The sequence below is a fragment of the Actinopolymorpha sp. B11F2 genome (assembly GCF_040195635.1).
Classification (GTDB): Bacteria; Actinomycetota; Actinomycetes; order Propionibacteriales; family Actinopolymorphaceae; genus Thermasporomyces.
This window is the reverse complement of the sequence record NZ_JBEFTX010000004.1, coordinates 1-56,952: the sequence shown is the minus strand read 5'-3', so window position 1 is coordinate 56,952 and position 56,952 is coordinate 1. Positions and strand designations below refer to the sequence as shown.

The 56,952-nt window shown below is 69.0% G+C and carries 56 protein-coding genes and 1 pseudogene (1 of these 57 only partly in view); 36 read left to right on the top strand and 21 right to left on the bottom strand.

What is annotated here, in order from left to right:
- Positions 1-547 carry the 3' end of a hydantoinase B/oxoprolinase family protein gene (locus ABN034_RS09125; protein WP_349690561.1) on the top strand. 3,092 nt of this gene lie to the left of the window's left edge, so 547 of the gene's 3,639 nt are visible here — the last part of the coding sequence; the start codon falls outside the window, past its left edge; the stop codon is at positions 545-547.
- 77 nt (positions 548-624) lie between these two features.
- Positions 625-1,575 carry a DUF389 domain-containing protein gene (locus tag ABN034_RS09120; protein WP_349690560.1) on the top strand — a complete coding sequence of 317 codons (951 nt, stop codon included), beginning with the start codon at positions 625-627 and terminating at the stop codon, positions 1,573-1,575.
- 6 nt (positions 1,576-1,581) lie between these two features.
- Here the strand turns inward: ABN034_RS09120 and ABN034_RS09115 are convergent, their stop codons facing one another.
- The 3 genes from ABN034_RS09115 to ABN034_RS09105 are packed head-to-tail and all read right to left on the bottom strand — an operon-like array spanning position 1,582 to position 2,922.
- The gene (locus tag ABN034_RS09115; protein ID WP_349690559.1) at positions 1,582-2,070 is read right to left on the bottom strand and encodes a WXG100-like domain-containing protein; all 489 of its coding nucleotides are present in this window, start codon (positions 2,068-2,070) and stop codon (positions 1,582-1,584) included.
- Between the two features lie 37 nt (positions 2,071-2,107).
- A complete protein-coding gene (locus tag ABN034_RS09110; protein ID WP_349326338.1) occupies positions 2,108-2,443 on the bottom strand; it encodes a WXG100 family type VII secretion target in 336 nt (111 codons plus the stop codon).
- Positions 2,444-2,445: 2 nt separating this feature from the next.
- Entirely contained in the window at positions 2,446-2,922 is a 477-nt protein-coding gene (locus ABN034_RS09105; RefSeq protein ID WP_349690558.1) for a YbaB/EbfC family nucleoid-associated protein, read from the bottom strand.
- A gap of 173 nt (positions 2,923-3,095) precedes the next feature.
- Between ABN034_RS09105 and ABN034_RS09100 the strand changes: the two genes are divergently transcribed.
- The 7 genes from ABN034_RS09100 to ABN034_RS09070 all read left to right on the top strand — a co-directional run bounded on the left by ABN034_RS09100 (position 3,096) and on the right by ABN034_RS09070 (position 8,975).
- Entirely contained in the window at positions 3,096-3,668 is a 573-nt protein-coding gene (locus tag ABN034_RS09100) for a DNA/RNA non-specific endonuclease (RefSeq protein ID WP_349326340.1), read from the top strand.
- Positions 3,669-3,681: 13 nt separating this feature from the next.
- A complete protein-coding gene (locus ABN034_RS09095) occupies positions 3,682-4,101 on the top strand; it encodes an immunity protein YezG family protein (protein WP_349690557.1) in 420 nt (139 codons plus the stop codon).
- 154 nt (positions 4,102-4,255) lie between these two features.
- Entirely contained in the window at positions 4,256-6,016 is a 1,761-nt protein-coding gene (locus ABN034_RS09090; RefSeq protein ID WP_349690556.1) for a proline--tRNA ligase, read from the top strand.
- 62 nt (positions 6,017-6,078) lie between these two features.
- Positions 6,079-6,702 carry a class I SAM-dependent methyltransferase gene (locus tag ABN034_RS09085; protein WP_349690555.1) on the top strand — a complete coding sequence of 208 codons (624 nt, stop codon included), beginning with the start codon at positions 6,079-6,081 and terminating at the stop codon, positions 6,700-6,702.
- Between the two features lie 21 nt (positions 6,703-6,723).
- Positions 6,724-7,227, top strand: a complete 504-nt coding sequence (locus ABN034_RS09080; protein WP_349690554.1) for a DinB family protein — start codon at positions 6,724-6,726, stop codon at positions 7,225-7,227.
- A 126-nt stretch (positions 7,228-7,353) separates the two neighbouring features.
- Complete coding sequence (locus tag ABN034_RS09075) at positions 7,354-7,710, top strand: YciI family protein (RefSeq protein WP_349690553.1); 357 nt, start codon at positions 7,354-7,356, stop codon at positions 7,708-7,710.
- Positions 7,707-8,975 (top strand): RNA polymerase sigma factor, encoded by a 1,269-nt coding sequence (locus ABN034_RS09070; RefSeq protein ID WP_349690552.1) that lies wholly within the window; start codon positions 7,707-7,709, stop codon positions 8,973-8,975. Before ABN034_RS09075 ends, ABN034_RS09070 begins: the two co-directional genes overlap by 4 nt.
- Before the next feature lie 49 nt (positions 8,976-9,024).
- Here the strand turns inward: ABN034_RS09070 and ABN034_RS09065 are convergent, their stop codons facing one another.
- A complete protein-coding gene (locus ABN034_RS09065; RefSeq protein WP_349690551.1) occupies positions 9,025-10,119 on the bottom strand; it encodes a DUF1835 domain-containing protein in 1,095 nt (364 codons plus the stop codon).
- Positions 10,120-10,500: 381 nt separating this feature from the next.
- Between ABN034_RS09065 and ABN034_RS09060 the strand changes: the two genes are divergently transcribed.
- On the top strand, positions 10,501-11,118 hold the full coding sequence (locus ABN034_RS09060; protein ID WP_349690550.1) for a dihydrofolate reductase family protein: 618 nt from the start codon (positions 10,501-10,503) through the stop codon (positions 11,116-11,118).
- Between the two features lie 57 nt (positions 11,119-11,175).
- Here the strand turns inward: ABN034_RS09060 and ABN034_RS09055 are convergent, their stop codons facing one another.
- From ABN034_RS09055 to ABN034_RS09030, 6 genes are all read right to left on the bottom strand, one after another.
- On the bottom strand, positions 11,176-12,963 hold the full coding sequence (locus ABN034_RS09055; protein WP_349690549.1) for a gamma-glutamyltransferase family protein: 1,788 nt from the start codon (positions 12,961-12,963) through the stop codon (positions 11,176-11,178).
- A gap of 23 nt (positions 12,964-12,986) precedes the next feature.
- A complete protein-coding gene (locus tag ABN034_RS09050; RefSeq protein ID WP_349690548.1) occupies positions 12,987-14,072 on the bottom strand; it encodes an ABC transporter ATP-binding protein in 1,086 nt (361 codons plus the stop codon).
- Positions 14,069-15,136 carry an ABC transporter ATP-binding protein gene (locus ABN034_RS09045; protein ID WP_349690547.1) on the bottom strand — a complete coding sequence of 356 codons (1,068 nt, stop codon included), beginning with the start codon at positions 15,134-15,136 and terminating at the stop codon, positions 14,069-14,071. The genes ABN034_RS09050 and ABN034_RS09045 overlap by 4 nt, the downstream gene beginning before the upstream one ends.
- The gene (locus ABN034_RS09040) at positions 15,133-16,044 is read right to left on the bottom strand and encodes an ABC transporter permease (protein WP_349690546.1); all 912 of its coding nucleotides are present in this window, start codon (positions 16,042-16,044) and stop codon (positions 15,133-15,135) included. Before ABN034_RS09040 ends, ABN034_RS09045 begins: the two co-directional genes overlap by 4 nt.
- A complete protein-coding gene (locus ABN034_RS09035; protein WP_349690545.1) occupies positions 16,041-16,997 on the bottom strand; it encodes an ABC transporter permease in 957 nt (318 codons plus the stop codon). Before ABN034_RS09035 ends, ABN034_RS09040 begins: the two co-directional genes overlap by 4 nt.
- Positions 16,998-17,070: 73 nt before the next feature.
- Positions 17,071-18,765: an ABC transporter substrate-binding protein gene (locus ABN034_RS09030; RefSeq protein WP_349690544.1), complete on the bottom strand. Its 1,695-nt coding sequence runs from the start codon at positions 18,763-18,765 to the stop codon at positions 17,071-17,073.
- A 296-nt stretch (positions 18,766-19,061) separates the two neighbouring features.
- Here ABN034_RS09030 and ABN034_RS09025 point away from each other — a divergent pair, with 296 nt between their 5' ends.
- The gene (locus tag ABN034_RS09025) at positions 19,062-19,772 is read left to right on the top strand and encodes an HAD family hydrolase (RefSeq protein ID WP_349690543.1); all 711 of its coding nucleotides are present in this window, start codon (positions 19,062-19,064) and stop codon (positions 19,770-19,772) included.
- 46 nt (positions 19,773-19,818) lie between these two features.
- Here the strand turns inward: ABN034_RS09025 and ABN034_RS09020 are convergent, their stop codons facing one another.
- The gene (locus ABN034_RS09020; protein WP_349690542.1) at positions 19,819-20,247 is read right to left on the bottom strand and encodes a ferritin-like domain-containing protein; all 429 of its coding nucleotides are present in this window, start codon (positions 20,245-20,247) and stop codon (positions 19,819-19,821) included.
- Complete coding sequence (locus tag ABN034_RS09015; protein ID WP_349690541.1) at positions 20,244-20,903, bottom strand: hypothetical protein; 660 nt, start codon at positions 20,901-20,903, stop codon at positions 20,244-20,246. Before ABN034_RS09015 ends, ABN034_RS09020 begins: the two co-directional genes overlap by 4 nt.
- Positions 20,904-21,119: 216 nt before the next feature.
- Between ABN034_RS09015 and rimP the strand changes: the two genes are divergently transcribed.
- The 7 genes from rimP to truB all read left to right on the top strand — a co-directional run bounded on the left by rimP (position 21,120) and on the right by truB (position 28,355).
- On the top strand, positions 21,120-21,626 hold the full coding sequence (gene rimP, locus ABN034_RS09010; protein ID WP_349690540.1) for a ribosome maturation factor RimP: 507 nt from the start codon (positions 21,120-21,122) through the stop codon (positions 21,624-21,626).
- Positions 21,627-21,629: 3 nt separating this feature from the next.
- On the top strand, positions 21,630-22,685 hold the full coding sequence (nusA, locus tag ABN034_RS09005) for a transcription termination factor NusA (RefSeq protein WP_349690539.1): 1,056 nt from the start codon (positions 21,630-21,632) through the stop codon (positions 22,683-22,685).
- Between the two features lie 69 nt (positions 22,686-22,754).
- A complete protein-coding gene (locus ABN034_RS09000) occupies positions 22,755-23,147 on the top strand; it encodes a YlxR family protein (RefSeq protein WP_349690538.1) in 393 nt (130 codons plus the stop codon).
- Positions 23,148-23,232: 85 nt separating this feature from the next.
- Positions 23,233-26,328, top strand: a complete 3,096-nt coding sequence (gene infB / locus ABN034_RS08995; protein WP_349690537.1) for a translation initiation factor IF-2 — start codon at positions 23,233-23,235, stop codon at positions 26,326-26,328.
- 355 nt (positions 26,329-26,683) lie between these two features.
- A complete protein-coding gene (locus tag ABN034_RS08990; protein WP_349690536.1) occupies positions 26,684-26,992 on the top strand; it encodes a DUF503 domain-containing protein in 309 nt (102 codons plus the stop codon).
- Positions 26,993-27,020: 28 nt separating this feature from the next.
- Entirely contained in the window at positions 27,021-27,458 is a 438-nt protein-coding gene (rbfA, locus tag ABN034_RS08985) for a 30S ribosome-binding factor RbfA (RefSeq protein WP_349326362.1), read from the top strand.
- Between the two features lie 18 nt (positions 27,459-27,476).
- Positions 27,477-28,355 (top strand): tRNA pseudouridine(55) synthase TruB, encoded by an 879-nt coding sequence (gene truB / locus ABN034_RS08980; RefSeq protein WP_349690535.1) that lies wholly within the window; start codon positions 27,477-27,479, stop codon positions 28,353-28,355.
- A 94-nt stretch (positions 28,356-28,449) separates the two neighbouring features.
- On the opposite strand, the pseudogene ABN034_RS08975 reads toward truB, so the two are convergent.
- Positions 28,450-28,692 (bottom strand): annotated as a pseudogene (locus ABN034_RS08975) (transposase); the annotation flags it as partial.
- A gap of 37 nt (positions 28,693-28,729) precedes the next feature.
- On the opposite strand from ABN034_RS08975, the gene ABN034_RS08970 reads away from it, so the two are divergent.
- The 6 genes from ABN034_RS08970 to dapB all read left to right on the top strand — a co-directional run bounded on the left by ABN034_RS08970 (position 28,730) and on the right by dapB (position 36,950).
- Positions 28,730-30,628, top strand: a complete 1,899-nt coding sequence (locus ABN034_RS08970; RefSeq protein WP_349690534.1) for a glycoside hydrolase family 76 protein — start codon at positions 28,730-28,732, stop codon at positions 30,626-30,628.
- Positions 30,629-30,819: 191 nt separating this feature from the next.
- The gene (locus ABN034_RS08965; protein WP_349690533.1) at positions 30,820-31,815 is read left to right on the top strand and encodes a bifunctional riboflavin kinase/FAD synthetase; all 996 of its coding nucleotides are present in this window, start codon (positions 30,820-30,822) and stop codon (positions 31,813-31,815) included.
- 226 nt (positions 31,816-32,041) lie between these two features.
- A complete protein-coding gene (gene rpsO / locus ABN034_RS08960; protein WP_349326366.1) occupies positions 32,042-32,311 on the top strand; it encodes a 30S ribosomal protein S15 in 270 nt (89 codons plus the stop codon).
- A gap of 229 nt (positions 32,312-32,540) precedes the next feature.
- Entirely contained in the window at positions 32,541-34,751 is a 2,211-nt protein-coding gene (locus ABN034_RS08955) for a polyribonucleotide nucleotidyltransferase (RefSeq protein ID WP_349690532.1), read from the top strand.
- A 139-nt stretch (positions 34,752-34,890) separates the two neighbouring features.
- Positions 34,891-36,114 carry a M16 family metallopeptidase gene (locus tag ABN034_RS08950; RefSeq protein ID WP_349690531.1) on the top strand — a complete coding sequence of 408 codons (1,224 nt, stop codon included), beginning with the start codon at positions 34,891-34,893 and terminating at the stop codon, positions 36,112-36,114.
- 83 nt (positions 36,115-36,197) lie between these two features.
- A complete protein-coding gene (gene dapB / locus ABN034_RS08945; protein ID WP_349690530.1) occupies positions 36,198-36,950 on the top strand; it encodes a 4-hydroxy-tetrahydrodipicolinate reductase in 753 nt (250 codons plus the stop codon).
- Positions 36,951-36,971: 21 nt separating this feature from the next.
- On the opposite strand, the gene ABN034_RS08940 is transcribed toward dapB, so the two are convergent.
- A complete protein-coding gene (locus ABN034_RS08940) occupies positions 36,972-38,492 on the bottom strand; it encodes a hypothetical protein (protein ID WP_349690529.1) in 1,521 nt (506 codons plus the stop codon).
- 132 nt (positions 38,493-38,624) lie between these two features.
- Between ABN034_RS08940 and ABN034_RS08935 the strand changes: the two genes are divergently transcribed.
- On the top strand, positions 38,625-39,476 hold the full coding sequence (locus ABN034_RS08935; RefSeq protein WP_349690528.1) for an SDR family oxidoreductase: 852 nt from the start codon (positions 38,625-38,627) through the stop codon (positions 39,474-39,476).
- 7 nt (positions 39,477-39,483) lie between these two features.
- On the opposite strand, the gene ABN034_RS08930 is transcribed toward ABN034_RS08935, so the two are convergent.
- Positions 39,484-40,377 (bottom strand): phytanoyl-CoA dioxygenase family protein, encoded by an 894-nt coding sequence (locus tag ABN034_RS08930; protein WP_349690527.1) that lies wholly within the window; start codon positions 40,375-40,377, stop codon positions 39,484-39,486.
- A 264-nt stretch (positions 40,378-40,641) separates the two neighbouring features.
- On the opposite strand from ABN034_RS08930, the gene ABN034_RS08925 reads away from it, so the two are divergent.
- On the top strand, positions 40,642-41,895 hold the full coding sequence (locus tag ABN034_RS08925) for a hypothetical protein (RefSeq protein WP_349690526.1): 1,254 nt from the start codon (positions 40,642-40,644) through the stop codon (positions 41,893-41,895).
- Positions 41,896-41,933: 38 nt separating this feature from the next.
- Here ABN034_RS08925 and ABN034_RS08920 read toward each other — a convergent pair whose 3' ends face one another.
- From ABN034_RS08920 to ABN034_RS08905, 4 genes are read right to left on the bottom strand one after another with little or no spacing between them, the layout of a single operon-like run.
- A complete protein-coding gene (locus ABN034_RS08920) occupies positions 41,934-42,236 on the bottom strand; it encodes an AzlD domain-containing protein (protein WP_349326374.1) in 303 nt (100 codons plus the stop codon).
- Positions 42,233-43,030: an AzlC family ABC transporter permease gene (locus ABN034_RS08915; RefSeq protein ID WP_349690525.1), complete on the bottom strand. Its 798-nt coding sequence runs from the start codon at positions 43,028-43,030 to the stop codon at positions 42,233-42,235. Before ABN034_RS08915 ends, ABN034_RS08920 begins: the two co-directional genes overlap by 4 nt.
- Positions 43,031-43,084: 54 nt before the next feature.
- Positions 43,085-43,633, bottom strand: coding sequence for a GNAT family N-acetyltransferase (locus ABN034_RS08910; protein WP_349690524.1), 549 nt, complete (start codon positions 43,631-43,633; stop codon positions 43,085-43,087).
- A 20-nt stretch (positions 43,634-43,653) separates the two neighbouring features.
- On the bottom strand, positions 43,654-44,226 hold the full coding sequence (locus ABN034_RS08905) for a CGNR zinc finger domain-containing protein (protein WP_349690523.1): 573 nt from the start codon (positions 44,224-44,226) through the stop codon (positions 43,654-43,656).
- A gap of 95 nt (positions 44,227-44,321) precedes the next feature.
- On the opposite strand from ABN034_RS08905, the gene ABN034_RS08900 reads away from it, so the two are divergent.
- The 7 genes from ABN034_RS08900 to ABN034_RS08870 all read left to right on the top strand — a co-directional run bounded on the left by ABN034_RS08900 (position 44,322) and on the right by ABN034_RS08870 (position 49,967).
- On the top strand, positions 44,322-44,630 hold the full coding sequence (locus ABN034_RS08900) for a hypothetical protein (protein ID WP_349690522.1): 309 nt from the start codon (positions 44,322-44,324) through the stop codon (positions 44,628-44,630).
- A 54-nt stretch (positions 44,631-44,684) separates the two neighbouring features.
- On the top strand, positions 44,685-45,716 hold the full coding sequence (gene paaA / locus ABN034_RS08895; protein WP_349690521.1) for a 1,2-phenylacetyl-CoA epoxidase subunit PaaA: 1,032 nt from the start codon (positions 44,685-44,687) through the stop codon (positions 45,714-45,716).
- Positions 45,713-46,006, top strand: a complete 294-nt coding sequence (paaB, locus tag ABN034_RS08890) for a 1,2-phenylacetyl-CoA epoxidase subunit PaaB (RefSeq protein ID WP_349326380.1) — start codon at positions 45,713-45,715, stop codon at positions 46,004-46,006. Before paaA ends, paaB begins: the two co-directional genes overlap by 4 nt.
- Entirely contained in the window at positions 46,003-46,815 is an 813-nt protein-coding gene (paaC, locus tag ABN034_RS08885) for a 1,2-phenylacetyl-CoA epoxidase subunit PaaC (protein WP_349690520.1), read from the top strand. Before paaB ends, paaC begins: the two co-directional genes overlap by 4 nt.
- A 5-nt stretch (positions 46,816-46,820) precedes the next feature.
- Positions 46,821-47,318: a 1,2-phenylacetyl-CoA epoxidase subunit PaaD gene (gene paaD / locus ABN034_RS08880; protein ID WP_349690877.1), complete on the top strand. Its 498-nt coding sequence runs from the start codon at positions 46,821-46,823 to the stop codon at positions 47,316-47,318.
- 64 nt (positions 47,319-47,382) lie between these two features.
- Positions 47,383-48,558, top strand: a complete 1,176-nt coding sequence (gene paaE, locus ABN034_RS08875; RefSeq protein ID WP_349690519.1) for a 1,2-phenylacetyl-CoA epoxidase subunit PaaE — start codon at positions 47,383-47,385, stop codon at positions 48,556-48,558.
- A 200-nt stretch (positions 48,559-48,758) separates the two neighbouring features.
- Positions 48,759-49,967, top strand: coding sequence for a cysteine desulfurase-like protein (locus tag ABN034_RS08870; protein WP_349690518.1), 1,209 nt, complete (start codon positions 48,759-48,761; stop codon positions 49,965-49,967).
- A gap of 35 nt (positions 49,968-50,002) precedes the next feature.
- Here the strand turns inward: ABN034_RS08870 and ABN034_RS08865 are convergent, their stop codons facing one another.
- Entirely contained in the window at positions 50,003-51,001 is a 999-nt protein-coding gene (locus ABN034_RS08865; RefSeq protein WP_349690517.1) for a DUF4432 family protein, read from the bottom strand.
- A 243-nt stretch (positions 51,002-51,244) separates the two neighbouring features.
- Between ABN034_RS08865 and thyX the strand changes: the two genes are divergently transcribed.
- On the top strand, positions 51,245-52,021 hold the full coding sequence (gene thyX / locus ABN034_RS08860) for an FAD-dependent thymidylate synthase (RefSeq protein WP_349326386.1): 777 nt from the start codon (positions 51,245-51,247) through the stop codon (positions 52,019-52,021).
- Positions 52,022-52,043: 22 nt separating this feature from the next.
- Here thyX and thrS read toward each other — a convergent pair whose 3' ends face one another.
- Entirely contained in the window at positions 52,044-53,483 is a 1,440-nt protein-coding gene (gene thrS / locus ABN034_RS08855; RefSeq protein WP_349690516.1) for a threonine--tRNA ligase, read from the bottom strand.
- Between the two features lie 326 nt (positions 53,484-53,809).
- Between thrS and dapA the strand changes: the two genes are divergently transcribed.
- Together dapA and ABN034_RS08845 are read left to right on the top strand one after the other, a co-directional pair.
- Positions 53,810-54,727 carry a 4-hydroxy-tetrahydrodipicolinate synthase gene (dapA, locus tag ABN034_RS08850; RefSeq protein ID WP_349690515.1) on the top strand — a complete coding sequence of 306 codons (918 nt, stop codon included), beginning with the start codon at positions 53,810-53,812 and terminating at the stop codon, positions 54,725-54,727.
- Between the two features lie 178 nt (positions 54,728-54,905).
- Positions 54,906-56,597 carry a ribonuclease J gene (locus ABN034_RS08845; RefSeq protein ID WP_349326389.1) on the top strand — a complete coding sequence of 564 codons (1,692 nt, stop codon included), beginning with the start codon at positions 54,906-54,908 and terminating at the stop codon, positions 56,595-56,597.
- The last annotated feature ends 355 nt before the right edge of the window (positions 56,598-56,952 follow it).

Below are 56,952 nucleotides of genomic sequence, written 5' to 3'. Positions count from 1 at the left end.
CAATGTCGAGACGTCCCAGGCGGTCACCGGCGCGCTCTACGCAGCGCTCGGCATCCAGGCGGAGGGCTCGGGAACGATGAACAACGTGACCTTCGGCAACGAGCGGCACCAGTACTACGAGACGGTCGCGTCCGGGTCGGGCGCGGGCGACGGCTTCGACGGGGCGCCGGTCGTGCAGACGCACATGACCAACTCGCGCCTTACCGATCCCGAGGTGCTCGAGTGGCGGTTCCCCGTGCTGGTGGAGAGCTTCGCGATCCGCCGGGGAAGCGGCGGTGACGGTCGCTGGCGCGGCGGCGACGGGGCGGTCAGGCGACTGCGGTTCACCGAGGCGGTCACGGTGAGCACCTTGTCGAGCCACCGTCGGGTTGCTCCGTACGGTCTGAAGGGCGGAGAGCCAGGCGCCCTCGGACGCAACCGGCTCGAGCGGGCGGACGGGACCGTGGTGGAGATGGCCGGAGCGGACTCCGTCGACGCGGGCCCTGGCGACGTTCTCGTCGTCGAGACCCCCGCCGGCGGGGGCTACGGGCCGCCGATCGGCAATTAGCTTGCTGGCATCTCTCGGCACCGGACGGCGGCAAGGCGGCCCGCTGAGGCTGGGATCGTCGCCCTACGATGGCCCGCGTGCTACATCTGCGGGTGACGTCGCCGCCGGCGCTCACCACTGAGGTCGTGAGGTTGCTGGACAGCTGCGCCGGTGTCGCGAGCCTGTCCGTGGTTCCGGCGGCCTCGCTGCGGCCGGAGGGCGATCTGATCGCCGCCGACCTGGCGCGCGAGTCGGTCGAGGAGGTCCTCCAGGCGCTTCGGGGCATCGGCATCGACGTCTCCGGCGCGATCGCCCTCGAACCCATCGACACCATCGTGTCCGTTGCCGCCGACCGTGCCGAACGGGCCGCACCCGGCGAAGGCGCCGACGCGGTGATCTGGGACGAGGTGGTCGAACGCACCGAGTCCGATGCCGCTCTGTCGAAGACCTTCGTGTGGTTCCTCTCCATCGCGGCGACCCTCGCGGCGATCGCGGTCATCCTCGACTCGGCCATCCTCGTCGTGGGCGCGATGGTCGTCGGGCCGGAGTTCGGGCCGCTCGCCGGTATCGCCGTGGGCATCGTCCATCGGCGGTTCGCGCTGATCCGTACGTCCCTGGTCACGCTCGTCGTTGGCCTCGTCACGGCCGTCCTCGTCACGGCTTTTGCCTGTCTGCTCGCGGCGTGGTTCGGGTGGATCGACAGCTCGGTCCTCGCCCAGCCACGCCCGTTCACCGGGTTCATCTGGACGCCTGACCGGTGGTCGTTCGTCGTGGCGTTCATCGCCGGCACCGCGGGCATCCTGTCGCTCACGTCGGCGAAGTCCGGTGCGCTGGTCGGCGTTTTCATCTCGGTCACGACGGTGCCCGCGGTCGGCAACTTCGCGCTGGCGCTGGCGTTCGCCGACGGCGCGGAGATGGCCGGCTCGGCGACCCAGCTGGCGATCAACATGAGCGCCATCGTGCTGGCCGGTGTTCTCACCCTGCTTGTGCAGAAGCACGGAGGGCGGAGGGTGCGCCGGCTGGTCGCTGCTCGCCGCCCGACCAGCTGACCGGACTCAGCCGATGACCTGCCAGATCGCCGACTCGAGCAGGGTCTCGATGATCGTCTTGGTGATCTGGCGGAAGATCGGGATCTGCACAAGCGAGGCGCCGAATGTCGCCACGGCGGTGGCGATCGCCTGGGCGATCGCGATGGCGAGGATCACCAGCTGGATCATGGCGTTGATCTTCAGCAGCAGCACGATCGCCGCGTAGAGGAAGAGCCCGAGACCGAACCCCATGCCGGCGTTCGACGCGATGTCGAGATTCCTGGTGCCACCGTGCTCGTCCCACATCTGCTTGAACGCCTCGACGGCCGGACCCTCGTGGCCAGTCCACACCTGGAGGGCGGCCTTCTCGGCGTCGGTGGAGATGCCGCCGAGGTTGCCTGAGAACTCGAGCCAGGTCTGGCCCATCTTGAACAGCTTCTCCTCATCGGCCTCGGGCCAGTTGATGCCGATCACGCCCAGCACGCCGACCAGCTCACCCGGAAGCTGGAGTCCCACTTGTGCCTACCCCCTTGTCAAATCGCCGGGCGCCCGATCAGACGGCGTCCAGGCCGTTGCCCACCTGGTTGAACATTTCCTGCCCGGCCGTCTCGTTGTCGCGGTAGGTCGCCGCCACACCGTCGAGCGCCTCGGCGTGCGAAACGAGGTCCTCCTGGAGCTCGCCGAGCTTCTCGAACGCGAGCTCCGACACCGCGTCGTGCGTCGCACCTATCAGCATGCCGAGCTCGTCGCCGCCCCAGGGTTGGCCGTAGCCGGCGATCTCATCCTGGGTGGCCCGTAGTTCGCGGCCGAGTCGCTGTGCCACCTCGTCGACGTCGCCAGCCGCGCGGTTGAGTTGCGTCCAGCCGACGTCGACCTTTTCTCCTGCCATGGCTAGCCCCTGTCATCCCGGTCGAGCCGGTCCTGCACGTCGGCGATGGCGGTCAGGTAACGCTGCATCTGGGCCACTGACTGGTTCTGGAACTCCTGCAGACGTTCCATCAGCTGTTGCTGGTCGGGTACGTCAGGCAGTGCGGCGGAAAGGCGCTGTTGGAGATCTTCCAGCGCGGCGTTTGCGGCGGTCAGGAAGGCCTCGGCAAGCGACTCGGAGTCCGAGCGCAGCACCCGCGGGTTCAACTCGACCGACTCGAGCTGTCCACCTGGCTTCGCTGTGACCCGGACGTGGCCGTCGAGCGCTTCACCGACTCCGCGGACCTGTTCTGTTCGTTCGTCACTCTCGTCGTCCTGCTCGACAATCGGTCGCAGGGCGGCGAGTGACTCGCTGAAGAGCCGGTCGAAATCGCTTGCGCTGACGTCCGCCATCGCAGTACCCCCGATCGTGTGCGACACCAGCCATGTCGGCCTCGTCATGGCTTCTACGAGGGTAACCAAGGCGTGATCGTTTCGGTACCGCAACCCTGTGAACAAGTTTCACGTGATCGTCTCCTTAGCATAAATTGTCCGCAGACCCGATGACGGGAGGGCCTGTTGTGGCACGGGTGCGAGGCGGGGCGCGCGGATCTACCAAGATCGCACGCGCGATCGTGCGGAAGCTGGAGAAGATGTCTGGGCATCGGCCCAGAGTGCATGTGGAGGGCGCGGGGCGCTCCCGCAACTGGAATCCGAACATCATGCGCTACCGGCAGCACAGGAGAATCCACAACCGGTGGAAGCCCAACGAGATCCATCACGTCTACAACCCGCGTGCGGGCAGCAACTACGTCTACATGACCGACGGGCGCGGGCGAGTCAGCCGTGCCGAAGGGCGGTTGGTCTTGAACAAGGGCTCGCGGCACCGGCGCCAGCAGCAGATGGCGGGAACCGGCGTGGGGCGCCCTGGTGACCACGGTGGTCACCTGTTCGGAACCCGGTTCGGTGGCGCCGGTGAAGGCATCAACATGGTCCCGATGACCGGACGACTCAACAGTGGCGGTCGCTGGCAGGCTATGGAGGACCAATGGGAACGCGAGCTGCTCGCCGGCAACCAGGTGGACGTTAAGATCGTCCCGAAGTACCAGGGCGACGGGGAACGGCCTGATTGGTTCAAAGTGACCCATACCGTCACCGAGCCAAACGGAGGTTCGCGTACGGTGACGCAAGTGTTCGCGAACCGCTGAGAGGATGAGCCTGGTGGCGGACCACAACGATCACGGCGAGCTCTTTCAGGCAATCGGCCAGGCGCTCGTCGATGAACTCCCGGACGAGTGGGAGTCTGTGGACGTCGAGTGCGAGATGATCGACTTCTCGTCCCGCTTCGCCTGCGCCTACACGGCAGCGGGTGGGGACTTGGTTGCCTTCGAGGTGCCCGACGAGCTCTATCCCCTCTTCACGGAGCTTCGCGGCGAGATGTACGAACCCGGCAAGGGAGCTTGGTACAAGGCCCGGTTCCAGATGGACAGCAGCGGGAAGTTCGGCGTCGACTTCGACTACGACTCCAAGCCCAACCTCACCGGTGTCCTCGATGAGGACTATCTGGAGGATCTCGAGAAGTTCCCCCGTGATCGGGAGCTCATCCCAGCCTGGATGCCGAGACCCGCCGACACGCCCTAGCCCGGTGTCAACGAGCTGCCAGCGCAGTCCTCTGGGTGCGGCGCGAGGGAAACCCGTGGCGTGCTGCCGCCATGGTGTCGGTATCCTCGGCAGGATCTGTCACATGGCGATGACGCCATGAGCCCACTGAGGGGAAAATGCCGTGATCCTGCGGATGTCGACGCTGTTCCTTCGCACGCTACGCGAGGATCCGGCGGACGCCGAGGTACCGAGCCACCGACTGCTGGTGCGCGCAGGCTACATCCGCCGGACCGCGCCGGGCATCTACTCCTGGCTGCCGCTCGGCTGGCGTACCTACCTCAACGTCGAGCGGATCGTGCGGGAGGAGATGGACGCCGCTGGCTTTCAGGAGATCCACCTGCCGGCGCTGCTGCCACGTGAGCCGTACGAACGGACCGGCCGCTGGACCGAGTACGGCGACCTCCTCTTTCGGCTGCGTGACCGCAAGGGCAACGACATGCTGCTCGGCCCGACCCATGAAGAGATCTTCACCCTGCTGGTGAAGGACCTTTACTCGTCCTACAAAGACCTTCCGCTGTCGATCTACCAGGTCCAGTGGAAGTTCCGCGACGAGGCGCGGCCCCGGGCCGGGATCCTGCGCGGGCGGGAGTTCTCGATGAAGGACTCCTATTCGTTCGACATCGACGACGCCGGGCTGCAGAGGTCCTACGACAAGCATCGTGTGGCCTACCAGCAGACCTTCGACCGGCTCGGCCTCGACTACGTCATCGTCTCGGCTATGTCGGGGGCGATGGGTGGCTCGCTCAGCGAGGAGTTCCTGTCGCCGTGCGAGGTGGGCGAGGACACCTACGTCCGGTGCACCTCGTGCGACTACGCGAGCAACACCGAGGCCGTCGACGTCCCGGTGCCTGAGGCCCTCGCCTACGCCGACGCGCCCGCCGCCCACGTCGAGGACACTCCCGACACGCCGACGATCGACTCGCTCGTCGACTACCTCAACTCCCAGCCGCACCTGAGGCGGGAGGACCGGCCGTGGCAGGCTTCTGACACGTTGAAGAACGTCATCGTCAAGGTCGTCCACCCCGGCGGTGACTCCGAGCTGCTCGCGGTCGGCGTCCCGGGCGACCGAGACGTCGACGAGAAGCGGCTCGGCGCCCAGGTCTATCCCTCCGCCCTCGCCGCGGCGACGGACGAGGACTTCGCCGCCTACCCTGGGCTGGTCCGGGGCTACATCGGACCGGAGGCGCTGGGCGAGACCAAGACCGCCAAGGTGCGCTACCTGCTCGACCCACGCGTGGTCCCGGGCACCCGCTGGGTCACCGGCGCCAACGAACCCGACAAGCACGTGGTCGATCTCGTTGCCGGTCGCGACTTCGACGGCGACGGCACCGTCCTCGCCGCCGAGGTCCGCGCGGGCGATCCGTGTCCACGGTGCGGCAGGCCGCTGGCGATGGCCCGCGGGATCGAGATCGGGCACATCTTCGCGCTCGGGACCAAGTACGCCGAGGCGCTCGACCTCAAAGTCCTCGACGAGCACGGCAAGCAGGTCGTCGTCACGATGGGGTGCTACGGCCTCGGCGTCAGCCGGGCGCTCGCGGCGATCGCGGAGAACAACCACGATGCCAAGGGGCTCATCTGGCCGCGCGAGATCAGCCCGGCCGACGTGCACATCGTGGCGACCGGCAAGACCGACGCACCGTTCGAGGTGGCCGAACGACTTGCCGCCGACCTGGATGCGAAGGGCATCCGGGTGCTGCTCGACGACCGGCGCGCGGCCAGCCCGGGAGAGAAGTTCAACGACGCCGACCTGATCGGCATACCCACGATCGTGACCTGCGGTCGCAGGATCGTCGACGGCAAGGTCGAGATCAAGGACCGGCGAACCAGCGAGCGGATCGACCTGCCGATCGACGATGTGGTCGACCACCTGGTCGAGGTCTGTGCAGAGTCCTGATCCTCTGCAACCGGACGGAAAATCGATCGGCGATCGGTGCGATCCCGGTTAGCGTCGGGCCGATGGGACCCAACTCCGAGGAAGTCGTCGAAGCCGGCTATGACGAGATCGCTGCACGGTATCTGGACTGGATCAACCAGGTCGAGGACGACCCGCGCCTGCGCTACCTCAACGAGGTCCTGACGCTCTTTCCCACTCGGCCTGCCGCTCTCGATCTCGGTTGCGGAGCCGGCGTGCCCTGCACGGCCCTGCTCGCCGAACGCGGTGAAGCAGTAGGAGTCGACATCTCCGCCGCCCAGCTCGACCTGGCCCGCCGCAAGGTTCCCAAGGCCCGGTTCATCAAGGCCAGCATGTCCACGGTCACATTCGCGCCCGCCAGCTTCGACCTGGTGACCGCCTTCTACTCGATTCCCCACGTCCCGCGCACCCAGCACGCAGACCTGCTCCAGCGCATCGCGGAGTGGCTGCGACCCGGCGGCCACCTCCTTGCCAGCCTCGGCCACCGAGACCATGACGTCATCCATGACATGCTTGGCGCACCGATGGTCAGCAGCAGCTACGGGGCAGCAACCAACCGTCGCATGCTCCTCGACACCGGACTCACCCTCCTGACCGACGAGATCGTCACCTGGCATGGCGGCCATGTGACCTACCAGTGGGTGATCGCCAGCAAACCCCACCGCTGAACCCCACACGGAGCCCTGCTTATGTACCCAGAGCTCGACGCCGATGAGCGCACGACGCTCGGCCAGTTCCTCGATCAGTATCGTCGCCGGGCACTCTCGCGACTCGAACGGCTCTCGGACGCGCAGGCGCGAACGAAGAGTTTGCCGGCTACAGACCTGACGCCCGGTGGGGTCGTGAAGCATCTCGCGCACATGGAGGATCACTGGTTCATTGCGCGGATCGGAGGAGGCGAACTTCCTGAGCCGTGGGCGTCTGCGCCGATTGACACCCAGCCGCGGTGGGCCTTCGAGTCGGCGGACAGCGACACAGTCGAGGAGCTTTCCGCGCTGTACCGGGCGGCCTGCGCCCGTAGTCGTCAGGTCGCCAGCCGACTTCCCACACTCGACACCACCGCGCCCCGCCCCTCGTTCGGTAAGGGCCCCGTGACACTTCGCTGGGTCATGGTGCACATGCTCGAGGAGACGGCGTGCCACACGGGCCATCTCGACCTGCTCACCGATGCCATCCCCGCGCAGGCTCCGTGAACACTCGCGATCCGTTGGCTACGCAACGTGACTTTCGACGTATTCTCCTACAGTCTGTCGAATCCACGTCAGTCGTCCGACGTAGAGGCGTACGGACCAAGCGCACCTGCCGGAAGGAGAGCCGCCATGGCTCAGTACGCGGTTCTGATCTACGCGAATGACTCCGCCCACGCTCCGGAGGCCACGCCTGCTGACACCGAGTCCTGTGACCAGCACGCACAGGAGTTGGTGGCTGCGAACTCGATGCTGGTGGCCTACGCCTTGACCCCTCGGGACATGGCGACCTCGATTCGTGCCGACTCGATCACCGATGGCCCGTTCATCGATTCCAAGGAAATCGTTGCCGGCTTCTACATCATCGAGGCGCCGGATCTGGACGCGGCCCTGGCAATCGCCGGCACCAACCCAGCGATTCGCGAGGGTGGCGGGGTGGAGGTACGGCCCGTTCACAGCGGTGGCGTCGTGGAGCGTACGACCGAATGACGGACCGTGCAGCGGTCGAATCGGCGATCGTCGACGCGCACCGTCGTGAGTGGGCCCTTGTGGTCGCCGCGACGGTGCGCGTTGCACGAGATCTGGACCTCGCCGAGGAGTGCGTGCAGGAGGCGTACGCGGCCGCGTTGGAGAGCTGGACTCGCGAGGGCATTCCGAACAACCCGGCGGCCTGGCTCACGACTGCGGCGAAACGGCGTGCGATGGACGCCGTCCGGCGGGACCGGACGTTCCGCTCGAAGTTGCCGTTGCTGGTCGAACCCGACGTCTCGGTCGAGGACACTGCCATGGACGAGCTGCAAAGGGAAAGCGAAGATCCAGAAGACGTCGTAGCGGATGAACGGCTGCGTCTGATCTTCACGTGTTGCCATCCGGCACTTGCGCAGGAGGCACAGGTTGCCCTCACCCTGCGATTGGTGTGCGGGATGACGACGCCGGAAATCGCGCGCGCATTTCTCGTTTCCGAGCCGACTATGGCCGCTCGAATCACCCGAGCCAAGAAGAAGATCAGTGGAGCCCGAATCCCTTATCGCGTGCCGCGGTCAGCCGAGCTGCCTGACAGATTGGGGGCGGTGCTCGGCGTGATCCATCTGCTGTTCACGACCGGACACACCGCGCCGTCCGGAGCGGCGTTGGTGAAGGCCGATCTGGTTGACCTCGCGCTGCACCTGACGCGGATGCTGCGCGAGCTGATGCCCGACGAGCCGGAGGTGCGAGGACTGCTCGCGCTGTTGTTGGTCATCGATGCGCGACGCTTCACCCGGGTTTCCGGGAACGGACGGCTGTTGCGGTTGGAGGAGCAGGACCGATCGCGGTGGGATCGAGCGGCTATCGCCGAAGCCCACGATCTGATCGTCGGTGCACTACGCAGCGGCCAGCCGGGGCGCTATGTCCTGCAGGCCGCGATTGCCTCCCTCTACGCCGAGGCGCCGTCGTACGACGAAACCGACTGGTCGCAGATCGTTGCCCTCTATGACAAGCTGCTCGACGTGTGGCCCTCACCCGTTGTCGGGTTGAATCGGGCCGTCCCCCTGTCCAAGGTCTCCGGTCCGGAGGCTGCGCTGGCAGAGGTCGAAGCGTTGGAGAGCGCCGGGCAACTCGCCGGATACCAGTACCTACCAGCTGTCAAGGCAGACCTGCTCGTACGACTCGGTCGTCAGCCACAGGCCGCTGAGGCATACCAACGTGCGCTGGAACTGACCGAGAACAACGCCGAGCGCGAGTTTTTGTCGGAGCGACTGAGGTCTGTCCAGTGACGTGATCGACCCGCTTCGAGTGGCCGATGGAGCAAGCGCCATCCTCGAGTCAAAGCTGGGACAGGAGAATCTCCCGGCGTTCGTCGTAGCGCCAGGCGGTCTCGGCGTCGGTCAGGTGGACGCCACCGATCCAACGGTCGATGCCGTTGTACGCAAGCTGGTCGGCACGCCCGGCGAGGACCTCGTTCCCGGCGTCGGTCAGCTCGACCGTACGCCTGGCAAAGTCCGCACCCTCACCAAGCGCAAGGAGAGGTTGACGCCCCGATGCGAGGCCGCGCATGATCGCGAAACAGGGCCAGTCGCCGAGGAACGGTCGGCGTTCCCGGCGCCCCACCTCGGCGAATGCGGCGCCGGCGTTCTCGGCGCCGTCCTCGACGGCGAGCAGGATCCGCCGCTGCGTAAGGGAAAGCCCATCCGAAAGAGCCGGGTACTCCTGCATGAGTCGGCCGAACGCCTCGCCCAGGTAGCGCAGGACCGGCGACTCGATGCGCGCGACGCGCTGGAGCCCTGACGGATTCGGCGAGGTGAACGCATCCCACGCCGCGGCGGCGATGTCCAGCGCCTCCTGCGTGACGGTGATCTCGTCCTCGCGGAGCCGAAGAAGATCGGCGGCCTGAAGCTGCCCGAGACCGCCGAAATGCGCGATCCCGGGAAACTCGCCCGCTGAGACGAGTGAGATCCGCTCAGGTGCGACGCCGAGCCGGCGCAGCCGGGCGAGGACCTCGATGAGCTGCAGCTGGTCGTACAGATCGGCCTCGAACCACAACACCAGCTGATCGTTTGCATGGTCGGCGAGCTGCTGGTCGCGGTCCTCGAAGCCACGGAGGATGTCCGGGAGGTTGCCCCAGTCCTCGCCGGCGATGAACTCCGCCCGTACCCTGCGCAGCTCGGCGTCGGCGAGCCCGCTCGGCACCGGGCCTTCGTGGAGGACGTCGCGCCACGGCAGGATCGGTTCCACGATCCCGGCAGCGCGCAGGGGCGCCACCGTCGCGTCGCCATTGGTGACGTGCAGGACGCCCGAGCGGTTGTCAACCTGGGCTTGCGCCTGGTGAGTGTGGAGGTGGGCCCGGGCGGTGGCATAACTCTCGCCGGTCTTCGCCATCCGGGCGCGAACACGTTGTTTGAAGGCAGATTCTCTGGTCATGTCGCCTGTCTCCTCCGATGACCCTGCACCGAGCTTCCCCCAGCGAAGTCGGGCACGGTCGCGGTGACAGGTGACCATGATCCACACCGAGGTCGGTTCCCCTTTGCCCCCTGAGGCGATCCCGCTGGGGAGGATCTGAGGAGGTTCGGCGTGGGTGGCTCGCCAGAGGTCAGCATAGACGAAGTCGCGCGAGGGGATCCTCGGGCGTACGACCTCATTCGTCCGTCACTCGTCCGTCGGTCGATGTCGAGGGTCGGGCCGCGGAACCGACCTCCTGGTGAAGGACCACCTGGTCCCCACCGAGCGAGCCTGGGTTCACCGCACCGGGTTTGCCGCTCGTTGATTCACCGCACACTGGTGCACTGCACAGAGGAGGAGACGATGACCACAGTCACCGCGGACCTGGCGATGTCGCTGGACGGGTTCATCGCCGGACCGAACGCCGGGGTGGGCAACCCGGCGGGCGACAGCGGCGAATGGCTGCACGCGTGGTTCGCCGGACTGGCGAGCTGGCAGGAGCGGCAGGGTCTCACCGGCGGGGCCCACAATCGAGACTCGGAGATCATCGGCGAGTGGTTCGACGCGACGGGCGCGGTGGTCATGGGCCGGACGATGTTCGACACGGGTGAGGTGCCGTGGGGTGAGGACCCGCCGTTCAAGGCACCGGTGTTCGTCCTCACGCACCGGCCGCGCCCCGTCCTCGTCAGACAAGGCGGTACGACCTTCACCTTCGTCACCGACGGCATCGAGTGTGCCCTCGATCAGGCCCGTGCCGCTGCCGGTAACCGGAACGTCGACATCGCCGGTGGCGCCGCCACCGTGCAGCAGTTCCTCGAGGCCGGTCTGCTCGACGAGCTGCAGGTGCACGTGGTGCCGGTGCTGTTCGGCCAGGGTGTCCGACTGTTCGACCGACTGCAACCCAGCCTGGTGGAGCTCGAGAAGGTACGGGTCGTCGACACCGCCGACGTCACCCACCTGAAGTACCGCCTCCGCAGGTGAGCCGACAACCGGTGCCGGCAACTGCCGGCAACTGGCGCCGGCGGTGCGGGCGGGGCGTCAGCGGCCGACGGCGTAGTTCTGCATCGACCGCGGGTTGGCGCCTGCCGCCACCACACCTGTGTCCGGGTCGCGCGTCACCGCGCACAGCCTGCCGAGACTCCACGGGCCGGAGCGGGTGACGACGTGGCCGCGGCGTTCGAGTCCGGCGATCACGGAGTCGCCGAGCCTGTCTTCGACGACGAGGCTCCGCGGTTCCATCGTGCGCGGGTAGAACGAACCGAGGAAGCTCGCCGTGTGCCACGCCGGCGCGTCGATCGCCTCCTGCAACGACATCCCGCCCGCGAGGTGGCGCAGCAGGAACAACAGTTGCCACTGGTCCTGCTGGTCACCGCCGGGAGAGCCGCAGGCGAGGACCGGACGGCCTTCCCGCATGACCAGCGTGGGGGAGAGCGTGGTCCGCGGGCGCTTGCCGGGCGCGAGCGACGACGGCAGCCCCTCTTCCAGCCAGAACATCTGCGCGCGCGTACCAAGACAGAAGCCGAGTTCGGGAATCGTCGGCGAGCTCTGCAGCCAGCCACCGCTCGGCGTCGCCGAGATCATGTTGCCCCACCGGTCGACGACATCGACGTGGCAGGTGTCACCGCGGGTACGTCCGGTCGCACCGACGGTCGGTTCGCCAATGGTGCCGCTGAGGTCCTGGCCAGAACCACGTCGTCCCGCGTACGCCTGCGGCAGGCGAGGCGTGCGGCCCTGCGGCGTGCCGGGGCGGAGCTCGTCGGAGGCGAGGGCCCCGACCAGGCTCGCCCGCCGCCGGGCGTACGGCTTCGTCAGCAGGGCAGGGAGCGCGGAGTCGAGCACGTCGCCGTACCACGCCTCCCGGTCGGCCATCGCGAGCTTCATCACCTCGGTGACGAAGTGGACGCCGCGTTCGGTACCGAGGTCGAGCTCGCCGGGTTCACCCAGCGCATCGAGAATCGCCAACGCCTGAAGGAGAACCGGCCCCTGGCCCCAGGCCGGCGTCTTCGCGACGGTCAGGTCGTTCCACTCCATGGTGGTGGCGAGCTCCCAGTTGGCCGACCAGGTGGCGAGGTCGTGGCCGGTCACGAGGCCGCTGTGGTCACGTCCGCTGGAGTCCCGGAACGGCCGCTGTGAGAACGCGTCGATCGCCTCCGCCACGAAGCCCTGCCGCCACGCGTCGCGGGCGCCCTCGATCTGCGCCTCCCGGCTCGTACCCGCCGCCTCCGCTTCGCCGACCAGGCGTTCGAGAGTGGAGGCGTACGCCGGATTGGCGAACAGCGCGTGCGCCTGCGGCAGCTCGCCGCCCTGGAGCCACAGCTCCGCCGACGTCTGCCAGTGGTCGCGGAACAGTTCCTCGACGGACCCGACCGTCGCGGCGGCCCCGGCGGCGAGCGGATGTCCGGCCTTCGCATAGCCGATCGCCGGCTCCAGGACGTCGCGCAGCTGCCAGGTGCCGTGGTCGCGCAGGAGTAGCAGCCACGCGTCGACAGCGCCCGGGATCGTCGCCGCAAGCGGCCCGGAACCCGGCACGAGGTCGAGCCCGAGGTCGTGGAAGTGCGCGATCGTTGCGCCGGCCGGAGCGACACCCTGCCCGCACAACACCTTCGGAATGTGGTCGTCCGCGGTCGCGACGATGGCCGGCACCTCGCCGCCGGGGCCGTTGAGGTGCGGCTCGACGACATGCAGGACGAAACCGGCACAGGTCGCCGCGTCGAAGGCGTTGCCGCCACGTTCGAGTACGCCCATCGCCGACTGGGAGGCGAGCCAGTGCGTCGCGGCCACCATGCCGAACGTGCCGCGCAGCGTCGGTCGGGTCGTGAACGTCATGGGGACTCCTCCTGGCGTAGGGATTAGGCGTTCTCGGATCCGGCGCTGGAGCCGGTGTTGGTGCCTACGGCGTCGCGGATGTCCGGGCCGCTCCCGTCGTCGCCGACAAGATGGCAGGCGACCTGGCGGCCCGTGACCTCGCGGAGTGGCGGCACGTCCACCGAGCACCGCGCGACGGCGACCGGGCACCGCGTATGGAACCTGCACCCCGGCGGCGGATCCACCGCGGACGGGATGTCACCGGACAGGACGACGCGGGTACGGCTGCGTTGGCGCCCCGGGTCTGGCACGGGCGCCGCCGAGAGCAACGCCTGGGTGTACGGATGTCTGGGCGTGGCGAAGATCGCCGCACTCGGACCGTGTTCGACGAGCTTGCCGAGGTACATCACGGCCACGTCGTCAGCGAGGTACTCAACGGCTGCGAGGTTGTGGGTGATGAACAGGCACGCGAACCCGAGGTCGCGTTGCAGGTCCGTGAGCAGGTTGAGCACGGACGCCTGGACCGACACGTCGAGTGCACTCGTGGGTTCGTCGGCGACGAGCAGCGACGGTGAGGACGCCAGAGCCCTGGCGATGCTCACGCGTTGCCGCTGGCCGCCGGACAATTCGTGTGGATAACGGTGTGCCAGCTCCGGCCGCAGCCCGACCCGGCGGAGCGCCTCGGCGGTGATCTCCTCACGCTCGGCTTTCGACCGCGCGAGCCGCAGGAGACGCAACGGTTCACCCACGATGGCGCCCACCGGCAGCCGTGGGTCCAGGGAGCTGGCGGGATCCTGGAAGACGATCGCGACGTCGCGCCGGTGGGGGCGCAGACCACGCCGGCTGAGGCCGGTGATGTCGGTCCCGTGCAGCCGGACCGTGCCGGAGGTGGGTTCGAGCAGGCGTACGACGCACCGCCCGACGGTGGACTTGCCCGACCCGGACTCACCGACGAGCGCGACGACCGAGCCGCGGCGGATGGTGAGGGACACGCCGTCGACGGCACGGACCGGGCCGAAGTGCATGACCAGGTCCTCGAGTTCGAGGACGAACTCGCCGTCGGCCGAACCGGCACTGCCGGCTGGAATCGCGTTGCCCACTTGGCCCTTCTCGCTCGTGGCCCGGTTCATGTCGTCGCCTCCGCCTGGTCGTGGCCGGGGACCGTCACAGGAACGGGATGCCAGCAGGCGACCTGGTGATCGCGCCGGGCGCCGGGTGACTCCGCGAGCGTGGGCTGGCTGGACAGGCAGAGGGAGTCGGCACCTGGGCACCGGTCGGCGAACGTGCACCGGTCGGGCGGCGCCTCCAGGACCGGGACGAGCCCGGGGATCTCCTGGAGCCGATGGTCTCCGTCGCCCCGGCGGGCGGTCGGGATCGCACCGAGCAGCGCCGTCGTGTAGTGGTGTCGTGGCCGGGCGAAGAGTTCCTCGACCCGCGCCTGTTCGACGACTCGTCCGGCGTACATCACGACCACGCGGTCAGCGATGTCGGCCACCACCCCGAGGTCGTGGGTGATGAGCAGGACGGAGGTGCCGAGCCGGTCGCGCAGGTCGCGGATCACGTCGAGGATCCCGGCCTGGACGGTGACGTCCAGCGCGGTCGTCGGTTCGTCGGCGACCAGCAGGGTCGGGTCGCAGGCCACCGCCATCGCGATCACCACCCGCTGCCGCATGCCGCCGGAGAGCTGGTGTGGATACTCGTCGACCCGGCGTTCGGGGGAAGGAATCCCCACCAGGGCGAGGAGTTCGACCGCCCGCGCCCGCGCCGCGGCGCGGCTGAGCTTCTGGTGTACGTGCAGGACTTCGGTGATCTGTCGGCCGACGGTGAGCACCGGGTTGAGCGAGGTCATCGGCTCCTGGAAGACGTAGGTGATGTCGCGCCCCCGCAGCGGGCGTAGCAACCGCTCGGGCGCGCCCACCAGCTCCTGGTCGCGGAGCCGGACCGACCCCTCGATCTCGGCGGTGCCGGGCAGCAGGCCTGCGAGGCCGAGCGCGGTGACGCTCTTGCCACAGCCCGACTCACCCACCACGGCGACGATCTCGCCCGCGCCGACGTCGAGGTCCACCCGGTCGACGGCCGACACCACACTGTCTTCGGTGCTGAAGCGTACGGAGAAATCGCGGACGGCCAGCACCTTGCTCGCCTCCGCCGGCGAGGCGGGCGGCGACGGGGGAACGGATGGCAACGCGTTCACCGGCGGTTAGCCCTCCTGGCAGACGTCTGCGGGTCGAGGGCGTCGCGAAGACCGTCTCCGAAGAGATTGAACGCCAGCGCCACGACCATGATCGCCACCCCGGGGATGATGGCCGTCCACGGTGCCCGCGCGGCGTACTGCTGGGCGTCGGCCAGCATCGTCCCCAGGCTCGGCTGCGGCGGCCGGATGCCCAGGCCGAGGAAGGACAGCACCGCCTCGCCGAGGATCGCGACCGGGATCGCGACGGTCGCCTGCACGATGATCGCCGAGGTCGCGTTGGGCAGGATGTGCCGGACCAGCACCCACGCGTCGCTCGCGGACGACACCACCGCCGCCGCCACGAAGTCGAGCGACTTGAGCCGGAGCGTCTCGCTGCGCACGACTCTCACCATGCCAGGAATCTGCGCGATCCCGATGGACACGGCGGCGTTCGTGAGACTCGGCCCGCGAATGGCCGCCAGGCCGACCGCGAGGATGAGGAACGGGAACGCCAGCACGAGGTCGGTGAACCGCGAGATGACCGCGTCGAGGGTGGGGGAGTACCCGGCGGCCAGGCCGAACGGCACCCCGGCCGCGAGCGCGACGGCGACGGCGAGCACGCTCGCCTGCAGCGAGGACTGAAGGCCGAAGAGGATGCGGGAGAAGATGTCCCGGCCGAGGTCGTCGGTCCCGAGCAGGTAGCCGGCCGAGCCAGGTGGGGTGAACGCCGCGTCGAAATGCGTCTCGTCGGGGGCATAGGGCGCGAGCAGTCCGGCGAGCAACGCACCCAGCAGAGCCACCGTGAGCACGGCGAACCCGGTGAGCGCCAGTGGGTTGCGCACCAGCCGCCGCACCAGGCGCCGCCCCCGCGGCGGCCGGGGTCCCGCCTGCTGGACGTCCGGGGTGAGCGCCACGTCGCCGCCGCTCATCCTTCCCGCCCCCGGACCCGGATCCGCGGGTCGATCACCGAGTAGAGCAGGTCGACCAGGAGGTTGATCACGATGTACGCCGTCGCGGTGACGAGCACGACCGCCTGGATGACGGGATAGTCGCGCTGGAACACGGCATCGATGGTGAGCTTGCCGAAACCCGGCAGTCCGAAGATCCGTTCGGTGACGACGGCGCCGGAGATGAGGGCGCCCAACTGGAGCCCGACGATCGTGACGACCACGATCAGGCTGTTCCGCAACGCGTGCCGGATGATGACCGTGTGCGTGGGCAACCCCTTCGCCCGTGCGGTGCGTACGTAGTCCGTCGACAGCGCCTCCAGCATCGAGGACCTCGTCTGACGCATGATGACCGCCGCCAGACCGGTGCCGATGACGAACGCCGGCAGGACGAGATGGTGGAGGTTCGCCACCGGATCCTCGGTGAAGGGAACGAATCCCGAGGCGGGGAACAGCCGGACGGCCACCGCGAGATACAGGATCGCGATCAGCCCGAGCCAGAAGTTCGGGATCGACAGGCCGGCAAGGGCCGCGCCGTTCGCGACCCATTCGGTGAACCTTCCCCGGCGGACCGCGGCCGCGACCCCGGCGGCGATGCCCACCAGTGCCGCGATCGCGAGAGCGAACATCGACAGCTCCAGCGTGACCGGCAACGCCGTGGCGAGCATGTCGGTGACCGGAGTGTCGGTACGAATGGACGTACCGAGATCACCCCGGACACTGTTGGCGACGAATCGCCAGTACTGCACGGGAAGCGCGTCGTCGAGGCCGTACTTCGCCCGGATCGCCGCCAGGGAAGCGGGATCGCGTTCCTCGCCGGCGAGGGCGAGGGCCGGATCACCAGGCAGGGCGCGCATCCCGACGAACACGACGACTGTGGCGAGAACCAGCGTCACCGCCGACTGCCACAACCGGTGCAGGAGATAGGCGCCCATCGGTTCCTGACGTCGCTCCCTTCTCGGCTGCCGGTGCGGATCGGTCCGCTCGTCTTCCTCGCCTCGTTCGCTCCTACTTCGTGAGTCCCGCCCTGGCGACCCGGATCACGCCGTCAGGAAACACCTGGACCCCCTTCACGTCGTCGGAGACGCCGGTCAGGTTGCGCGCGCGGTAGAGGTAGATGAGCGGTTCCTGCTCCCGCAGTTTGGTCGCCACCTGGCCGTAGAGCTCCGCACGCTCGGCGGTGTCCTGGGACTGCCGCGCCTGCGTCAGCAGGTCGTCCAGCTCGGGGTCGGAGAAGCCCGAGACGTTCTGGCTGGCCTGCGTACCCACGAAGTTCGTGATGTTGGCGTCCGGGTCCACCCGGCCGGACCATCCGAGCTGCAGCAGTTCGAAGTCGCCGCGGTCCTGCTGGTCGAGCAGAGTGGAGAACTCCGTCGGCGTGATGACGATCTCGAAGCCGCTCGACTTCACCATCGCCTGTAGTGCTTGAGCGATCCGCAACGCATCCGGTGTGTTGGTGGCCAGCATCTCGATCTTGTACGGCGTCTGCACACCCGCCTGCTCCAGGAGTTCCTTGGCCTTGGCGGGGTCGTGGGCGCGACATTCCTGGGCGGCGTCGCTGGTGAACTCGGTCGCCGGGGAGATCGGTGAGCAGGCCACCGAGTAGAGGTCGGCGAAGACCGTCTTCACCAGCGCCTCGCGGTCGATCGCGTGGTCGAACGCCTGGCGCACCTTCGCGTCCTTCGCGTGCGGTTTGTCGATCGGCTTCGCCGGCTCGGTGACTCCGTCGGCGTTGCCGACGTTGAACGTCACGCCCTGGTATCCGAGGCTCTCGGACTCCAGCAGCGTGATTGCCTGCTCCTTCTCGAGCGCGGCGACGTCCTGCGTCGAGACGCTGTCGGCGACCTGCGCGTCACCGGAACGCAGGTTGGCCGCGCGGATGCTCGCGTCGGTGATGACGCGGTAGACGATCCGGTCGAGGTGGACCTCCTCGGCGTCGTAGTAGTTCGGGTCCTTCTCCAACTCGATGGAGTTCTGCGGCACCCGCTTCACGACCTTGAACGCGCCGACACAGATCGGTGCGGTGGCGAACTTGTCGCCCAGCTTGTCCAGCTGCGCCGGGCTCATCACCATGCCCGCGCGGTCGGCGAGCGCCGCGGTGAGGGGCGCGAAGGGGGCCGACAGGTGGATGACGACAGTCTCGTCGTCAGGCGCCTCGACCTTCGTGATCGGGCCAAGCTCGCTCACCCGGGCCGATTCGGGCAGGGTGAGGTTGCGGTCGAGGGACGTCTTCACCGCAGCGGCGTTGAACGGCGTGCCGTCGCCGAACTTGATGCCCGTACGCACCTTGATGGTCACGGTCTTGCCGTCGGCACTGACCTCCGGAAGGTCCGTGGCGAGTTGCGGGACGACCTTGGCCTCCGCATCGGTGTCATAGAGCTTTTCGCACGTGGCGTTGAAGATGTACCGGCTGTAGAGCGAGCGCGCGAGGCTCGGGTCCAGCAGGTCGGGGTCGGCCGAGAGGGCGAGGGTGAGTTCGCCGCCTTCCTTGACCGCGGCCGGGTCTGCCGGCTCACCGACGTTCGTGGTCCGGGCCGCGCCGGTCTCGTCGGGCTTGGCGGAGTTGTCGCCAGCGCCCGAGTCGGTCTCCTGCCCGACCGGCGAGCAGGCCGCGGCGGCGAGCACCCCGACAGCGACCACTCCGAGGACGCGGGTCAGCAACCGTTCCCGCGACTTGGGACGCCTGCCTGAGAAATGCTTCACCGATGACATTCCGGCCACCCCGATCCCCTTCGTTGGTGATGCGCTGGTGATGCGTTGGTGATGCTGCGCGGAGAAACCACCCCAAGGTCGGCAGACACCGCGCCATTGGACAGTTCGGTGCAACTGTCTGACAAGTGGTGGAACGGTAGTTCTTACCAACCGGTTCGAAACTTCACCGGACTGATACATCCAGCCGGGCGTGAAGGGCGAGCGGGCCGTCGGGAGACCCGCTCCGACCTTCCGGATGTGGCCACGCGGGCGAGCGGGTGTCGGAGGCCGTTGGCAAGATGGTCGATATGACGGTGGATGCGGTGATCTTCGACTGGGGCGGCACCCTGACCCCATGGCACCCGATCGAGTGGGGCGACCAGTGGCGGGCGTACGCCCATGCCTATGACCCGCACCACGACGAGGCCATCGTCGCCGCGCTCACCGACGCGGAGGCGGAGGCCTGGCGGCTTGCCCGTGAGGAGCACAAGGCGACCAGCTTCGACGCCATCGTCGGCGCGGCGGGGCTGGTGCCGTCCGGACCGGCGCACGAGCGAGGGGTCGCGGCCTACCAGGCGTACTGGGATCCCCACACCTACACCGATCCCGACGTCGTGCCCCTGTTCACCGCGCTCCGCGAGCGTGGCGTGGCGGTCGGCGTGCTCTCCAACACCGTGTGGCCACGGGACTATCACGAGCTGGTGTTCCGCCGCGACGCCGTGCTGGACCTGATCGACGGGGCGGTCTACACCAGTGAGATCGCCTGGACCAAGCCGCACCGGGAGGCATTCCTCGCGGCGATGCGGGCCGTGGGGGTCAGCTCACCTGAGAGGTGCGTGTTCGTGGGCGACCGGCTCTTCGACGACATCCACGGCGCCCGCGAGGTGGGGATGCGTGCCGTCCACGTGCCGCACAGCGTCATCCCGGACGTCCAGCGTGGCCATGTCGACGGCGAGCCGCACGCGGTCGTGCAGCGGTTGTCCGACCTGCTGCCGCTCGTCGACCGCTGGCGGGGATGACGGTCCGGGCGGGACAGGTTCGTCATGAAGGTCTGGCTCAGCCGTCCTACCGCTTCTCCGGAAGGCCGGGGAACGCCACCGGCGTGCCTCCCCAGGCCAGCCGGCGTTCGGCGCACTCGTGCAGGATGCGCGCGGCGAACGCCTTGACTGCCGGGAGGTCGGCGTCGGCCACGAGGTCGGCGAACACCGCGGCGCACCCTTCCTCCAGATGCACGGCGAGCCGTTTCGCCGTCGTCACCCCGGAGACCTCGAACGGCAGCGCGTACGCCGCCTGCGCCGCCACCGGAACCGAGGACCGGTCCCGGATGAGGGCGGCCACCTGATCACGCAGGGCCCGGTACTCGGCGTAGGCAGCGCGACCCCGCGCGTCCTCGGCGCCGAGCCGTGGACCGAGGACGCCGTAGCCCCACACGGCGGCGTGGACTCCGGCCAGCGCCTGCTGAAGAGCCGCGATCTCCTGTTCGTCCGGCTTCATGCGTCCGCTCCGGCGAGTTGACCGGCGTGGGTGGCCTCGCAGGCGGCGATCGACGCCAGGAGCCGGGCGTGCTCCCCACCCCGGGAGGCCCGGAGGTCGGTGTTTCGGTCAGCTGCGGCGCCCTGCTCGGCGTCGATCAGCGCGGCAAGTGCGGCGCCCGGCGTGGCCGGTGCGGCCTTGCCGGCGTCGCCACCTGGGCGGGTGGACCCGGCGGGCGCCGCGGGTGCGGCGGTGGGACTGGCCGCGGTCCGCAGGGCGGCCAGATGCTGCTCATGCCGCCGGACGAAGGGCGCGAGCCGTTCCGCCAGGCCGTCGTGGCGCGCGACGACGGCGGCGTACGTCTCGAGAAGGCGTTCCTCGGCGTCCACCGCCGCCCGCAGGATCGGGAGGTCGGGATCGCGGGTCGGGCTCGGCCGCGGCGTCCGTGTGCCGGCGAGCGGCCCGCCGGCGCGTGGGCCTTCTTCGGTACAACCGGCCAGCAGTCCTGTTGCGAGACTGACGGGTACTCCCACGACACCAGTCGTCACCGCCATCCGGAGGACCCGCCGGCGGGTCGTGTCGCCCCCGGCGGGGACGGGCGTGTGGGAACGGACCTGGGGACGGTCGACGTACCCCTCGACACCCCCGCCAGAGGGCCCCTCGATGTGCGCTGTCACCCGCGTGACGTTACCGGAGGCCACTGGCCCCTACCCCGGTTTGTCCCCGTCGACAGGGCCTTGTCACGTGGCCGCTCGGCTCCTGTCAACCCGAGCTGGACGTGGTTTGATCGGCATTTCGACCGACGGGTACGCTGACTTCGCCGGAGTTGGCCGTCATGGTCCCACGGCACAGCGCAATGGGGGCTGATAACTGGAGAGGGGAGGCGACCGTCGGTGCACGGCTCTGCAGCTCGCGACCGGGTGGCCAACCTCCTCACGCCTGTCCTCGCTGACGCCGCCGTCGACCTCGAGGCTGTCGAGTTGATCCCGGCCGGGCGCCGCACTGTCGTACGGCTCGTGGTCGACGCCGATGGAGGGGTCGGGCTCGACCAGCTGGCCGACCTGTCCAGAACGGTGGGAAAGGTCCTCGACGCACACGACGTCATGGGCGAGCGTTCCTACACCCTCGAGGTGACCTCGCGGGGTGTCGACCGCCCGCTGACGGCGCCGCGACACTGGCGGCGCAACACCGGGCGGCTGGTCAAGGTCGTCCACTTCGACGGAAGCCAGCTCACCGGCCGGGTCGAGGCCGCCGACGACACCGGAGCACACCTCGCCACCGACGGCCGGACGCACCGCGTCGAATACGCCGACGTCGCCAAGGCGCGGGTAGAGGTCGAGTTCTCCCGTTCCACCGCCGGTGGCAGCGACGACGGGACCGATGCGGACGGGGAGGGGTGAGCGATGGACATCGACATGGCGGTCCTACGCGCCCTTGAACGTGAGAAGGACATTCCGCTCGATGCGGTGGTCGAAGCGATCGAGCAGGCGTTGCTCATCGCCTATCACCGCACCGAAGGCGCTCAGCCGCACGCCCGGGTCGAACTCGACCGGCGTACCGGTCATGTCACGGTCTGGGCGAAAGAGGCCAGCCCTGACGCGGACAGCGAGGGGGACGCCGGCGAGTCCCCGCGCGAATGGGATGACACGCCCACCGGCTTCGGACGGATCGCCGCCACCACGGCCAAGCAGGTCATCCTCCAGCGTCTTCGCGATGCTGAGGAAGACCACATGTTCGGCGAGTTCGCCGGTCGCGAGGGCGACATCGTCTCCGGGGTGATCCAGCAGGGCAAGGACGCCCGCCTGGTGCACGTCAGCCTTGGCAAGGTCGAAGGTGTCCTGCCACCACAGGAGCAGGTCCCCGGCGAGCGCTACGACCACGGCCAGCGGCTCCGGTGCTACGTCGTCGCCGTCCGCAAGGGGTTCCGTGGCCCGCAGATCACGCTCTCGCGTACCCACCCCAACCTGGTCAAGAAGCTTTTCGCCCTCGAAGTACCCGAAATCGCCGACGGGACCGTGGAGATCGCCGGGATCGCGCGCGAGGCCGGGCATAGAACCAAGGTGGCCGTGCGTTCTCACAACCCGTCGGTCAACGCGAAGGGCGCCTGCATCGGCCCGGTCGGTGCGCGGGTCCGCAACGTGATGAACGAACTGCACGGCGAGAAGATCGACATCGTCGACTGGTCCGAGGACCCCGCCGACTACGTCAAGCAGGCGTTGTCTCCGGCCCGGGTCACCGAGGTGAAGGTCGTCGACGCGGCAGCGAAGGCGGCGCGGGTGATCGTGCCCGACTACCAGCTGTCGCTGGCGATCGGCCGCGAGGGCCAGAACGCCCGCCTGGCAGCCAGGCTGACCGGCTGGCGGATCGACATCCGGCCCGACACCGAGGTGGCGGCGCCCGATGCCGGACAAGCGGTCACCAATCCTGGCGGATCCGGCGCCCCGGACACCGGGGAGTAGGAGCTAAGCGGCGGTCGAGCGCGGTGGTCGGGACTGTCCGCGCGGAGCGTCTGGGTACACTCTCCCAAGGTGGGTCGTACGGGTCGGGAACCGAAAACGCGTCCGCACGTGGTGCGAACGTGTGTCGGGTGTCGGCTTCGTACGGCGAAGTCCGAACTCCTCCGAGTCGTTCTCGAGCGTGACACCGAAACGGCCTGGCTCGTTCCAGACGTTTCCGGGCACGCACCGGGTCGTGGAGCACATGTACATCCCACACCGGAGTGCGTCGGGCTGGCTGCGCGGAGACATGCGTTTCCGCGTGCACTGCGCATCCAGGGGCCGATCGACATCGAGAAGCTCCGCCGTCACGTCGAGGGTGCGGAGGACGGCAACACCGCCGAGAACAGCAACACACGCGAACAGAGGCAGGGTCTCAACCGGGGCCCCGCCCGAAGAAAAGAAAGTGGGTCGAGCGGCTCATGAGCACTCGATGAGAACCGAGCGATGAGCACGCGCAGGAACTAGCGCCTGGACCCGAGAAGAGGGCCCGGGCCGGCAAAGGAGAGCAGTGGCAAAGGTCCGGGTCTACGAACTCGCCAAGGAGTTCGGAATCGAAAGCAAGGCCGTCATGGCTAAGCTCCAGGAGCTCGGTGAATTCGTCCGATCGGCATCGTCGACGGTCGAGGCGCCGGTCGTACGCAGACTCAAGGAGTCGTTCGCGACCGAGGGCGCCGGTGGAGCGAGGGCCGACGGCAAGGCGTCAGCGAAGAAATCCACGAAGAAGTCAACGACGGCGAAGCCCGCCGCCCAGTCCCCGGCGGCTGAGTCCCCGGCTGCCGAGTCCCCGGCGGCTGAGGTCGCCGCTCGCCAGGAGTCCCCGGTCTCGGGTGCGAAGCCGGCACCGCCGCGGCCGGCACCGCCCTCCAGGCCGGCTGTCGCCCCGCCTGTTGAGCCGGTGACGCCGGAGGTACCGCAGACACCGGCGCCACGTCCTGCGGTGCCGCAACCCGCGGCGGAGCAGCCGAGCGAGACCAGGCCAGCGCCCCCGCGGCCGGCCGAACCCGGCTTCCGTGAACCAGGACGCCCGGCCCCCCGACCCGCCCCGACACCCCGTCCAGGCCCGGCTCCCTCCCGCCCACCGCGCCCCGGTCAGGGCGGCGGACCGGCCGGCGGCCGTACCCGTGGGCCGGGCCAGGGCAGCGACCAGGCACGGCCCAGGCCGTCCGGACCACGCCACGGCACGGGTCCGCGTCCAGGCAACAACCCCTTCACCTCGACGACCGGTATGCGCGGTCCTGGCGCGGAGCGCCCGGGTCCGGGTGGTCCGCGCCGCGAGGACGGTGGCGCCGGCACAGGCGCGGGATCCAGTCCCGCGGCGACGCCGGAGCGTCCCGAGCGTGGCGCTGACCGGCCAGGCGGTCCTCGCCCCAACCCGGGCATGATGCCGTCCCGGCCGGCTCCGGCGGGTCGCTCCGGCGGCCGCGGTGGCCCGGGCGGTGGTCCCGGAGGACCTGGCGGTCGTGGTGGCCCGGGTGCGCGGACCGGTGGTCCGGGTGGCCGGACCGGCGCGCCAGGCGGCGGTCGTGGCGGCCCTGGTGGTGGCCCCGGCGGCGGTCGTGGTGGCCCCGGCGGCGGTCGTGGTGGCCCCGGCGGCGGTGGCGGTCGGCCAGGAGCGCCGGCGGGCGCACCACCCCGCGGTGGTTTCGGCGGTGGCCGTCCGGGTGCCCGTGGACGTGGCGGCACGGCGGGAGCCTTCGGGCGTCCCGGAGGTCCGGTCCGCAGGGGCCGCAAGTCCAAGCGCCAGAAGCGCCAGGAATTCGACAACATGCAGGCCCCGGCGATCGGTGGTGTGCGGGTTCCACGCGGCGACGGGCAGGCCGTCCGGCTGCCCCGAGGTGCGAGTCTCACCGACTTCGCCGAGAAGATCGGTGCGGACGCCGCGTCGCTCGTCCAGGTGATGTTCCATCTCGGCGAGATGGTCACCGCCACGCAGTCGGTGAGCGACGAGACCCTGCAGCTGCTGGGCGCTGAGCTCCAGTACGACGTGCAGGTCGTCTCGCCTGAGGACGAGGACCGCGAGCTGCTCGAGTCGTTCTCCATCGAGTTCGGTGAGGACGAGGGCGAAGACGTCGACATGCAGGCGCGACCGCCGGTGGTCTCGGTGATGGGTCACGTCGACCACGGAAAGACCAAGCTGCTCGACGCGATCCGCAACGAGGACGTCGTGGCAGGCGAGGCGGGCGGCATCACCCAGCACATCGGCGCCTACCAGGTCTCGACCGAGGTCGACGACATCGAACGCAAGATCACCTTTATCGACACGCCTGGTCACGAGGCGTTCACGGCGATGCGTGCCCGTGGCGCCCAGTCGACCGACATCGCCGTTCTGGTGGTAGCGGCCGACGACGGAGTGATGCCACAGACCATCGAGGCGTTGAACCACGCCAAGGCGGCCGGAGTCCCGGTCGTCGTGGCGGTCAACAAGATCGACGTACCGGACGCCGACCCGGCGAAGGTACGTGGCCAGCTCACCGAATACGGCCTGGTGCCAGAGGAGTACGGCGGCGACACGATGTTCGTCGACATCTCCGCGCGGGCCCGGACCAACATCGACGGGCTGCTCGAGGCGATCGTCCTCACCGCCGACGCGGCGCTCGACCTGCGCGCCAACCCCGTGCAGGACGCGCAGGGCATCGCGATCGAGGCGCACCTCGACAAGGGCCGCGGTCCGGTCGTCACCGTCCTGGTCCAGCGGGGCACGCTCTCGGTCGGCGACTCGATCGTGTGCGGCCCGGCGTACGGCCGGGTGCGGGCGATGCTCGACGAGCACGGCGAGTCGGTCGACAAGGCCAGGCCGTCGCGACCGGTGATGGTGCTCGGTCTGTCCGCTGTTCCGCGCGCCGGCGACAACTTCCTGGTCGTCTCCGACGACCGGGTAGCTCGCCAGATCGCGGAGAAGCGGGAGGCGGCCGTGCGCAACGCGTCGTTCGCCCAGCGCACCAAGCGGGTCAGCCTCGATGACATCGGCAAGCTGCTCGAGGAGCGTCAGGCACTCAACCTCATCATCAAGGGCGACGTGTCCGGTTCGGTCGAGGCGTTGGAGGATGCCCTCGCCAAGATCGACGTGGGCGAAGAGATCGACCTTCGGATCCTGCACCGCGGCGTTGGTGCGGTGACGGAGAACGACATCAACCTGGCGACGATCGACAACGCGATCATCATCGGGTTCAACGTCCGGGCGCAGGGTCGGTCGGTCGAGCGCCTCGCCGAACGCGAAGGCGTGGAGATCAGGTTCTACTCCGTGATCTACCAGGCCATCGACGAGGTGGAGGCGGCCCTCAAGGGCATGCTCAAGCCGATCTACGAAGAGGTCAAGCTCGGCACGGCCGAGGTGCGCGAGGTCTTCCGGTCGAGCAAGTTCGGCACGATCGCCGGCTGTCTCGTCCAGGAGGGAACGATCCGGCGCAACTCCAAGGCCCGGCTGGTCCGCGACGGGACGGTCGTCCTCGAGAGCACCGACATCGCGTCGCTGCGCAGGTTCAAAGACGACGCCACCGAGGTCCGTGAGGGCTTCGAGTGCGGTCTCACCCTGCACAACTTCAACGACGTGAAGGTCGGCGATGTGGTGGAGACGTTCGAGATGCGGGAGAAGCCTCGAGGGTGAGGTGAGACCTCGCAACTGACGGCTGGTGGTGGGCCGGGCCCGGAAGCGTCCGGCCGCCTGGCTCGGGGTCGGCACTCCGATGGTTCGTCCGTGACGGACTGACACGGACGGTTGCCGGGTTCGTACGGAACGGGGAGCTCGCAAGCTCGCGGATTTTCGTCCCGTACGAACGCATGAGCACCGTCCGCGCTTGACGTCTCGACACGGACGCACCACTGGAACACCTTCCGGCTGGCCGGACCCTGCCGTGCTCGGCTGCCGGCAGGTGGCGGGCCCTGAGGGGCTATGGGCGCGGGGTTCGTCGTAAGGCGGGGCTCTGCGGTGGTGGGGGTTCTTCGGATGGGTGAGGTCTGAGGTGTTCACTGGGACTCTGCGGGTGGATCTGCGGCTGGGGGACGTGCGGTCGCTGAAGCAGAAGCGGTCGGTCGTACGGCCGATCATCGCCGAGGTCCAGCGACGGTTTCAGGTCTCGGTCGCCGAGACCGCACATCACGACCTCTATCGTCGGGCGGAGATAGGCGTCGCCGTGGTGAGCGGCGACGGCAGCCGGTGTCGGGACGTCCTGGACTCGATCGAGCGTGCGTTGGCCGCACGTCCAGAGGTTGAGCTGCTGGTGGCCCACCGGCAGCTGTTCGCCGCTGACGACGATCAGGAAGTTTCGTGACATCCACTGACAGACCGCCGAGGAGAGGATGGTCATGAACCAGACGCGGGTGAACCAGCTCGCCGACAGGATCCATGTCATTGTCGCGGCGATGCTCGAGCGCCGGGTCAAGGATCCGCGGCTCGGCTTCGTGACGGTGACCGAAGCCCGTCTCACCGGCGACCTTCGCGACGCGACCGTGTTCTACACGGTGTTCGGCGGCGACCAGGACCGGGCCGGGACGGCTGCGGCCCTCGCCAGCGCGACGGGGCTGATCCGCTCGGAGGTGGGACGCCAGCTCGGGCTCCGGCACACGCCGAGCCTGACATTCGTTCCTGATGCAGTGCCGGAGACGGCCTCGCACATCGAGGACCTGCTCCAACAGGCCAGGGAGTCCGACGCCGAGGTGGCGCGCCGGGCGGCCGGGGCGATGTACGCCGGGGATGCCGACCCGTACCGCTCACCGCCCGAGGAGGACGAGGAGTGACAGGGGAGTGACAGAGCAGTGACAGCGGCGGTCGATGGGATCGTCGTGGTGGACAAGCCAGCAGGCTGGACCTCCCACGACGTGGTGGGGAAGCTTCGCCGGCTTGCCCACACCCGACGGGTGGGCCACGCGGGCACGCTCGACCCGATGGCGACCGGTGTGCTGGTCCTCGGTATCGAGCGCGCCACCCGCCTGCTTGGCCACCTCGCGCTCACGGAGAAGACGTACGACGCGACCATGCGGCTGGGCCAGACGACCCACACCGACGACGCCGAGGGGACGGTCGTGGGCGGCGCGCCGGCCGGGGACCTCACCCGAGAACGGATCGAGCAGGCGATCGCCGACCTGACCGGCGAGATCCTCCAGGTGCCATCGTCGGTGTCAGCGGTGAAGGTCGCGGGGGAGCGGGCGTACCGAAAGGTACAGATGGGCGAATCGGTCGATCTCCCCGCGCGCAGCGTCGTCGTCCGACGCTTCGACGTCCACGACGTACGCCACGTCGGCGACGTGGTCGATCTCGACGTGACGGTGGAGTGCTCCAGCGGCACCTACATCCGGGCGCTGGCCCGTGACCTCGGGGCTGCACTGGGTGTGGGAGGGCATCTGACCGCCCTCAGGCGTACCCGCGTCGGTGTGTACGGCCTGGACATGGCTCGGACTCTCGACGAGTTGGAACGCGCCTTCGCGATCGTCCCGATCGGCGAGGTGGCGGCCCAGACATTTCCCCGCTTCGACGTCGACGACGCCACCGCCCGGCTGGTGACATTCGGGCAGAAGCTGCCGGGTGTCGAGGTCGGTGGCGGGCCGGTGGCGATCTTCGCGGCGGACGGTACCTTCCTCGCGTTGTACGAAGACACCGACGAAGGCGCCAAGCCGGTCGCCGTGTTCGCTGGTTGAGCACGCCGCCGCATCCGTTCATCACCCTCGATCGCCTTGACCTCGGCAGTGGTCAGCGACGTGAGTGCGGGTCGCGCTTCTGCATCATGCTCCCCTCGAGCTCACGGTTGCGCCTCTTCAGCTCACGGATCTCTGACGCAGCTTCGGTGCTGATCCCGTCATGCTGCCCCTCATCGACCTGCTGACGGATCCAGTTCCGCGGCGTCTCGGCGTTCATCCCCGACCGCCCCAAGACCGCTTCCTCCCGTCCGCGCCGGCTCAGCTGTCCCGTTCTGGCCTGCTTCTGTCCGACTCCTGCATGTGTGTTACAGGCGTCGCCCTGTCCCGTACGTTTCACCGTGATCACTGCGTACCTCGAGAAGGCAGGTCGAGTCGTGCCCACAGTGCCACCATGTCGCCGGGTCCGAACCGTCCTCATCGGACTCATCGCCCTGCTCATCGGCCTGGCGCCCGCCGCTGCCGCCGACACCAGGCCGGCCGACGCGACAGTTGCCGACGGGTCGACCGCGGTGGCGCGAGCACGCGTCGCGGCCGACGTCCTGATGTCGTCGTACGACCCGGTGAAGGCGTGGTTTCCCTCCAGCTGGTGGAACTCCGCCGTTTCCCTCCAGACCATCGGCGACTACATGCAGCGCACCGGTGACCGGCGCTACCTGCCGCAGCTGGACAGGACGTTCGAGCAGAACAAGGGCACGTTCCCGGCCGGCGAGTTGTCCAGCGACGAGCTGTGGGGCAACTTCACCAGTCGCGCCATCGACGACGGCGAATGGTGGGCTCTGAACTGGATCCAGGCCTATGACCTCACCGGTGACCGCAAGTACCTTCGGATGGCGGTCACGATCGCCGAGTTCACCTACGAGTACTGGGATTCGACCTGTGGCGGCGGTGTCTGGTGGGACGGGGAGAGGACGTACAAGAACGCCGTGACCAACGGCCAGTTCATCCGCCTGACCGCCGAACTGCACAACCGCATCCCCGGGGACAAGCTCTGGCTGGCCCGGTCTCAGTCCGCGTGGGACTGGTTCGTCGGTAGCGGCATGATCAACTCCTCGAACCTCGTCAACGACGGCTTGAACAACGACTGCCAGAACAACGGGCAGAACGTCTACACGTACAACCAAGGGTTGGCGATCGGTGCCGCGCTCGAGCTGTGGCGGGCGACCGGTGACCCGGAGCTGCTGAGCACGGCGCGCCGGCTCGCCGACGCCGCGATCGATGGCGGGCTGACCGTCGACGGCGTACTGACCGAGGTCTGTGACGCGCCCGATCGGAGCTGCAGCGACAACTCCAAGCAGTTCAAGGGAATCTTCCTGCGCTACCTGATGGATCTCGCCGACACCACAGGTGAGGCACGTTACCGAGCGTTCGTGGCCACGCAGGCGGAGACCATCTGGGAGCGCGACCGCGACGCCGCCGACCGACTCGGGGCGCGCTGGGCGGGTGGTACGAGCGTCGAGCACCCCAACGCGTTCGACTGGCGCACCCAGGCCAGCGCACTGAGCGCCTTGATCGCCGACATTCCGGTGCCGGCACCGAAGCACTCCCTGGCCGCGACCACGTCGCCCGCGCAGCCGGTCGTGATGCCCGCCAGCACGGGCACCACCAAGGTCCAGGCCACCATCGGGGTGTCGGTCACCGGACCGGCGTCGGAACCGGTGACCGCCCGGGTGACGGTCGAGGCGCCGGACGGCTGGACCGTCTCGCCCAGTAGGGGGGAAATCACCCTGAACCCGCGGGGCAGCGCGCACCCGGTGAGCGGCACGTTCCCGGTGGAGGTGACGGTCCCGGCGACCGCCGAGGGCGGTCACCACGACGTGTCGGCGACGGTCACCGCCGCGCCCGGGCTGTCCTTCAGCACTCGGTCGGACGTGCTGGTCGCGCACCAAGTCGACTTCGACACCGGCACGGTCGACGAACGGCCGTGGCTGTGGGATGCCGACGGCTCCCAGAGCAACGGCGTCCAGAACCGCTTCGCCGACGGCAACCGCTACTTTGTCTACAAGTTCCCCTTCCCGAACGACACCACCACGGCTCGGGCCGTTGTCACCATCGACAACGAGTACGTCGTCGACGTCAGCCCGGACGGCGAGCATTGGACCACCGTGCTGAGGGAGGAACGGCGTATCACCGACGGCAGCAACAAGGCCGACCAGGTGATCGACCTGACGCCGTACCTCGGTCCAGACAAGGCGACCTACCTGCGGGTGTCGGACTCGTATCCCGATGACGGCTGGGGCGGCCGCGTCTACCACGTCACCGCCACCGCCGACTAAGTACCTCCGCGACCTCGGACAAGGCTGCCCGGAGGTATCCAGGCAGGGCGTGACCTCGCGACAGCCTGTGGGCAGTGGTCCGGTTCGCCCGAGTGGTCGCACATGCCATCTGGCACCCTTGACCCCGGGGGGCAGACGCTCCTGGTGTCCGGCACCCGACGATGATCCGGGCGACAACGATGGAGACGTGCATGCAGCGCTGGCGAGACCTCACCGACGTGCCGCAGGACACCGGACCGACGGTGGTCACCATCGGTGTCTTCGACGGCGTACACCGGGGTCACCAGCGCGTGATCGGGCGCACCGTCGAGCGGGCCCGGGATCTGGGTGCGCTGGCCGTCGTGGTGACCTTCGACCCGCACCCGATGGCGGTGGTCCGTCCCGATGCCGTACCCCCGTTGCTGGCGACGATCGAACGCCGGATCGAACTGTTCGAGGAGTACTCCGCCGACGCCGTGCTCGTCGTCCCGTTCGACCAGCAGCGGTCCCACCAGCCCGCCGAGGAGTTCGTCCGCGAGATCGTCGGCGCGCTGCGCCCGGTGGCGATCGTCGTCGGCGACGACTTCCGGTTCGGGTTCAAGGCCGCCGGAGATGTCGCGCTCCTGCGCCGGCTCGGCGCAGAGTTGGGCTTCGAGGTCGAAGGCCTCATCCGGCAGGATCCCGGCGCTTCCGAGGAAGGCGACGGTGGCCCGCCGATCGACACCAGGGCGGTCTCGTCCACCAGCGTTCGACGCTGCCTCGAGCGCGGCGACGTCGCCCAGGCGCTGGCCCTGCTCGGCCATGCGTTCCGGGTCGACGGCACGGTCGTCGAGGGCGCCCACCGGGGGCGTGAGCTCGGCTTCCCGACGGCGAACGTCCCGGCCGCCGCGGGGATGGCACTGCCGTCCGACGGGGTCTACGCCGGCTGGCTGCGGGTACGGACCGATGACGACGCGGGATGGCACGAGCCTCTGCCGGCCGCGATCTCGGTGGGCACGAATCCGCAGTTCGGCGAGGAGCCGCGCCGGGTTGAGTCCTACGTACTGGATCGTGACGATCTGGAGCTCTACGGCCGCACGGTCGCGGTGTCCTTCGTCGACCGCGTACGAGGTCAGGCCCGCTTCGGCTCCGTCGACGCCCTGGTGGAGCAGATGACCCGCGACGTCGAAATGGTGCGCGAGATCCTCGCCGCCGAGCCCCCGGAATGATCACGCATGCGTGGCAAATACCAACGATGCACGGCCAATTTCCGCGCATCGCACAAGAATGATCACGCCGGCGTGATCATTCCTCGGAACGCGTGGAGCCGCACCGATTCCAGTCGGTCAGGTTACGGCTGGTAACCTGACCGGTGCCGTAGACCGGCCGCGGATCAAGAGTGCCCAGGTGAACCCGCCCTGGCGCGCCGCGCAACGGAATCCCGGAAGGAGCATCGTGTCGCTCGACGCTGCGACGAAGAAGCAGATCATCACCGAGTACGCAACCAAAGAGGGCGACACCGGCTCGCCCGAGGTCCAGGTCGCGATTCTCACTCATCGGATCAACCACCTGACCGAGCACTTCAAGACCCACAAGCACGACCACCACAGCCGGCGGGGCCTGTTGCTCCTCGTGGGGCAGCGGCGCCGGTTGCTCAACTACGTCATGAAGGAAGACATCTCGCGTTACCGCTCCCTGATCGAGCGGCTCGGCCTGCGACGGTAACGTGACAGGCGGGAGCGGCCCGGCCAGGCCCGGCCGCTCCCTACGCACAACACAGCAATCGGAGCGGTCCACGAGATCCGGCGGCAAAGGTCGCCGGTCCTCGGTAGTGGCCCCCGGGCACTCCCACACCAGGGATGGATGACCCGGGAGCCTCGATCGAAGACCGGCACTCCGCGCCCGCGACCTCGTTCCGAGCACCGCTCCCTGGCCTCACAAGGAGGGAGCCCCAGTGGAGGGTCCCGGTATTCACACCGCCGAAGCAGTTCTCGACAACGGCAGCTTCGGAACCCGCAAGATCCGGTTCGAGACCGGACGTCTCGCCCGCCAGGCCGCCGGTTCGGTGGCCGCCTATCTCGATGACGACACGATGGTCCTGTCGGCGACATCGGCGAGCAAACAGCCCAGGGAACAGTTCGACTTCTTCCCGTTGACCGTCGACGTCGAGGAGCGTGCGTACGCCGCGGGGAAGATCCCCGGCTCGGTGTTCCGCCGCGAGGGCCGGCCGAGCGAGGACGCAATCCTCACCTGCCGGCTGATCGACCGTCCGCTGCGGCCGACGTTCGTCAAGGGCCTCCGCAACGAGGTCCAGGTCGTCATCACCGTGCTCGCACTCGATCCCGACACGATCTACGACGTGCTCGCGATCAACGCCGCGTCCGCGTCCACCCAGATCGCCGGCCTGCCCTTCTCCGGCCCGATCGGCGGCGTACGGGTCGCGTTGATCAACGGCCAGTGGGTGGCGTTCCCACGCGTGAGCGAACTCGAGAACGCCGTCTTCGACATGGTGGTCGCCGGACGGGTCCTCGAGGACGGGGACGTCGCGATCATGATGGTCGAGGCGGAGTCGACCGATCAGACCTGGGGTCTGGTCCAGGACGGCACCCCGGCACCGACCGAGGATGTCGTCGCGGAGGGTCTCGAAGCCGCGAAGGGTTTCATCAAGACCCTGTGCACCGCCCAGTCCAGGCTGGCCGACGTGGCCGCCAAGCCGACCGGTCAGTTCCCGGTCTTCCGCGACTACGAGGACGACGTGCTCGAGGCGCTCTCCGGAGCCGTCCGCACCGAGCTCGCCGAAGCCCTCACGATCGCCCACAAGTCCGACCGCGAGGCGCGCCTCGAAGAGATCAAGGCACTCGCCGTCGAGCGGATCGGGGCCGACTTCGAGGGCCGCGAGAAGGAGATCAGCGCCGCCTTCCGTTCGCTCACCAAGACGCTGGTCCGTGAGCGCGTGATCGCCGACAAGGTACGCATCGACGGGCGTGGGCTCACCGACATCCGACCGCTGACGGCCGAGATCGGTGTCGTACCCCGCGTGCACGGTTCGGCGATCTTCGAGCGTGGCGAGACGCAGATCCTTGGTGTCACCACGCTCAACATGTTGGCGCTGGAGCGGCGGATCGGCCTCACCCTCGCCGAGGACACGACGAAGCGCTACATGCACAACTACAACTTCCCGCCGTACTCCACCGGTGAGACCGGTCGGGTCGGTTCGCCGAAGCGGCGCGAGATCGGGCACGGTGCGCTCGCCGAGAGGGCCGTCGCGCCGGTGCTGCCGAGCCGCGAGGAGTTCCCCTACGCCATCCGTCAGGTATCGGAGGCGATCAGCTCCAACGGTTCGACGTCGATGGGTTCGGTGTGTGCGTCGACGCTGGCGTTGCTCAGCGCGGGCGTCCCCCTGCGCGCCCCGGTCGCGGGCATCGCGATGGGCCTGATCAGCGAGGAGAAGGACGGCAAGACCGAGTACGTCACGCTCACCGACATCCTGGGCGCGGAGGACGCGTTCGGCGACATGGACTTCAAGGTCGCCGGCACCCGGGAGTTCGTGACCGCGCTGCAGCTCGACACCAAGCTCGACGGCATTCCCGCGTCGGTGCTCGGTTCCGCACTCCAACAGGCGAGGGAGGCCCGGCTCACCATCCTCTCCGTCATGGAGAAGGCCATCTCCACGCCGGCGGACATGTCGCCCTACGCACCGCGGATCATCACGATGAAGATCCCGGTCGACAAGATCGGCGAGGTGATCGGGCCCAAGGGCAAGGTCATCAACCAGATCCAGGACGACACCGGTGCCGACATCAACATCGAGGACGACGGCACGATCTTCATCGGAGCGGTCGACGGTCCGTCCGCGGAGGCGGCGCGCAGCGTGATCGCGAGCATCGCGACACCGACCATGCCCGAGGTGGGCGAGCGCTACCTCGGCACGGTGGTCAAGACCACCAACTTCGGTGCGTTCGTGTCGCTGGTGCCCGGCCGCGACGGCCTGCTGCACATCTCGAAGCTGCGGGCGCTGGCCGGCGGCAAGCGGGTCGAGAACGTCGAGGACGTCGTCAAGGTCGGCGACAAGGTGCAGGTGGAGATCGGTGAGATCGACGACCGCGGCAAGCTCTCGCTCGTGCCGGTCATCGAGGAAGCCGAGAAGTCAGCCGCCCAGAAGTGAACGGGCGCGCGATGCGGTCCGCGACCCTGACGCAGCCGTCCGGATCCACCCGGACTCTGCTGAAGGAAGGCGACGGCGGAGTTGTCCGGCGTACAACTCCGCCGTCGCCCCTGGCGGCCTGCGGATCGTCACCGAGGCGATGCCGCAGGTCCGTTCGGTGACGTTCGGCGTGTGGGTCGGTGTCGGGTCGAGGGACGAAACGCCATCCCTCGCCGGCGCCAGCCACTACCTCGAACACCTGCTGTTCAAGGGAACGAAGCGTAGGGGAGCGTTGGAGATCTCCTCCGCGCTCGACGCGGTGGGCGGCGAGATGAACGCCTTCACCACCAAGGAGTACACCTGCTACTACGCGCGTGTCCTCGACATCGACCTGCCGCTGGCCGTCGACGTGGTGTGCGACATGGTGTCGTCCTCGCTGATCACGGCTGCCGACGTGGACAGTGAGCGCGGCGTCATCTGCGAAGAGATCGCCATGCACGACGACGATCCGACCGACTCCGTCCACGACGTGTTCGCCCAACAGATGTGGGGTGACTCGCCGCTCGGTCGGCCCGTCCTCGGCACTCTCGAGTCGATCCAGGCCCTGACCCGGCGTCAGGTCGCCGGCTACTACCGGCGCCGCTATCGCCCGAACTCCATGGTGGTCGCGGTCGCTGGCAACGTGGAGCACCGCACGGTCGTACGCCTGGTGACGAAGGCATTCCGGCAGGCGGGGTTTCTCGACGCAGAGGCGCCCCCGACGCCGCCGCGGATCGGCGGGGAGGGCCCGGAGCCGGCCAAGGGCGCTGTCCGGGTCGTCGAACGCACGACCGAGCAGGCCAACCTCGTGCTGGGCGTTCCCGGGCTGACGCGGACCGACGACCGGCGGTTCGTGCTCGGCGTGCTCAACGCCGCCCTGGGCGGTGGCATGTCGAGCCGGCTGTTCCAGGAGGTCCGGGAGAAGCGGGGGCTGGCGTACTCCGTCTATTCGTTCGCGTCCAACTACGCCGACGCCGGCATGGTCGGCGTCTACGCGGGGTGCCTGCCGGAAAAGATCGACGACGTGCTCGACATCTGTCGGGGCGAGCTGGCCAAGGTCGCCACCTACGGCATCACCGACGAGGAACTCCAGCGTGGCAAGGGCCAGTTGCGCGGCTCGCTGGTGCTCGGCCTCGAGGACACCGGTTCGCGGATGGGCCGGCTGGCCAAGGCGGAGCTCGTCTACGGTGAGCTGTTGAGCATGGACGAGATCCTCCGCCGGATCGACGCGGTGACCCTCGACGAGATCCGCGCGGTTGCGGGGGAGCTGCTGGAGGCGGCCCCGACGCTCGCGGTCGTCGGCCCGTTCGACGACCCTGACCGGTTCGCGCCAGTCGTCCGGTAGCCGACGACGGGCCAGCGCTTGGGGTAGGGACGCTGTCGGAAGGGGCGGACCACCCGACTCGGGCAGGAAGTGAGGGATGACCGGTGACGATCAGGGTCGGTGTACTGGGAGCCAGGGGGCGGATGGGCGCCGAGGTGTGTCGGGCGGTCGCCGCGGCCGACGACCTCGAACTTGTCGCCGAGGTCGACCTCGGCGACTCTCTCGATCTCCTGGTGGACAAGGGCGCGGAGGTGGTCGTCGACTTCACCCATCCGGACGCGGTGATGGACAACCTCCGTTTCTGTGTCAGTCAGGGCATCCACTCCGTCGTGGGGACGACCGGCTTCACCGGCGAACGGCTGGAGTCGCTGCGCGGGTGGATCGCCGACGCGCCTCCCGGCGTGGGCGTTCTGGTCGCGCCGAACTTCTCGATCGGCGCCGTCCTCATGATGCGGTTCGCCCAGGAGGCGGCGGCTCATTTCGACTCGGTGGAGATCATCGACCTGCACCATCCCGGCAAGGCCGACGCGCCGTCAGGCACTGCCGGGCGGACCGCCGAGCTCGTCAGCGCCGCCCGAGCGGCGGCCGGGCTGGGCGAGGTCCCCGACGCGACATCGCAGGAGGTCGACGGTGCGCGCGGTGCCCGGGTGGGAGGCGTCCGGGTGCACAGCGTCCGGCTTGCCGGCCTGGTCGCGCACCAGGAGGTCCTCTTCGGCGGCCATGACGAGACGCTCACCATCCGGCACGACTCCATGGCGCGGACGTCGTTCATGCCAGGCGTCCTTCTGGGGGTGCGCGAGGTGGTCGTCAACCCTGGCCTGACAGTCGGCCTCGAGCACTTCCTGCGTACGACCTGACCGGCCCGCCGGGGAACGTGATCATTCTCCGGGCGACCGGTGGCGGAGGGCAGCCTGGACGTCGGCCATCCGGACGAGGACGTAGCGCCCTTCGCGGGCCACCGGCTGGTCGGCGACGGACGCGGGAAGCCACTCGGGGATCCGGTCGAGATGCATGAGTGCGAGGTCGTCGGAGCGGGCCATGGACGCGTTCTCCGGCAGCACCTTGGCCGGGGCGAGGTCCCAGTAGTAGGCGAGCCATCGGACGGCACCGAACGAGATGTGCCAGGCGCGTACCTGCCCCGGCGCCGGACCGTGGTCGGCGACGAGAGTGCCCCCGCCGAGGGGCCGAACGATGTAGTCACGTGCCATCGGTCCCCGCACCATCGCGGCGAACGCCACCACCAGACCGAGCGCGACGAGCCCGGCGATGCAGCCGCGCAGGGTGCCGAGCCTCGCCGGAACCCGCGCCCACACCGCATCGAGAAGCGCCGCCATCCCCACGACGCCAGGGATGAGCACGATGTAGGGCCAGTAGTCGTGGATGAACGAACCGTTCGGCAACAGCACCACCCAACCGACGGCGAGTGCCGTCGCGAGCGCGGTGAAGGCGCGGGTCCTCCGGCGCAGCAGGCCGACGACGACACCAACGGGGAGCAGCGCGAGGTACCACGACGGCAGGAGCTGGCGGAACCACAGCCACTGCTGGACGACGAACTCGCGGACCGTGAAGTCGCCCCCTTCGGTACGGAACCGGGTCTGCGCGGACAGGTTGCTCACCCCCGCGACCCCCAGCATGAACGCCAGGCTGCCGAGGAGGCCCGCCACCATGCTCACCGCGACCGCCACGGTCACCCGGTCGACCCGCCGGCGCCCGGACAGGAGCCAGAGTCCGAGCAGCGCCGCGAGCGCGATGCCCGGCCACGAGCCGAGGGTGGCGAGGAAGCTCGTCACGCAGGCGACCACCAGCAGCCGGCGCGAGGGCTGGGCCTGCCGGCGGACGTGGGCGATCGCCGCCGCCATCGCCATCAGCAGTCCGAGGTCGAAGACGATCCGGGCGTACACCCAGAAGAAGCCGGTCACGACCATCATGCCGAGCGCCACCAGCACCGGTGGCCACCGCAGACCGAACGCACGTAGCAGGGCTGCCGCTGCCGGGATGGCCAGCAGACCGAGCAGGTAGGGCGCCAGCCGCATCTGGTACTCACCCTCGCCCGGCAATGCTGAGAAGAGCGCGTCGAGGATCGTGGCCAGCGGCGGGTGGTGGGCGTACGACCGGCCGTAGGGCGCCATGTCCGTGGCGAACTGCGAGCCGACCAGACCGTGTTCGGCGAGGTTGCGCACCTGGAGGGCGAAGCGGGAGAAGACCCTGCCCTCATGGTTGTCGCCGTAGGCGGCCGCGAGGGTCGTCGCCCACGTCGCCGCGACGACCGCGGTGATCCCGGCGACACCGATCCAACCCAGGACATTCGCCCGGTTTGTCGGGACCCGGTTTGTCAGGGACCACCGCGACGGCTGGGTCTGGGGACGCTCGATGGTTGCACTCGGCGATTCGACAGACACAGCCGGAAACGCTAACAAGTCAGCCGCCGGAGCGCCGCCGACACCGCCGAACCGCCGGTGAACTCCGAGCGAACGCACTGTTCCGTGCACGGTGTCGTGGTCGGACAGCTCCGGTCGGTACGGTGATCTTCCATGACCTGGACTGTGCGGGACAAGACGGTGCTGGTGACCGGGGCGACGAGTGGCATCGGTCTGGAGACGAGCGTCGAGCTGGCGCGCCATGGCGCGCGGGTGGTGCTCGTCGGCCGCGACCCGGAGCGTACGCAGGCAGCCGTGGAGACCGTCCGCGCCCGGTCGGGGGTCGAGCCGGTGCACCTGCTGTGTGACTTCTCCCGGCAGGCGTCGATCCGGGCGCTGGCCAAGGCGTACGCCGATCGCTTCGACCGGCTCGACGTCCTGGTCAACAACGCCGGCGCCGTGAACCTGCGGCGGCGGCTGACCGAGGACGGGATCGAGACGACGTTCGCGGTGAACCACCTCGGCTATTTCCTGCTCACCAACCTGCTGCTCGACCTCATCGTGGCCAGTACACCGGCGCGGGTGGTCGTGGTCGCCTCCATCAGCCACCGCTCGGGAACGCTCGACTTCGACGACCTGGGTTTCGCGCGGGGCTACAGCGCGATGAAGGCGTACGGCCGGTCGAAGCTCGCCAATGTGCTCTTCGCGACCGAGCTGGCGCGCCGCCTCGCCGGGACGGGCGTCACCGTCAACAGCGTCCATCCGGGCGCCGTCGACACCAACATCTGGTCGGCGGCGCCGGCGTTGCTGCGACCGGTGATCCGGCTCTTCATGCGACGCGAGTTCATCAGCATCGAGGAAGGTGCCGGTACGGTCGTCCAGCTCGCCGAGAGCCCTGACCTCGAGGGCGTGACCGGCTGCTACTTCGAGAAGCGCACGGCTGTGCCACCCGCACCGCTCGCCCAGGATCCCGTCGTCGCGGCCCGTCTCTGGGACGTGAGCGCCGAGCTCGTCGGCCTGGGCTGAGTGCCGGTCAGGAACGCGCGGCCAGCCGGCGCGCCTCGTCGGCCTTCATGCGTTCCTGCCGGCGGACGCGTTCCGGAACGACCTTCTCCCGTGGTGCGGTCGGTGTGAACTCGTAGCGCTCCACGCCGAGCCCTCGCAGGATCGCCTTCTCCACCAGGGAATGGTCGTCGTACCGTTCCCGGTCGAAGCGCATCGGCTCGGCCAGATGCACCGGAGGGTTGGTGATCAGTCGTGGTACGCGAAGGATGTTCTGCGCCTTCGCGTGCAGGATGAACGGATGGAGCAGGTAGACGTCACCGACCGAGCCCGTCGCCTCCACGAACTCCGAGCACTGCCCGATCAGATGCGCGATGTCGAAGTCCAGCGGGAGCACTCCAGCCGGCCGCTCGGCGAGGTAACGCGCGACCGGCCCCACCGAGTCCGCTGCCGCGAACGTCGCTCCGCCCTGATGGCGTACGTCCGACCAGAGCACCAGGGTCAGGAGGCCCTGTTCGGGTGAGTCGAGGAAGTGCCGGAAGAAGTCACCGTCCTTGTGCCATCCCGGCGAGGTGGGAGACGCCGGCTCCCACGGTCGGTCCGCGCCCTGCCAGAGGTTCACGATGAACCCGTCACCCCAGGCGAACGGCGGCCTGATCCGTTCCTCCCCGCCGAGCAGGTCGCACGCGGCGAGCCACGCCTTGGGTGCGAACTCCTTCACGTCCAGGTGGCGATGGGTGGGCATGTGCACCGACGGCTCCGCCCAGGACTTCGCGTCGTCGTGGTCGTAGCCCAGCCTCGTCCAGACCGTGTCGGTCAGCTCCGCGGCGGCCTCGACCGAGAAGCACTCGGGGATGACGACGAACCCCTTGGCCAGGAAGTGTTCGGCCTGTTCCTCGGTGAGGACCTGGTATCCGGAAGCCACGTGGCCCACCTCTCTCCGCCAGCGCCGACGGCTCACGGGATCGTGTTTCGACGCTATGCGCACGACTGGCCGGCTGGCGGTCTTTCCACCAACAAGGTCTCAGTCTCCGAGACGCGTGTCCGCCGCTGGTCAAACGGATCACGCAGCGCATCGGGGCGCCACCCGCATCCTGGGAGCGGCCGGTATCGGCCACCGGATGCCCGCCAACGAGCGGTTCAAGCCATATTGACTCGTTGTCCATCTTCGAGGCCGGGAGGGCAAACGGTGAGTGACCTGCTGCTTGCGGAACGGACTGTTCTGCTGCACATCGGTCCGTACAAGACAGGAACCACAGCCCTGCAGGGAGCGTTGAAGCAGGCGCGGGCGGCCATGGCAGAGCATGGAGTGGTCTATGCCGGGCGGGAGCGTCAGCACATGGGGGCGGCGCTATCCGTGAGGGGATCGAAAGGACTGCCCGGCGATCCGCCGCCGCCGATTTCGTACTGGAACCGTCTCGTCAGGCACGTGAAGGCCGCCAGCGACAAGCGGGTCATCGTCAGCAGCGAGTTCTTCTGTGAGTCCAGTCCAGAGCTCGCCAGGAAGGTCGTCGATGCCCTGGGTGGTGAGCGGGTACACATCCTGGTGACGTTGCGTCCGCTCACGAAGCTCCTGCCGTCGTCATGGCAGCAGTACGTACGCAACGGCCAGCGGGCGTCGTACGACGAGTGGCTGGACGGCATGCTCAACAAGCCGCCGTATAAGCGGCCGACTCCATCGTTCTGGAAACGTCACCACCACGAGGTTCTCGTCGAGCGCTGGGCCTCGATCGTCGGTCCGGACAACGTCACCGTCGTCATCGTGGACGATGCGGACCGGCTCGGGCTGATGCGTCGGGTCGAGGAACTGGTCGGGCTTCCGACCGGCCTGCTGGAGCCGGAGGAAGGGTGGACGAACCGGTCGCTCACGTGGGGCGAGGCGGAGCTGATCCGCCATCTGAACATCGAGTTCAAACGTCGAGGCTGGCCGGACACGCTCTACAAGAACGTCGTTCGCACCGGTGTCATCCAGCACATGCAGATGGAGCGGAGGCCTGGACCGGACGAGTTGCGCATCATCACTCCCGCCTGGGCACTGGAGCGTGCCGCACACATCGGTGCAGCGGCTGGGGAGAAGATCTCCGCGCTCGGCGTACGCGTCGTCGGCGACATCTCCCTGCTGGGCGCCGCACCGAAGGCACCTGTCGACGACCACCTCACCGCGGCCGACGCAGTGTTGCCGGTCAGTGCCGCGGCTGAGGCGGTGGCGGCGACGGTCGTGGCCACGGTGCCTCGCCGGGTACTCGAGTCGGACGCGTCCGCCCCGCCAGGAGACCAGGCACCAGCCGCGGAGGCGGAGGCAGCCACCGAGTCCGGAGCGGGGCGACCGGTGCCACTGGAGCAACGGCTCGTCCGGGTGCTCGGAAGAGTCCCGCTCGGGAGTTGGCTCCGCCGCAGTCGGCTGGCGCCGTGGCTGCGTAGCCGGCTCAGGTCCCTCCGCTGAGGCTGGCCGGCACCTCGTGAGCGTGAGCGGCTGGTGACTCAGCCGAGCAGGCGAACGAGGGCGGCGGTGAGGGCCGCCAGGGCGACGACCACGATGAACGGTGCCCGCAGGATCAGGGCGACCACTGCCACGGCCACCCCGGCCAGGCGCGCGTCGACCACGAGGCGTTCACCGGTGCTGAGGGTCTGGACGCCGACGAGCGCGGCGAGGAGCGCGACCGGAAGCAGCGCGGTGATGCGGTGAACGGCAGGGCGGTCGAGCACCCGACGTGGCACGGACAGGCCGACCAGCTTCGTGAGATAGCTGCCGGCGGAGGTCAGAAGGACTGCGAGCCACATCATCGCGAGTTGTCCCGCCCTTCGAGGGTGTGCTCGGCGTCATCGAGGCCCGGCTCGCGGGTGTCGCCGGGCTCGCGGGTGTCGCCGGGCTCGCTGGTGCCGTCGAGCTCGCGGGTGTCGCCGGGCCGGGCCGTACGCCGTAGGCCCACGGCGATCGCGACCGCACCGGAGAGGAGAACGGGCACCCCGACGGGTACGACGGGCACCAGCGCGACCGCCACGAGTGCGGCACCTGCGGCGACCGCCCGGGTGCGCCGGTCGGTGAGCTGCGGCCAGAGCAGGGCGATGAACGCGGCCGGCGCCGCCGCGTCCAGGCCGAACGTCCGCGGGTCGCCCAGCGCGACCCCGGCGAGTGCACCGATCAGGGTGCCGGCGTTCCACAGCGTGAACAGGATGATCGCCGTGGACCAGAAGCCCACCCGAGCGAGCTTCGGGCTGGACCGGGTCACCGACATCGCCGTCGTCTCGTCGATGACGAAGTGGGCGCCGACCAGGCGGCGGACGCCGCGGAACCGGAGCAGGTCTGCCAGGCGCAGGCCGTAGAACGCGTTGCGGGTGCCGAGCAGGAGGGCCGTCAGCGTCGCCGACACGAGTGTCCCGCCGCCTCCGACGATTCCCACGAACGCGAACTGGGAGGCCCCCGTGAAGGTGAACAACGACAGGGCGCTGGTCTGGACGACCGAGAGCCCGCTGGCCACACCGATCGCGCCGAAGGAGATCCCGTACGCACCGGTCGCGATTCCGATCGCCGCCGCGTCGCGAATGACCTCCCGTCTCGTCGTCCCGCGCTCTCGCATGCCAGGACTGTAGGTCAGGGCGAGGGCCAACCCCTGGAGAGGGTCGTGGTGAGCTCAGGCGAGAGCGCAGTGCAGGCGTACCTGCTTCATGCGTACGGTCCCGTCGCCGGTGAGGTCCAGCTCCCGGTGCGCACCATCGGGCGCCCAGCCGGCAGCTGCGAGGAACTGGCGAAGGATGTCGTCGGCGGTGAACACCCAGCTGACCGCGCGGGTGAACCCGTCCGCGACCAGCGTGTCGGCACACGCCTGGAGCAGCCGTGACCCGTGGCCGGCGCGGGTGTGGTCGGGGTCGACGTGGAACGTGGTGATCGCACCCTCGGTGAGCAGGTCGGAGTCGGGATCGTCTGCGGGCCCGGTGGCGGCGAAGCCGACGAGGGCACCCGCCTCCAGCGCGACGAGGAGCCGGTGACGCGCGTCGGGCGGGCTCGTGAGGGACCGCCGCCACTGTTCGGCGATCGCACCCTCGTCGAGGGCGTCCAGCACCCCCGCCGGGAAGATGCGCGCGTATCCGGACTGCCAGGCGCGTACCTGGACGCGGGCGACATCGGGGGCGTCAGCCGCCCAGGCGATGCGGACGCTGCGGTCGGCTGTCGGTTCGCTCACTGGCCCATCCTGACAGCCGGTCAGTCCTTCGCCCGCTGCCGGGCGCGGTAGGCACGCGTCTTCTGCCGGTTGCCGCAGACGCCCATCGAGCACCAGTGCCGGGACCTGTTCTTCGAAGTGTCGTAGAAGGCCCATGCACAGTCGGAGGCCGCGCAGACCTTCAGCCGCGCCCAGATGCCGTCGGCCTCCGCGTTCGCGACGGCTACGAGGAGCCGAGCGACGCCGGCGGAACCGCCTTCGACGGCGGGAACGAGTCGCGGGTGGGTGCCCACGAACTCGAGCCGCAGCGGAAGTCGTGCGGCGACCTCGTCGAGTCCCGCAAGGGCAGCGTCGGATCGGTCGTGGTGCTGGACCATCGCCTGCCGCAGGCCGGACCGGATGGCCGTGGCGAGTGCGAGGTCGGACGCCGACGCCCGGACGTCGCCGTCCACCAGTCCGCGAGCGGTGAGCCAGTCGGTCAGAGCGGCGGGGTCGCCGAGGTCGTCGGATCCGGCGTCGACGTCGAGCGTGTTGGCGAACGCACACAGCAGCTCACCGACCGGTGGGACCCCCCGGTCACGGTCAGCAGCTGCGGTCGTTGCGGTCGTCGTCAACAGATCACCTCTCGACACCACCATACCTCGAAAGGCGGTTGCCAGCAGTGCGACACCACCGTAGTATGTTTACTGGTGTCGATGAGGAGGTAGAGATGAACGGCTGGATCACGGAATCGATCGCCAGGCAGTGGACGCAGGACCGCATCGCCGAGGCTGAGGCGTGGCGTCGCGCCAGGCGGACGCCCTTGCTGGAGCAGGCGGTGTGGGCGGATGCGGCGGTCCGCGTGGAGGCGACGGCCCGACTAGGCGAGGTCGTGCAGCGACTGGCGGCTCTCGTGCTCCGAGGCGCGTCTGCGGGACTCGCCTGGGCTGCGGATCGACTGGACCCTCGGTCGGCCGGGCATCGGAAGGTGCGTGGCAAGGTCGAAGCGGTGTCGCCGGCCTGCCGGGCCGAGGTATGACAGTAAGCCGCACACTTTGCACATGACTGTCACAAGCGCTGCTACCCTGACTACGTGAGTGCGCGCGCAGCACGAGCGGATCAGTCCGCCGAACCAGCCGGCTCCACGAGCGGGTTCGAGGAACTGCTCGCCGCCGACGAGCGGATCGAGCCGCGCGACGAGATGCCGGACGGCTACCGCAGGACGCTGATCCGGCAGATCGCGCAGCATGCGCACTCGGAGATCATCGGCATGCAGCCGGAAGGCAACTGGATCAGCAGGGCGCCCAGCCTGCGCCGTAAGGCGATCCTGATGGCGAAGGTCCAGGACGAGGCCGGCCACGGGCTCTACCTCTACAGCGCGGCTGAGACGCTCGGCGTCGGCCGTGACGAGCTGCTCGACAAGCTGCATGCGGGCACGCAGAAGTACTCCTCGATCTTCAACTACCCGACCCTCACCTGGGCGGACATCGGCGCGATCGGCTGGCTCGTCGACGGCGCGGCCATTACCAACCAGGTGCCGTTGTGCCGATGCTCCTACGGCCCGTACGCACGGGCGATGGTCCGCATCTGCAAGGAGGAGTCGTTCCACCAGCGGCAGGGGTTCGAGATCCTGCTCGCACTGTCGCGAGGAACCCAGCGGCAACAGGCGATGGCGCAGGACGCGCTCGACCGGTGGTGGTATCCGAGCCTCGCGATGTTCGGGCCGCCGGACGCCGAGTCGACGCACGGCGCCCAGTCGGCGGCCTGGGGGATCAAGCGCTTCTCCAACGACGAACTCCGGCAACGCTTCGTCGACATGACCGTGCCGCAGGCGGACGTACTCGGGCTGCGTATCCCCGACGACGCCCTGGCGTGGAACCCCGAGCGGGCTCACTACGACTTCACCGAGCCCGACTACGACGAACTGTTCCGCGTGATCAAGGGCGACGGTCCCTGCAACGCCCAACGCATGGAGCACCGGATCCGCGCGCACGAGGAGGGCGCCTGGGTGCGCGAAGCGGCTCTCGCCTATTCCGCCAAGCGGGCCGCCCGTCGTGAGCGGCCGGAGCAGCCGGACCAGCCGGTGCCCCGGCGAGCGGGGCCGCGGGAAGGGTCCGTGGCATGAGCGACGTACGCAACGACTGGCCGCTGTGGGAAGTCTTCGTACGTGCCAGGCGGGGACTGTCCCACGTGCACGCAGGAAGCCTGCACGCACCTGACGCCACGATGGCACTGCGCAATGCCCGCGACATCTACACCCGCCGGAGCGAGGGCGTGTCGATCTGGGTCGTGCCGGCTACGGCGATCACGGCGTCGAGCCCCGAGGAGAAGGACGCGTTCTTCGATCCGGCGGCGGACAAGGTCTACCGGCACCCGACGTTCTACGAGGTGCCCGAGGAGGCTCCGCACCTGTGAACGCACGCACGGGGACGTCCACGTCGACGGTGGAGGCGAGCGGAGCCGTCACGTCGCCGGACGTCGCCGTGTACGCCTGCCGGCTGGGCGACGACGCACTCATCCTCGCGCAACGCCTCGGCGAGTGGATCACCAGAGCGCCGCAGCTCGAGGAGGACGTCGCGCTCGCCAACATCGGCCTCGACCTGCTCGGCCAGGCGCGGATGCTGCTGACCTACGCCGGCGAGCGCGAGGGGGAGGGGCGTGACGAGGACGCACTCGCCTACCTGCGGGATGAGCGCGCCTTCACCAACGTCGTCCTCGTCGAGCAACCACGTGGTGACTTCGCGGTGACGATGGCGCGGTTGCTGGTCTTCTCGGCCTACCAGTACGAGCTCTACCAGCGACTGGCCGCGACCTCCACCGATGACACACTCGCCGCGATCGCCGCCAAGGCCGTCAAGGAGGTCGCCTACCACCGCGACCATGCCACCCAGTGGGTGCTCCGCCTTGGCGACGGTACGCAGGAGAGCCACGCGCGTATGCAAGCCGGCCTCGACACGGTGTGGCCCTGCGTGGACGAGCTGTTCGAGTCCGACGCTGTCGAGCGCGGCCTCGTGGCCGACGGGCAGGCGGTCGACCGGGCGGCCATGCGTCCGAGCTTTGACGCCTATGTCGCCGGGGTCGTGACCGAGGCGACTCTACGGATGCCGGATGTGCGCGGCACTCCGGTGAGCGGCGGGCGGCGGGGCGTCCACACCGAGGCGATGGGCTACCTGCTGGCGGAGATGCAGTATCTGGTCCGTACGCATCCGGGGGCGCTCTGGTGACCGACATGGGCGGGATCCGTACGCCGGAAGAGGCCTACGACGTCGCGGCGTCGGTGGTCGATCCCGAGCTGCCGGTGCTGACGATCGACGAGCTCGGCATCCTGCGCGGCGTACGTGTCGAGGCTGGCGCCGTGGAGGTGGACATCACGCCCACCTACTCCGGATGCCCAGCCCTGGAAGCGATCCAGGCCGATGTCAAGGCGGCCTTGCGTACGGCTGGAGCGCGCGAGGTGCACGTGCGTACCGTCCTCAGCCCGGCGTGGACCACCGACCTGATCACGCCGGCGGGTCGGCGCAAGCTCGCCGACCACGGCATCGCGCCTCCCCATCCGCGAAGAGACACGCCGGACGGGAGCCCAGTCCTGGTGGAGCTTTCGGTGCGCTGCCCGCGCTGCGGATCGCCGGACACTGGTGAGGTGTCGCGGTTCGGGCCGACGCCGTGCATGGCCTTGCGGTCATGCCGATCCTGTCGCGAGCCTTTCGAACACATGAAGGCGCTGTGAGCGGGCCAGAACTATGAGCGGGCCAGAACTATGAGCGGGCCAGAACTATGAGCGGGCCAGAACTATGAGCGGGACAGAGCTGACCGGCCACCGGCACGCCGTCTTCCATGCGCTGCGGGTCGCGGACGTGCGGCGCGAGACCGATGACGCGGTGGTGGTGACCTTCGAGGTGCCCGCCGAACTCGCGGACGCCTACCGTTTCCTACCCGGGCAGCACGTGACGGTACGGACGCCCGAAGCCGGCGACGACCTCCGCCGCAACTACTCGATCTGCGCCGAAGGCGATCCGGCCGGTCCAGACGGGCCGCGGTGGTTGCGGATCGGAGTCAAACGGGTCGCGCATGGCGGGTTCTCGGCGTACGCACTGGAGCGGATGCGGGCCGGCGACCTTGTCGACGTGATGACGCCCACGGGCCGGTTCTGCGTCACGCCCGACCCGCTGGTTGGCCGGCACCTGTGCTTCGTCGCGGCCGGGAGTGGCATCACGCCGGTCCTGTCCATGTGCGCGAGCGTGCTGGCCTTCGAGCCCAAGAGCCAGATCACGCTGCTGTACGGCAACCGGACCAGCGCGTCGATCATGTTCGTCGAGGAACTCGCCGACCTGAAGGACCGGTATGCCGACCGGTTCCACCTCGTTCACGTCCTCTCCCGCGAACAGCCCGAGGTGTCGCTGTTCGGCGGACGGATCGACGGGGCGAAGCTGCGAACGTTCCTGGAGACCCTCGTCGACGCGGAGTCGGTGCACGGGTGGTACCTCTGCGGGCCGTACGCCATGGTGGACGACCTGCGGCGGGTCCTTCGCGCGCACGGCGTCGCTCGCGAGCGGGTGCATTCGGAACTCTTCCACGTCGGGCCGGCGACGAACTCGACCGCGCCGGCCGAGACGGTGTCGCCGGCTGGGAAGGTGTTGCCGGTCGAGGCGGGGTCGGCGGTTGCGGCTGGGGTATCCGGTTCAGCGGCCGCCTGCGAGGTGACGGCGATCATGGACGGTCGGCGCTCGACGTTTCTGCTCGACCGGGCCGGACCGCCGGTGCTGGAAGGCGTTCTCGGCGTACGCAGTGACGCGCCGTTCGCGTGCCGGGGCGGGGTGTGCGGCACCTGCCGGGCGAAGGTTCGCGAGGGAACGGTCACGATGGACCGGTGCTACGCCCTCGAACCGGATGAGGTGGAGCGAGGCTACGTCCTCACCTGCCAGTCGCATCCCACCAGCGACCGACTCGTCGTCGACTACGACGCCTGACTTCCCGCTGACCCCACGAGGCTCCGCTGACCCCCGACGCTCTCCCACTGATCCGGGCGATGCGCGTGCCGTTCCGTGATCATGATCGTGATCGTGATCATGAGGGTTTTTCGTACGCATAGGCCGCTTTCTCTTCATGATCACGATCATGATCACGGGAGCGACCGCCGCCGGGTGCGGTGCGGCTACGGTGGGGTGTCGTGACGTACGACGTGAGCAAGGTCCGCGCCGGCTATCCCGCGCTCGCCGACGGGTACGCCTATCTCGACGGAGCGGCCGGCACCCAGGTGCCCCAGTCGGTCATCGACGCCATCGTGGCGGCCTACCGTGCCGGGCTCGGCAACCAGGGCGGGACGTTCCCGGCCAGCGGACGGTCGGACGCGATCGTCGCGGAGTGCCGGAACGCGGTCGCGGATCTCGTGGGCGGCGATCCGGCGGGTGTCGTGCTCGGGCCGAACATGACGACGCTCACCTACCGCTTCGCGACGACTCTCGCGGCCGGCTGGGCCGCTGGCGACGAGATCGTCGTGTCGAGGCTGGACCACGACGCGAACGTCCGCCCCTGGGTCCAGGCCGCGCAGCGCGCGGGCGCCGTCGTGCGCTGGGCCGAAGTTGACCTCTCGACCGGCGAACTGCCGGTCCAGCAGTACGGCGACCTGCTCACCGCGCGCACGCGACTCGTCGCCGTGACCGCGGCGAGCAACATCCTCGGCACCAGGCCGGACGTCGCGGCGATCGCGGCGAAAGCCCATGCTGCCGGCGCACTGACCTACGTCGACGGCGTCCACGCGACCCCGCACGGACCAGTCGATGTCGCCGCGCTGGGGGCCGACTTCTACGCCACCAGTGCGTACAAGTGGTCAGGTCCGCACGTGGGAGCGGTCGTCGCCGATCCCGCGGTCCTGGAGACGCTGCGGCCGGACAAGCTTCTGCCCGCGCCGGACGAGATCCCGGTACGCATGGAGACCGGCACCGCTCCGTTCGCCGATCTGGCCGGTGTGACCGCCGCCGTCGAACACCTCGCGGACCTGGGCTCGGCCGCGGCCGGCAGTACCCGTCGCGCCCGGGTGCTCGCCTCGATGGCCGCCGTGGAGTCCGGTGAACAGGAACTCTTCACGACGCTGCTGGACGGACTCGACGCGATGCCCCACGTGACGACGTACGGCAGGCCGGCACGACGGACCGCGACCGTCTACTTCCGGGTCGAAGGCCATCACCCGCGCGACGTGGCCACACACCTCGCGGCGCACCGGATCAACGTGTGGAGCGGACACAGCTACGCCTGGGAGCTCACCGGAGCACTCGGCCTGCGCGACGATGGGGGAGCGGTCCGGGCGGGACTCGTCCACTACAACGACCGCTCCGACGTCGACCGCCTGCTGGACGTCGTCGCCGGGCTCGGGCCGTAACATCCGAATCCGCGTGCCGTGCCGGACGAAGGCCCTCAGCGCTCCCGGTTGACGCTGAGGGTGGTGGTCGCGGTCCGCGACCCGCCCGGCTCGACGTGCAGCTGAGTGCCGGTCTTGCGCCGGATCGCGTGCAGGCCCTGCCCGGGGTAGCTCGAGTGTGGCTCGATGCCGAGGACGTACACCGACTGGTACCACGGGAAACCCGCACCTGCGTGCATCTCATACCACATCCAGGTATGCGGCATCACCGACGTGTCCCACGTCAGGGCGGCCCGCACGCCGAGCCGCTGGTTGGTGAGCGACACCTCACCGCAAGCCAGGTCGATCAGGTAGTAGAGGCGTTCGACAGGCCGCGCCGGATCGGGGCCCGGGACATGGCGTAGGTCGACGACGCCGCCCGCGCGGTCGGGTCCCTCGGGCCAGACGAACCGCGATCCGATCACGAGGTCCGACGCCGGCTCGTCGCGTTCGTCGTCGACCACCACGGTCGCGCCCGGCGTGTCGAGGCGGCAACTCCCGTCGAGGAACGGCTGCCCGAACGCCACGTGATGCCCCCACGCCGCCTCGACCGGGACGCCGCCGGCGTTGCGTACCGTCTCGGTGACAGTGAGGTCGGCGCCGACGACGCCGATCCGACGCTCGATCTCGAACGGACTGCGGACCAGGCGCGTCCGCAGCGTCACCTCGGCGGGTCCGGTGGGCTCCCAGTCGTAAGCCGCCAGCCACGCCTCGCCGTGCATGCCCCAGAGGACTCCGTGTTCCTCGACCGCGTCGCCGGCGTTGGGAAAGACGGTCTGCCAGCCGCCCGGGTAGGCGTCCATCAGAGTCGCCTCGGTCTCACCGGGTACGAAGAGCGCTCCGCGGTGCCGCAGCCCCCACGGTGACTGCCACATCAGCTCGACGTCGCCTGCCAGCCAGCGGACCGACGTGATGTCGCCGCCCTTGCCGGGTACGACGTCGACGGCAAGCTCGGCACTCCCCAGGCGTACGACCTCCCACCCGCGAACATCGCGTACCTGCTGGCTCTCGGGCATGAGTTCCTCCTGGGTCGGCCGGCCGTCGGACCCGTCGGTGGTGTGGGGGCCGGACGGTCGCACTGATCGTGCCATCGATGCCCGCGTACGCGACCGGCCTCATCCGGCCAGCTCATCCGGCCAGTTCATCCGGTCAGGCAGGCGCATGCCGGCACCGCACCGGTCCTGTCGGGGGCCGGGTCTACGCTGGCGAATGGACGTGCCACGCGAGGATCGCGACATGCAACAAGCGGGAGGAATGTGATGGGTGGGCAGCAGCCGGCCGTGGGCGGTCAGCCTGATGAGCATGCGCTGGGCGAGGCGGCCGGGCCGGTCGAGTTCCGCACGGACGTCACGGTGGAGCTGGTGCGCTCGGCTGCGCGGGACGCCGATGTGCTCTTCGCCGCTCGGGTGTCGACCAAGGGCGAGCAGTCGATCGAGGACGTCGAAGCCGATGCCGAGCGGTCCAAGGGCCTGATCAACTACCTACTGCGGAGCCGACACGGGTCACCGTTCGAGCACAACTCGATGACCTTCCACGTCCACGCACCGATCTTCGTCTTCCGCGAGATGATGCGACACCGGATGGCGTCCTACAACGAGGAGTCCGGGCGCTACCGGGAGCTGCGGCCCGTGTTCTATGTGCCCGGGCCTGACCGCAAGCTCGTGCAGGAGGGCAAGCCCGGGCGTTACTACTTCGTCGACGGTACGCCTGACCAGCACAAGCTCGTCGAGGAAGAGACGCGGCGGCAGTGCACCGAGGCCTACGCGAGTTACCATCGGATGCTCGACGCCGGAATCGCCCGCGAGGTCGCTCGGATCGTTCTGCCGCTCACGATCTACTCCACGGCCTACGTCACGGTCAACGCGCGGTCGTTGATGAATTTCCTCTCCCTCCGGGTGAGGCGGGACGACTCCACCTTCCCGTCGTTCCCGCAGCGGGAGATCGAGATGGTCGCGGAGAAGATGGAAGCCGCCTGGGCCGAACTCATGCCGATCAGCCACGCCGCCTTCGAACGCAACGGCCGAGTCGCGCCCTGAGTCCCTGAGCCGTCGCGGGTGATCACTTCGGCAGGGTTAGGTCGCTGGTACGTGACTCGACGGCATGCCTTACGCCGCTGACGAAGCGTTCGACCGCCACCACCCCTGCCTGCTGCCCGTCGCGCAGGCGGACGGCGACCGACTCGCCCGCCGCCTCGCGCGCACCCACCACCGCCACGTACGGCACCTTGCGCAGCTGCGCGTTGCGGACACGTGCGCCGAGGCTCTCGTCCCGGTCGTCGACGTCCACCCGAAGGCCAGCCTCGAGGCCGAGCTGCGCGACCTTCCGGGCTGCGTCGCGCTCGTCGGGTCCGACGGGAAGGACCCTCACCTGGAGCGGCGACAGCCACGCCGGGAGGGCTCCGCCGTAGGCCTCCAGCAGGTAGGCGACCATACGTTCCATCGAGGCGAGAACGCTCCGGTGCACGATCACCGGTCGCTGCCGGCTGCCGTCTGGCGCGACGTACTCCAGGTCGAACCGTTCAGGTTGGTACAGATCCACCTGGACGGTCGACAGGGTGAACTCCCGGCCCTGTGCGTCGTAGACCTGGACGTCGATCTTCGGCCCGTAGAACGCGGCCTCGCCGGGCTGCTCGCGGTACTCCACTCCACGGAGGTCGAGTGCCTGGCGAAGCACCACCTCGGCCTGCCGCCACATCTCCTCGCTGCCCGCGTACGACTTGCCGGCCTCGGCCGGTCCGCGTAGCGAGAGACTGTGGTAAGCGGCCTGGATCCCGAGGACGTCGTACGCCTGGTCGATCATCTGCAGGACCGCGGCGACCTCTTCCGCAGCCCGGTCCAACGGGCAGAAGACGTGGGCGTCGTTGAGGATCATGCCGCGCACGCGGGTCAGTCCGCTCACGACGCCTGAACGCTCCATCCGGAACTGCGGGCCGACCTCGCCGATCCGCAGCGGCAGTTCGCGATGGCTGCGCAGCCGCGACCGGAAGACAAGTGCGTGGTGGGGGCAGAGCACGGGACGCAGCACGAGTTCGTCCCGGCCGGCCTTGGCATCGGCGTCGGCGTCGGCGTCGGCGTCGTTGTCCCCACGGCCCAGCGGCATCGGGGGGAACATGTCCGGCCCGAAGTGCTGCCAGTGCCCCGACCGCTCGTAGAGCTCCCGCTTGCCCACCGGAGGGGTACGCACGTGCTGGTAGCCCGACCGGCGCTCGACCTCGACGATGTACCGCTCCAGTTCGGCCACGATCGCCGCACCGTTCGGGAGCCAGAGCGGGAAGCCCGCTCCGGCGAGCTCGTCGGAGGTGAAGATGTCGAGGTCGCGTCCGAGACGGCGATGGTCATGCGGACTCTCCGCCGGACTGGACCGGTCGACTGCCTGGGACCGGTCGACTGCCTGGGACCGGTCGACTGCCTGGGACCGGTCGACTGCCTGGGACCGGTCGATCGCTGGGGACTGGTCTGAGGGTGGGGACTGGTCTGCGGGCTGGGCCAAAACGGACATCGGGTGTGCTCCTTCGAAAGAGGGAGGAGCGAGCCCAGGCGCAGAAATGCCCCGGGATCGCTCCCGGGGCCATCGCGCGTACGGCCGGGTCAGGTCATCGACGAGGCAGGCCGCTCGCGTCGCCGGAAGCGACGTGCGGCGTCGTCGTGTGCCAAAGCCTGGCCTGCGCAAGAATCACGTCTCCCACTCTAACCGGTCCTCCTCGCCGACCTCCCGGCCATTTCCCGTCCAGCCACCCACCAAGCCCGGGCCGGGCCAGGAACGTTCGGCCGAGGCATCGCGATGCGACGTCACGATCGGAGCTCAGACCGGTACCGTGAGGTCCCATGGGTCCAAGTTCAACGCCCGACGACCGGGCACGCGCCCCGTTCGGGCGCAACCTCATCGCCATGGTCACGCCTTTCACACCGGCGGGTGACCTCGATCTCGACGCCGCTCAGCGGGTGGCCAGCCACCTCGTCGACGCAGGCGCAGACGGCGTGGTGATCAGCGGGACGACTGGTGAGTCGCCGACCACCACCGACGCCGAGAAGGAGGCCCTGCTGCGCGCCGTCCTCGAGGCGGTCGGTGACCGGGCCACCGTCATGGCCGGCACGGGCACCAACGACACGAAGCATGCGATCGAGCTGTCGCAGCAGGCGGAGAAGGCAGGTGTGCACGGCCTTCTGGTCGTGACCCCCTACTACAACAAGCCTCCGCAGGCTGGCCTCCTCGCCCACTTCCGTGCGGTGGCCGACTCCACTGGGCTGCCGGTGATGCTGTACGACATCCCCGGGCGCACCGGCACCCCGATCGCGACCGACACGCTGGTCCGACTTGCCGAGCACGGCCGCATCGTCGCCCTCAAGGAGGCCAAGGGCGACATGGCCGCCACGACCGAGGTGCTGGCCCGCACCGACCTCGCGATCTACAGCGGCGCCGACGAATGGAACCTCGCCCTGCTGGCCATGGGTGGAGTCGGCGTCGTCAGCGTGGTCGGTCACGTGGCGGCGGCTGAGTACGCCGCGCTGATCCGAGCCGTCGACGTAGGTGACCTCGCGGCCGCGCGGGAGATCGACCGGCGGCTCATTCCTGCGTACCAGGCGATCATGACCCGCACCCAGGGTGCGATCATGGCGAAGGCCGCGTTGGAGCTGCGGGGATTGGTGCCGAGCCGCGCCGTCCGTCTCCCGCTCATCCCGGCCACCGAAGATCAGATACGGCAACTACGGACAGATCTGCAGGAGGCCGGTCTCGCCCCATGAGCGAGCGAAGCGAGCGACTCAGTCAGTACAGCGAGCGACTCAGTCAGTACGGCCCGCGTGGTGGCTCCTGCGGGTTCGCAGCGAAGCGAGAACGCGCAGTGAGCGAGCGAAGCGAGCGACTCAGTCAGTACAGCCCGCGTGGTGGCTCCTGCGGGTTCGCAGCGAAGCGAGAACGCGCATGAGCCACCCTCACCCCGAGCTCGGACCAGCCGCCGCCCTCCCGCCCGGCGCCCTCCGCGTCATCCCCCTCGGCGGCCTCGGCGAGATCGGTCGCAACATGACCGTGTTCGAACACGAGGGCAGGTTGCTCATCGTCGACTGCGGTGTCCTGTTCCCCGAGGACCACCATCCGGGCGTCGACCTGATCCTGCCCGACTTCGAGCCGATCCGGGACCGCCTGGACGACATCGAGGCCGTCGTGCTCACCCACGGGCACGAGGACCACATCGGCGCGGTGCCGTACCTTCTCCGCGAGCGGCGTGACCTCCCGCTCGTCGGGTCGCAGCTCACGCTCGCGCTCGTGGAGGCCAAGCTGCGCGAGCACCGGCTGAAGGACGTTCCCCGGCATGTGGTCCGGGAACGCCAGCGGATGCAGTTCGGTCCGTTCGACCTGGAGTTCATCGCGGTCAACCACTCGATCCCCGACGCTCTCGCGGTCGCCATCCGCACTGCCGCCGGTGTCGTCCTGCACACCGGTGACTTCAAGATGGACCAGCTCCCGCTGGACCGCCGGCTCACCGACCTGCGGGCGTTCGCCCGGCTCGGCGAGGAGGGTGTCGACCTCTTCCTGGTCGACTCGACCAATGCGGAGATGCCGGGCTTCACCGTCTCAGAACGCGACATCACCCCGGTGATCGACCGGATCTTCGCGCGGGCGGAGCGGCGGGTGATCGTGGCCTGCTTCGCCTCGCACATCCACCGGGTGCAGCAGGTGATGGACGCCGCCGTCGAGCACGGCCGCAAGGTTGCCTACGTCGGCCGGTCGATGGTCCGCAACATGGGGGTCGCCGGAGACCTCGGCTTTCTCCGGGTACCGCCCAACACTCTGGTCGACCTCAAGGCACTCGACAACTTCGCGCCGAACGAGGTCGTTCTCATCTCGACCGGATCCCAGGGTGAGCCCCTGTCGGCCCTGTCGCGAATCGCCGGACGCGACCATCCGCAGATCCGGGTCGAGCCCGGCGACACGGTGGTGCTCGCGTCCTCACTCATCCCGGGCAACGAGAACGCGGTCTTCCGGGTCATCAACGGACTCACCCGTTGGGGTGCCGACGTCGTGCACAAGGGCAACGCCCTGGTCCACGTGTCGGGCCACGCGTCGGCGGGCGAACTGCTCTATGCGTACAACATCGTCCGCCCGCGCAACGTCATGCCGGTGCACGGCGAGATCCGGCACATGCGGGCCAACGCGGACCTCGCCATCGCGACAGGCGTACGGCGGGAGCGGGTCGTGGTGGCGGAGGACGGCGTGGTCGTCGACCTGATCGATGGCGTGGCCAGGATCGCCGGCAAGGTCGACTGCGGCTATGTCTACGTCGATGGTTCCACGGTGGGCGACATCACCGAGACGTCGCTGAAGGATCGCCGCATCCTCGGCGAGGAAGGCTTCATCTCCGTCATCGTGGTCGTCGACTCGGTGACCGGCAAGGTGACCGGTGGTCCGGAGATCAAGGCGCGCGGGTTCGCCGAGGACGATGGGGTCTTCGATCCCGTCCGCCCGCTGATCGAGGAGGCGCTCGACCGGGCCGGCCGGGAAGGCATCGACGACACCTACCAACTGCAGCAGATCATCCGGCGTACGGTCGGCAAGTGGGTGAGTGACTCCCACCGCCGCCGCCCGATGATCATCCCGGTGGTCGTCGAGGTCTGAGTCACGTCCCAGCTACATCTGAGCCCATGACGCGGGCGCGCCGGCCCGCACCCGCCTCGCATGCCCGTGATCATGATCGTGGTCATGAACGCAGAGAGGGTGATGGACACGGTTCGGCTTCATGGTCCGGTTTCGCTTCATGATCACCGTCATGATCACCGTCATGATCACGGCGGGTATCGGCGTCACTGGGCCATCCTGGCTGGGAGCGCCACGTGAGCCATGCCCGCGGGGATGGTCGCGGCCTGGTGGTCAGGAAGGTGAACCGGTCTGTGGGCGGGGATGGTCGCGGCCTGGTGGTCAGGAAGGTGAACCGGTCTGTGGGCGGGGATGGTCGCGGCCTGGTGGTCAGGAA

Excerpts from the sequence above, each read along its gene's own strand:
- ABN034_RS09110 (WP_349326338.1), bottom strand. The coding sequence starts at position 2,443 with ATGGCAGGAGAAAAGGTCGACGTCGGCTGGACGCAACTCAACCGCGCG.
- ABN034_RS09105 (WP_349690558.1), bottom strand. The coding sequence starts at position 2,922 with ATGACGAGGCCGACATGGCTGGTGTCGCACACGATCGGGGGTACTGCG.
- ABN034_RS09090 (WP_349690556.1), top strand. The coding sequence starts at position 4,256 with ATGTCGACGCTGTTCCTTCGCACGCTACGCGAGGATCCGGCGGACGCC.
- ABN034_RS09085 (WP_349690555.1), top strand. The coding sequence starts at position 6,079 with ATGGGACCCAACTCCGAGGAAGTCGTCGAAGCCGGCTATGACGAGATC.
- ABN034_RS09080 (WP_349690554.1), top strand. The coding sequence starts at position 6,724 with ATGTACCCAGAGCTCGACGCCGATGAGCGCACGACGCTCGGCCAGTTC.
- ABN034_RS09075 (WP_349690553.1), top strand. The coding sequence starts at position 7,354 with ATGGCTCAGTACGCGGTTCTGATCTACGCGAATGACTCCGCCCACGCT.
- ABN034_RS09070 (WP_349690552.1), top strand. The coding sequence starts at position 7,707 with ATGACGGACCGTGCAGCGGTCGAATCGGCGATCGTCGACGCGCACCGT.
- ABN034_RS09065 (WP_349690551.1), bottom strand. The coding sequence starts at position 10,119 with ATGACCAGAGAATCTGCCTTCAAACAACGTGTTCGCGCCCGGATGGCG.
- ABN034_RS09060 (WP_349690550.1), top strand. The coding sequence starts at position 10,501 with ATGACCACAGTCACCGCGGACCTGGCGATGTCGCTGGACGGGTTCATC.
- ABN034_RS09055 (WP_349690549.1), bottom strand. The coding sequence starts at position 12,963 with ATGACGTTCACGACCCGACCGACGCTGCGCGGCACGTTCGGCATGGTG.
- ABN034_RS09050 (WP_349690548.1), bottom strand. The coding sequence starts at position 14,072 with ATGAACCGGGCCACGAGCGAGAAGGGCCAAGTGGGCAACGCGATTCCA.
- ABN034_RS09040 (WP_349690546.1), bottom strand. The coding sequence starts at position 16,044 with ATGAGCGGCGGCGACGTGGCGCTCACCCCGGACGTCCAGCAGGCGGGA.
- ABN034_RS09035 (WP_349690545.1), bottom strand. The coding sequence starts at position 16,997 with ATGGGCGCCTATCTCCTGCACCGGTTGTGGCAGTCGGCGGTGACGCTG.
- ABN034_RS09025 (WP_349690543.1), top strand. The coding sequence starts at position 19,062 with ATGACGGTGGATGCGGTGATCTTCGACTGGGGCGGCACCCTGACCCCA.
- ABN034_RS09020 (WP_349690542.1), bottom strand. The coding sequence starts at position 20,247 with ATGAAGCCGGACGAACAGGAGATCGCGGCTCTTCAGCAGGCGCTGGCC.
- nusA (WP_349690539.1), top strand. The coding sequence starts at position 21,630 with ATGGACATCGACATGGCGGTCCTACGCGCCCTTGAACGTGAGAAGGAC.
- rbfA (WP_349326362.1), top strand. The coding sequence starts at position 27,021 with ATGGTCATGAACCAGACGCGGGTGAACCAGCTCGCCGACAGGATCCAT.
- ABN034_RS08965 (WP_349690533.1), top strand. The coding sequence starts at position 30,820 with ATGCAGCGCTGGCGAGACCTCACCGACGTGCCGCAGGACACCGGACCG.
- ABN034_RS08950 (WP_349690531.1), top strand. The coding sequence starts at position 34,891 with ATGCCGCAGGTCCGTTCGGTGACGTTCGGCGTGTGGGTCGGTGTCGGG.
- ABN034_RS08935 (WP_349690528.1), top strand. The coding sequence starts at position 38,625 with ATGACCTGGACTGTGCGGGACAAGACGGTGCTGGTGACCGGGGCGACG.
- ABN034_RS08920 (WP_349326374.1), bottom strand. The coding sequence starts at position 42,236 with ATGATGTGGCTCGCAGTCCTTCTGACCTCCGCCGGCAGCTATCTCACG.
- ABN034_RS08915 (WP_349690525.1), bottom strand. The coding sequence starts at position 43,030 with ATGCGAGAGCGCGGGACGACGAGACGGGAGGTCATTCGCGACGCGGCG.
- ABN034_RS08900 (WP_349690522.1), top strand. The coding sequence starts at position 44,322 with ATGAACGGCTGGATCACGGAATCGATCGCCAGGCAGTGGACGCAGGAC.
- paaB (WP_349326380.1), top strand. The coding sequence starts at position 45,713 with ATGAGCGACGTACGCAACGACTGGCCGCTGTGGGAAGTCTTCGTACGT.
- paaD (WP_349690877.1), top strand. The coding sequence starts at position 46,821 with ATGGGCGGGATCCGTACGCCGGAAGAGGCCTACGACGTCGCGGCGTCG.
- paaE (WP_349690519.1), top strand. The coding sequence starts at position 47,383 with ATGAGCGGGACAGAGCTGACCGGCCACCGGCACGCCGTCTTCCATGCG.
- ABN034_RS08865 (WP_349690517.1), bottom strand. The coding sequence starts at position 51,001 with ATGCCCGAGAGCCAGCAGGTACGCGATGTTCGCGGGTGGGAGGTCGTA.
- thyX (WP_349326386.1), top strand. The coding sequence starts at position 51,245 with ATGGGTGGGCAGCAGCCGGCCGTGGGCGGTCAGCCTGATGAGCATGCG.
- thrS (WP_349690516.1), bottom strand. The coding sequence starts at position 53,483 with ATGTCCGTTTTGGCCCAGCCCGCAGACCAGTCCCCACCCTCAGACCAG.
- dapA (WP_349690515.1), top strand. The coding sequence starts at position 53,810 with ATGGGTCCAAGTTCAACGCCCGACGACCGGGCACGCGCCCCGTTCGGG.
- ABN034_RS08845 (WP_349326389.1), top strand. The coding sequence starts at position 54,906 with ATGAGCCACCCTCACCCCGAGCTCGGACCAGCCGCCGCCCTCCCGCCC.